Below are 57,067 nucleotides of genomic sequence, written 5' to 3'. Positions count from 1 at the left end.
GCCCGGCTGGAAGCTGTCCGTCCGCCAGGTGCGCCGCTACCGGGCCGAACGCGTACGGCTGGTGCGCACCGCCCCGCTCACGGCTCCCGCCGAACTGGAGGCGGTGGGCCGGTGAACGCGCTCCTCCTGTTCTTTGCCCTGCTGCTCGTCCTGGCCAACGGCTTCTTCGTCGGAGCCGAGTTCGCACTCGTCTCCGTACGTCGCAGCCAGATCGAACCCCTGGCGGCCGACTCCAAGCGGGCCCGCCAGGTGCTGCACGGCCTGGAGAACCTGCCCCGGATGATGGCCGCCGCGCAGTTCGGCATCACCCTGTGCTCGCTCACCCTCGGCGCGGTCGCCGAACCCACTGTGGCCCGGCTGCTGGAGCCCGTCTTCCACGCCGTCCACGTCCCCGAGGGCCTGATCCACCCGCTCGGCTACGCGGTCGCGCTCGCCGCAGTGGTCTTCCTCCACCTGGTCATCGGCGAGATGGTCCCCAAGAACCTCGCCATGGCCGCACCCGAGAAGACGGCCCTGTGGTTCAGCCCCGGCCTGGTCGCCTTCGCGCGCCTGTGCGGGCCGGTCACCACCGCGCTCGGCGCCTGCGCCACCTTCGTCCTGCGGCTCTTCAAGGTGGAGCCCAAGGACGAGGTCGAAGCCGTCTACACCAGCGCCCAGCTCGGCCGGCTCCTCAAGGACTCCCGGCAGGCCGGGCTCCTGGAGCCGGTCGAACAGGAGCGGCTGGAGGACGCCCTGGAACTGGGCACCCGCCCCGTCACCGACGTCCTGCTCGCCCGGGACCGGCTCGTCACCGTCGGCCCCGACGTGACGCCGCGGCAGATCGAACAGCTGACGGTGCGCACCGGTTACTCGCGCTTCCCCGTCCGCTCCGGCAACGGCGCCTTCATGGGCTACCTGCACGTGAAGGACGTCCTGGACCTGGAGGAGCGGGAACGGGCCGTACCCCAGCGGGTCTGGCGCCGGATGACGACGCTGTCCTCCACCCTCCCGCTGGACGACGCCCTGACGGTGATGCGCCGCGACGCCACCCACCTGGCGCAGGTCGCCGACCCGGGCGGCCGGGTGCTGGGCCTGGTCGCCATGGAGGACGTCCTGGAGATGCTGGTGGGCGAGGTCCGCGACCCCGCCCACCGCACGCCCCCGCCGGCCCGCCGCGCCCCCGCCCCGGAAGACGCCATGGCCGGCTGACCGGGGCGTGGTGCCCCGGCCGGCGGACTCGCCCGGTCCGCGAACCCGTACCGCCGGGTCCGGGGCCGGGCGGTCAGGCGTAGCGGTCGAAAAGGGCTTCGAGGTAGTCCTCCAGCCGTCGGGTCAGGACCCCGACCGTCAGGTCGACGCGGCCCAGGTCGCGCCAGGGGACGGCCACCTTCTCCGCGTCCGGGGCGAACGCCAGGGCGTCCAGCAGCCGCCAGTGGAGGTGGTCGGCGCCGTCATCGCCCAAGGTCCCGCCCGCGGCCGCGTAGCGGTCGGCGAAGGCCATGCCGGCGGGCACCCCGTGCAGCAGGGCCAGGGCCGTCGAGCAGTGGGCCACGTCCAGGTCGGCCGGGCCCCAGGACGTCTCCACCCAGTCGACCACCCCGCTGATCCGGAGGTCGTCGCCGGTGCCGGTGAAGAGGACGTTCCCCGGGTGGAAGTCGCGGTGCAGGAAGCGACCTCGATAGGCCGGGGGATCACGGCGGATGACGTCGACGGCGCGCCGCCAGAGCCGGGGCCGCACGGTCACCGTGGGCGGGCTCACCCGTTCGGGGGAGGTCCAGGCCTGGTAGGTGCGGGGCCGTCGTGGCTCGGGCACCGCCAGCCGGTGGACGCGCACGAGTTGCCGGGCCAGGAGTTCGGCGCGGCGCTCGGCGTCCGCTTCGCCCAGGCGGACGTCCCCCGGCAGGAGGGACATCAGCAGGGAGGGGTGGTCACAGTGCCGCGCCGTCGCGTCCACGGCCGCGACGGTGGCCGCGGGGACGTCGGTGTCGGCGAGTAGGCGCAGGACGCTCGCCTCGCGGGTCAGCAGCCCCTCCGCGTGCCGGACGTAGAAGGGTTTGACGAAGGACCGCAGGACGAGCGAGCGCCGGCCTTCGGGGCCCCGGACGTCCAGGCGGCGCATCCGCGAGGTCCAACCGCCGCGCAGCGGCACCACCTCGTCGATGCGTTCCCCCTCCGCCAGCGCGTTCTCCACCCAGGAGCGCGTGGCGCCCCAGTCCCGATCGTCAGGTTCCGCGCCGGTGTCCCCGGCCCCCTCGTCCGTACGCATGGGGGCAGGTTATCCGCCGTCCTGCCGGCGTCTTGAGGCGTGTCACAGGTGGTGCCCCGCCGGGGAGGCGAGCTACAAGGGCGGTGGCTCCGGGCGTTCTTGGGGGCCGCGGCCCGAGAGGACTTCGCCGTAGGCCTGCATCAGGTCCGCCAGCCGCAGCGTCGACAGGTCGTCCCGGGACGGGTCGCCGGCGAAACCGGCCAGCCGCAGGTCCCGGTAGGCGCAGCTCTTCTCGTACAGGGTGCGCAGGAAGCGGCCGTTGCCCAGCTCGTCGATCCAGCCCTGCTCGACCACGTGCCCGCTGATGCTGCGCAGCTCCTCCAGGGCCTCCTCGTCCCAGCGGTCGCCGTTCGCGTCCGCCAGCACCTCGCCGATGGAGGTGAGTTCGGGGGGCCGGTAGCTCGGGAAGTCCACCCGGGTCGTGAAGCGCGAGGACAGCCCCGGGTTGGTGCTCAGCAGCCGGTCCATTCCCGCCGGATAGCCCGCGAGGATGACCACGAGGTGGTCGCGGTTGTCCTCCGCGCGCTTGAGCAGCACCTGTAACGCCTCGTCGCCGTACGCGTCGCCCTTGCTGTAACCGGAGTTGGAGAGGCTGTACGCCTCGTCCACGAACAGCACCCCGCCGATCGCCGAGTCGATCAGCTCGTTGGCCTTGACGGCGGTCTGCCCCAGGAACTCGCCCACCAGGTCGGCCCGTTGCGCCTCCACCAGGTGGTCGCCGCCCAACAGGCCCAGTGCGTAGAAGACCCGGCCCAGGATCCGGGCCACCGTGGTCTTGCCCGTGCCGGAGGGCCCCGAGAAGACGAAATGCCGCTTGGGCGGCTGTACCGGGAGCCCCTGGTTCGCGCGCAGCCGGGACATGTGCAGTTGCGCCGAGAGGGCCTTCACCTGGCGTTTGACGGGCTCCAGCCCCACCATCCGCTCCAGCTCGGCGAGCGCCTGCTCCAGGGCCCGGGGGTCGGCGGGCCCGGCGGGCAGACCGGCGGGCGCGCCCTGTGCCGGTAAGGCCGCCTTGTGGCGCATGCCGTCGGCCCGGCCCGCGTCCGTCCGCCCCGCGTCCGTCCACCCCGCGTCGATCCGGCCCACGTCCGGCGGCCCGAAGCGGGCCTCCGCGGGGTCGGACAGCAGCGGGTCCGGCTCCGCCTGGCCGTCCGCGGCGGTGTCCTGCGCGGGACCGCCGCCCCCGCCGCCGAGGGCCACGGCGAGGTCCCCGCCCGCCGGGGCCGGCCCGTGCCCGGCGAAACCCTCGGCGGAGTGCCCGTAGCCCGCGTAGCCGGCCATGTCGTCGGGGTCGCTGCTGTCGGCGATCGCCGTCAGACGGGCCGCGGTGTCCATGAACGCGGGGTCCACCCGGTGCACCGCCCGGTACAGGGGCAGCGCCGCGGCGCTGCGGCCCGTCCCCTCGTGGGCCCGCGCCAGCCAGTACCGCAGCTCCTTGCGCTGTGGTTGCTCGCTGCGACATCGCATCAGCGCCGCCGCCAACATCGGCTCCGCCTGCCCGTACATCTCCAGCCGGACCCGGGCCATCCCGCCGAACAGCCGCGCCTCGATGCCCAGTTGCGGATCGTCCACCAGCGGTTCCGTGTGCCGCACCAGCTGGTCCCAGTCCTTGACCAGGTAGGCCCGGCAGGCGTGCAGGAAGCGGACCTGCGGATCGGTGTCGACCGGGGGCAGCGCGGCCAGCGCCTGGTCCAACTCGGGCACGTGCCGACCGTCCAGCCAGTGCGAGGCGTGGGCCAGCAGCAGGTCCCGGCGGCTCTCCAACACCGGCTGCACCCACCATCCCAGCCAATACCAGGAGTTCAACGTCCGCCGGTGCCGGGCGCGCTGCTCGCCGAAGCGGTCCCGGTGCGCGTACATGCGCAACAACGCGTCGGTGGTGTCCACCCGGAGCGCGTGCAGGCCCAGCCAGGCGTCGGCCATCGCCGGATCGAGCCGCACCGCCGTGCGGAACTCCTCCTCCGCCTGCGGGTAGGCGCCCATGGTGCAGGCGTCGACGCCGCGCAGCCAGGCGAGTTCGGCCGGGGCGTGGGTGCTGCCCGGCATGCCGAAGTCCATCACATCCCCCACAAGCCTGCCCCCGTGGTGCGCGGCAACCCGCGCGACGATCCCGTGAGTTGTCCACCATGCCGAAGAAATCAGGGCTGCATCGTACCCGCGGTGACGCTCCTTACCCAGGGTGCGGCGGTCGCGGGTGACAGACCCCGCCCGCTCGCGGCGGTGACTCTCGGTGAAGATCGGGGAGGGTGCGCGGCCCCGGCCGGTCGCCTTCGGCCCGCGTCGGGACAGAACGAAGCCCCCGATCACGGGGGAACAATCGGGGGCTCCGCGTCCGCCGCGATCCTCGCGGACCGCGCATTCAGAACGTAAGGCCGTCGCGGGGGCGCGGTCAAGCGGCTCGGGACAGCCCTGCGGAGGGCCGGCGGGGGCCGTGCTCAGGCCCGGGGGAGCTCGTGACGCTCGGTGACGGAAGTCGGGGCTCCCGAGGTCGCAGCAGCCCCGGAAGTCCACTCGTATCCCGTACCGCTCTGGCGTACCAGGGTGTCGGCGAAGGGGCGCGAAGGGTCGTCCGAGAAGTGCGCGAGCTCCGCGCGCTCCCATGCGTCCCAGAAACCGGAAAGTTCACGCCCGTCCCGTTTCCGCCCGCGCCCCCAGGACCGCTCGCGCGGCGTCTCCATCCACAGCAGCCGCGCCAGCCACGGGCGCAGCGCGCGCCGCCCCGCCCCGACACCCTCGACGATCAGCACCGGGGCCGGCTCCAGCACCCGCTCTGGGCCGAACCGGCGCAGCACCCAGTCGTACGGCGCCCAGTGCGCGGGCCGGCCGGCCGCGAGCGGCTCCAGGACCTGCGCGCGCAGCCGCCCGTACCAGTCGAACAGCTCCTCGTGCGTGGCCACGTCGTCCAGGTGCAGTACGGGAGCCCCGCCCAGCGCCTCGGCGAGCCGCTCCGCGAAGGTGCTCTTGCCGGAGCCGGCGTGCCCGTCGACGCCGATCAGCCGGACCGGCCCGAGTGACGGCGGCAGGGCGGTGAGCTCCCGCGCGAGCGGGCCCAGGGGCCGGCCGGGGGAGAGGGGGGAGTGCTCGGGCTGTTCCACCCGGCCAGCCTATGACCGGTGGGCCCGGCGGCCTGATCCGGTGCCGCCGGTTCCCCGACACGGCCGCCCGGCTTCCGCCGCCCGTCGTGCGGGAACTGGAAGGGTGGACCCGTCGATCCACCGCACCGACCGACCCCAGGGGGCCTCCACCATGACCGCACCCACCCCGCGCAGGGCCCTGCTCGCCGCGGCCCTCGCGGTCGCCGCCGCGGCCACCGTCCCCGGCGGGCCGGCCTCGGCCGCCGCCCGGCCCGGCCGGGCCGCCGGCGCGGATGCCGGTACAGACGTCGGGACCGGCCCCGACGCCGATTCCGGGGCCGGCGCCACCGCCCCGACGATCGACAACCGGTTCTGGTACGCGTACGCCCACTGGCAGGCCGGCACCCACCACGGCACCAAGGCCGTCGACGGCGCCCGGCCCGGCCTGGAGATCGCGGCCCCGGCGGGCCGGACGGAGTACACCGACCCGCACACCGGCAAGAAGGCCGCCTGGGACTACGCCGCCTGGACCTCTCCCGTACACCGCTCCACCGTCCCCGCCACCGAGGCCATCGCCTCCTGGAACGCGCGCACCCCCGCCGGGACCTGGATCCAGACGGAGCTGCGCGGCACCTATGGCGACGGCACGACCACCCCCTGGTACGTGATGGGCCGCTGGGCCTCCGGCGAGAGCGACATCCGCCGCACCTCGGTCGACGGCCAGAGCGACGGCCGCACCACCGTCTGGACCGACACCCTGGCCGTCGATCCGCCGGCGAAGGCGAGCGGCCTTCGCCTGCGCGACTGGCAACTGCGCCTGACCCTCCACCGCAAGCCCGGCACCACCGGCGGACCCACCGTGTGGCTCGCCGGCGCCATGGCCTCGGGCGTCCCGGACCGGTTCACCGTGCCCCCGTCCAAGCCCTCCGGCACGGCCCACGAGCTCAAGGTCCCGCGCTACTCGCAGGAGATCCACATCGGCCGGTACCCGGAGTACGACAACGGCGGCGAGGCGTGGTGCAGCCCCACGTCCTCCCAGATGGTCATCGAGTCCTGGGGGCGCAAGCCCACGGCCCGGGACCTGGCCTGGGTGAACCCCTCCTACTCCGACCCGCAGGTCTGCCACGCCGCCCGCTCCACCTATGACGCCGCCTACAAGGGCTGTGGCAACTGGCCGTTCAACGCCGCGTACGCCGCCACGTACCGGGACCTGGCCGCCGTGGTCACCCGGCTGGCCTCCCTCACGGACCTGGAAACCCTGATCCGCGCGGGAATCCCGGTCATCACCTCGCAGTCCTTCCTGCCCCGGGAGCTCACCGGGGCCGGGTACGGCACGGCCGGCCACCTCATGACCGTCGTCGGCTTCACGGGGGCCGGCGACGTGATCGCCAACGACCCCAACTCGGCGGACGACGCCGCGGTGCGCCGGGTCTACCGCCGCGCCGAATGGGAGAACATCTGGCTCCGCACCAGGCGCCACAACGCCGCCGGCAAGGAGGTCCAGGCCACGGGCGGGGTCTGCTACCTCTACGTGCCGGCCCGTCCCGGGGTCGCACAGCTCACAGCTCTCCGCGCGGTCGGAGTGATCTGACGAATTCTTACCGCCGAATGGGTTGTAAGTGGGACATAAGAGGGCAGAGGGGGTGTAGGAGCAGCTTCAACAGGAGGCAGTCCGACATGACCACGCACTCAAGCATCGAACACCACCCCGACCTCGCGGAGATGCGCACGCGGTTCGAGCAGGTCACCAGCACGCCACGCGCGCAGGCGGTGGAGGCACTGGCCCTCATCACGGGCCTCTACATCGCGGCCTCGCCGTGGATCGCCGGATTCAGCGTGCTGAGCGCGCTGGCGGTCAACAACCTCATCGCAGGCTTGGCGTACTGCCTGTGCATGGGCGGACTGGGGACCGCGTACGAACGCACCCACGCCATGGCGTGGACCGCCGTCGGCATCGCCATCTGGACGATCGTCGCCCCGTGGGTCATCGCGGGCAACGTCGACACGACCCGCTCGGTGATCAGCAACGTCATCGCGGGCGCCGTCGGAACCCTGCTGGCCCTGGCGATGGCCGCCATGGCGGGCCCGGGACGCCGCGGCGCCGGCCGGATGCGCCGCGCCTGACCGCGCGACGGCGACCGGAGACCCGTACGGCCCGTACCCGTCCCATCCCTTGACTGCCGGACCCGTTCACGCCCGCCGCTCAGCGCGGCGGGCGTGACGCGCGCCACGCGTGATGCTCGTCTCTACCGCGAAAGCCGCGAAGGCTGCCACATTGGACGGCATGACCGCACGCACCGCCGCCCTCCCCGCCCTCTCCGCCCAGGCCCTCACCGCCCGCGCCCGCCGGCTCGTCGGCACCGGTGGACCCGAGGAGGACAACGCCTGGCTGGAACACGTACTCGGCTGGACCCTGGTGGTCGTGGTCGCCATGTTCGTCACCCAGGTCGGCTGGCTCTGACCGTCCCACCCCCGCGTCAATCCCCGGGCCGGCCCCCGCGCGCTCACGACGCCTCCAGCCGAAGCCCGTCCGTGACGATCACGTCCGACGTCACCAACGCCTGCTCGGCGCTGACGCGCGTCATGAAGACGAACGGCGGGATGACCGGGGGAGCAGGCAACCCGTCGGGGCTGAACGTGACGCACAGCAGCCCCTCGACGCATCCGCTGAACCGGGTCAGGTACAAGGTCACGTCCCCGCGCAGTTCCAGCGACGACGCGGCCAACCCTTACTCCCCCCGGCCGTCGCGGGTGCGCAGCCGGTAGTCGGTGAGCGTGGCGGCCGCCATCTTGAGCACCAGCACCTTGCGCGGTCCGTCGACCGTGGCCACCTCGGTGACCCCGGCGAGCGCGAAACCGCGGGGTGCGAAGCGCGAGGTCGTCACCGTCGGGGGAGTGCGGGCTGCCGTGACCGGCGCCGCGCGCGCCGCGGCGCGCGCCTGCGGGGCGCCCGCGCCCGCCGTCAGCGAGACCAGCAGCGCCACCGGCAGTGCGGCGGCCAGGACGCGCGGTGCGCCGCCCGCGCGGGGCGCGCCCCCCGGTTCCCCGGCCCCCGCCGGAAGCGAGGTCGGGCGCGGGCCGGGGCGGGTGGTCGGGCGGGTGGTCGGGCGAGGGGTCCAGCCGAAGGCCAGCGCGCTGCCCGTGACGCCGAGCAGCATCCCTACCAGGAAACCGCCGAGGTTGGTCGCCACGAAGGACAGCACCGACAGCAGCAGGGCGTGCACGGAGACGTACGCCTTCGCCTGCGGCAGGAACCACAGGAAGAGCGCCGCCACGACCAGCGCGGCCCCGATCCCGACGGCCGCTGTCCCGCCGAGACCGAGGCCGACCAACACCGTCAGCGGGGAGAGCGGGACCAGCAGCAGCTCGACCCCGCCCAGCAGGACCAGCAGCCCGCCCCAGAACGGTCGGGTACGCCGCCAGGCGCGCAGCCTTCGCCGGGGGCCGGACAGCGGCAGCCGCAGCGGCGCCCCGCCTAGAAGCACTGCTCGCCGTCCAGGCTGACGTTCAGCCGCATGCCCTTGAGCCGGAAGTTGCCCCCGGTGGCGGACCAGGCGTGCGACTTCACGTTCAGCACCTCGATGTTCCCGGCCTGGAGCCCGAACGCGCCCGGCTCCCCCTTGACCCCGTCCACCTGGTCGAGGGTGGAGGCGTCCCGGCCGATCTGGGCGGTGCCGAAGGTGGCGTCCCCGTCGAGGTCCTCGCCGTCGATCACCAGATTGCTCGCGGTCACCTGTCCGGCCGGTCCGCCGGCGGTCAGCTTGAAGACGACCGTGCCCAGCGGGGTCTTCACCCGGGCGGCCTGGCAGATGTCGGCGAGGGTCGCCTCGCCGATCCCGAGCAGCGCCACCGGGTGTCCCTTGCCGTCCGCGGACCGGTCCGTCTGGACATGGGAGGCGAGCCCCTTGCTGCTCAACTTGGAGGAGGAGACCTGGAAAGCGGTCCCCGATACCGCGAAGGACGCGGCCGGCGCGCCCTGGGCCATGACCGTGGTCATCACCCCGATGGCGAGGACCGCGGGCAGCGCCAGTGCCGCCGATTTGCGCCAGTGGACCCGGCCCTCGGGCATGGTGTGCGAGCTCATGGAAGTGCCTCCCGTACGTCGTCCGTGCGCAGGGGAAGTGCGTGGGAACAGGTCTGCCGTACGCGGCGTCCTGTGGGAGTCCGAGGCTAGGGCCGTATTTGACTATTAGTCAACAACGCGGTCGACGGAGCGACGGGGTGACCGGCCGTTCCGGGATGAGTGGACGGAACTCAGCCCCACGGGGCGGGAGTTGCTGACCGACGCCTGACCGGTGCCGGCCCGGGTGGGGCCGCCGCACAATGTCGCCGGAAGAATCGGCGGCCACTGCCCGTGAAGCAACGATGCGCCGCTTTGGCCGTGATCGAGTGGTTCCTTACCGAATGACCGACTCCATCCGTAGTCGAGGAGGGCTCGGGCGCCGTCGGGGACCTTGGCGATCAACGCCCGGTGACGGGAAGCCCCTGATCGGGCATACTCAAGCCGCCGCAGCCGCTGAACAGGCCCTTCCGTGATCCGGGAGGGCAGTATCGGCTGTGAGAGCACCGAGAACCGGCGGCGCGTCCCACACCTCACGCGCCGTCGCCGTGCCCGATGAGGGAGGAGAGCGCCGCCATGAACGACCGCGCCCCGCAGCCGGTGGAACGACAGCTGCCCACCGAAGAGTCCCGCGATCTGCTCGCGCTCGTACGCGAGATCGCGCAGCGGGAGATCCGCCCCCGGGCCGCCGAGGAGGAGGACGCCGGTCGCTTCCCGCGCGAGGTCTTCACCCTGCTGTCCGACGCCGGCCTGCTCGGCCTCCCTTACGACGGCGAGTTCGGTGGCGGCGAGCAGCCGTACGAGGTCTACCTCCAGGTGCTGGAGGAGCTCGCGGCGGCCCGGCTGACCGTCGGGCTCGGCGTCAGCGTGCACTCCCTGGCCTGTCACGGCCTGGCCGGGTACGGCACGGAGGACCAGCGAAAGGCCCACCTGCCCGCGATGCTGGGCGGCGGCCTGCTGGGCGCGTACTGCCTTTCCGAGCCGGCCGCGGGCTCGGACGCGGCCTCCCTCGGCACCAAGGCGGTGCGCGACGGCGACGACTGGGTGATCAACGGCACCAAGGCGTGGATCACCCACGGCGGGATCGCGGACTTCTACACCGTGCTCGCCCGTACCGGCGGCGAGGGCCCCAAGGGCATCACGGCCTTCCTGGTCCCCGGTGACGCCCCCGGCCTGACGGCGGCGGTTCCCGAGAAGAAGATGGGCCTCAAGGGCTCGCCCACCGCGCAGCTGCACTTCGACGGCGTACGGGTGTCCGACGCCCGGCGCATCGGCGAGGAGGGTCAGGGCTTCACGATCGCCCTCGCCGCCCTCGACGCGGGCCGCCTCGGCATCGCGGCCTGCGCGATCGGCGTGGCCCAGGCGGCCCTCGACGAGGCCCTCGGCTACGCCCTGGACCGCAAGCAGTTCGGGCACCCGATCGCGGACTTCCAGGGGCTGCGCTTCATGCTCGCCGACATGGCGACGAAGATCGAGGCGGGTCGGGCCCTGTACCTGGCGGCGGCGCGGCTGCGCGACGCCGGCAAGCCGTTCTCCCGGCAGGCGGCGATGGCCAAGCTGTTCTGCACCGACGCGGCGATGGCCGTGACCACCGACGCGGTCCAGGTGCTCGGCGGCTACGGCTACACCGCGGACTTCCCGGTGGAGCGGCTGATGCGCGAGGCCAAGGTCCTCCAGATCGTCGAGGGCACCAACCAGATCCAGCGCATGGTCATCGCCCGCCACCTGGCCGGCCCGGAATCCCGCTGACCCTCCCGCCCCGGCCTCCCGGCGCCCGGCCGGGGTGAGGATGCCGGCGCGCACTGGCGGCTGCCCCGGCCCCTTCCGGTGCCCTTCCGGTCGGCACTGTGGGCGCCCGGCGCCCGGCGCCAGCCCCGGCCCGGCCTGTCGGGTGTGCTGCCGGTCGGCACCGTGCGGTGCGTGGCGCGGGGAGATGGGCTCTTGCCGTCGGGCCGGCCGCCCGGGCCGGGGCCCGGCTCTCGGGCGCGCCGGTCCCCACCGGCGGGTCAGTGCGTGGCGCGGGCGGGAGACGGGCTCTTGCCGTCGGCCCGCCGCGCCGGCACCGCAGAGCCCGATGCCGAGGGCGGCGTAGGGGTATGCCCGGCTACGCCGGTGCCTCCGCGCGCCCCACGACCGGCTCGGCCGAGATCCCGTCCGTCCCCGGACCCGCCCCCTCGCAGCGGCGCGGGACCGGCACGCCGCCTCTGTCCTCGCCCGGGATGGGCCGGCCCCGGTGCGGCCGACCTCGCACCGGCGCGGCGCGCCCCCCGGGTTCTCGGGCCCGTCTCCTCTACGACCCCAGTCGCGCTGTCGCCACGTGGATCCTGAACCCGCAGGGAACGATCCCCTCCGGCGTGGTCAGCTCCCGGACCTCGGCGAAGAAGGCCGCACGCAACCGCTCTACGCTCGCCCCGTCGAGCGGGCCGAGGTCGTAAAGGCCGGAGACCGTGGCCCACACCTGATCCACCGGTCCGCTCAGATCGATGGGTACGGTCTCCCAGTCGACCGCGGTGAAGCCCACCGGCCCCAGAACGGCGTCGAGCCCGTCACGACCGCGCGCCCTGCGGTCCCCCAACGCCGGGATGCGCCGCGCGGCGGGCAGCGCCTCGATCGTCCGCCGCAACAGCCCGAGGAACCGGTCGTACGCCTCGCCGCCGACGGCCCCGCCTCCCACCACGCAGGCCAGTACCCCGCCGGGGACCAGGACGCGGGCAACCTCGGCCGCGACCTGCTCGATCTCGCTCATCAGCATCAGCGCCAAGTGGGAGACGCAGGCGTCGAAGCTGTCGTCGGCGAAGGGAAGTTCCTGGGCCCGCCCCTCTTCCAGCCTCGCCCCGGCCAGTGCCGGTCGACGTCGTGCCAGCGCCACGGAGTGCGGGGACAGGTCCACCCCCGCGAGGTGTCTCCCGTTCCCTCGGGCCAGGAGTTCCAGCAGGAGACCGTCACCGCAGCCCAGATCCAGCACCCGCGTGCTCCCGGCCACCCGATCGCACAAGATCTCATAGCTGGACCGGCCGTCCGGAGCGCGGCCGCGGCCGAACGCCTCCGTGGTCACCGCCGGGTGCTCGGCGTGGAAAGCCCGCAGGAACGCCTCTTGCGATGTGGTGGTCGTCACCCGCCCACACTACGGCGCGCGAGCCGCGGCCGGACCGGACCCGGGAAGGAGCCGCGACAAGCGGGGTGGCCGGGTGTGCCCGGTTGTCATGGTGTGCCACAACCCTGGTACGTGCCACAGTATCTGACGTACCGTCATATCCGCCCGCGCGGAGCCCACCGTACGCAGGAGGTTCGTCATGTCCGCCGACCGACCCGTACCCCTGGACGAGTACCCCATCCACCAGGCCCCGCTGTCGATGAAGCACCTCGTCAGCGGCGACCGCAACGCCTACGACCGCTGCATCTTCCACGTCTTCGACCACGCCGGCCGGGCCGTCCTCATCCTCGGCCTCGGCGTCTACCCCAACGCCGGTGTGATCGACGCCTACGCCACCCTGCGCCTGGGCGACGACCTCCTCGCCGTCCGCGCCTCCGACGCCCTCACCGACGACCGCATGAACCTCTCCGTCGGCCCCCTGCGGATCACCGTCGACGCACCCCTCAAGCGCATCACCCTCCAGTGCGACGCCGACCCCGCCGACCCCCGGGGGCTCTCCTACGACATCACCTGGACCGCCGAGTTCCCCGCCGTCTGGGAGCCGCACCACATCCAACGGCGCGGCGACCGCCTCATGCTCGAAGGCCGACGCTTCGTCCAGGCGGGCAACGTCACCGGCACCATCCGCGCCAAGGGCGAGCGGTTCGCCCTCGCCCCCGGCGCCTGGACGGGTACGCGGGACCGCAGTTGGGGCGTGCGCCCCATCCCCGGCGAAGACGGCGGTCGCGCCGCCGACGAACATCGTCCCGAAGGCTTCCACTGGCTCTGGGTCCCCGTCCGCTTCGAGGACCGCTTCCTCATGGTCATCACCCAGGAGGACGCGGACGGCCACCGCACCCTCAGCGAAGCCGTCCAGGTGTTCCCCGAGGGCAGCGGTCGCGGCGACGTCCAACTCGGCTGGCCGCACACCGACATCCGCTACCGCCCCGGCAGCCGCCACCCCGAGAGCGCCGTCGTCCACCTCACCGATCCGGCGCGCAAACCCCTCGAACTCGGCGTGGAGATCCTGAACTCCTCCCCGCTCGCCGTCGGCGCCGGCTACCCGCCCGCCGCCGACTGGCAGCACGGCACCTGGCAGGGCCGCGGCTGGACCGACCGGCGCGTCTACGACCTCTCCGACCCGGGCGCCCACCCCACGGCCGCCTTCGGCGTCACCGACCACTCGGCCCGCTTCACCCTCGACGGCCGGGTCGGCCACGGCATCTTCGAGCACGGCAGCTTCGGCCGCCACGACCCCAGCGGTTTCGCCGACCACACCTCGGTCGCGCCGTAGCCCCGGCTCGGCAGCTACGCAGCCGCGCGCACGAAGTCCCGCAACCGAACCGGACCCGGCAGGAGGGGTAGTCCATGGCAACGGCACCGCGTCCCCGCACCACCACCCGAGACCCCGAGGAACTCGGTCGGCGCCTCACGGCCTGGCTCGACACCCGCCTCCCCGGCGCGAAGGTCACCAACACCGCCGTACCCGGCTCCAACGGCATGTCCAGCGAGACCCTCCTCTTCGACATCGAGCACCCGGACATCGAGCACCCGGACGTCGAACACCCCGACGCCCCCGGTCGCGCCTGCGCCCTGCGGCTCGCCGCCGACCCGGCCGCCTACACCGTCTTCCCCACCTACGACATGGCCCGCCAGTACCGCGTGATGCGGCTGGTCGCCGAACACACCGACCTGCCCGTACCCCGGGTCCGCTGGCTGGAGGAGGACCCGCGGCCGCTCGGCGCGCCGTTCTTCGTCATGGCCCGCGCCGAGGGCCGCGTGCCGCCCGACGTGATGCCGTACACCTACGAGGGCAACTGGCTGCACTCCGCCACCGACGCCGAACGCGCCGTCCTCCAAGAGGCGAGCGTCTCCCTCCTCGCCCGCCTCCACGACCAGTTCCCGTCCCCGCGAGCGCGGTTCCTCCTCCCGCCCGGCACCGGCACCCCGCTGCGCCGGCACGTCGAGGCCCAACGCGCCTACTACGCCTGGGTGGTGGCCGGCATGCCCCGGTCACCGCTGCTGGAGCGGGCCTTCGACCGGCTGGAGGAACTCTGGCCCGCCGACGAGGGCGAGCCCGTCCTCAACTGGGGCGACGCCCGGATCGGCAATGTGATCTACCAGGCCGACGGCTTCGAACCGGTGGCCGTACTCGACTGGGAGATGGCGGCGTACGCCCCGCGCGAGGTGGACCTCGGCTGGACCGTCTACCTCCACCGCTTCTTCCAGGACCTCACCGTCGGTTTCGGCCAACCGGGCCTGCCGGACTTCCTGCGCCGCGACGACCTCGAACGCCGCTACGACGAACTCACCGGGCACACCCCGCGCGACATGGAGTTCCACACGCTGTACGCCGCCCTGCGGCACGGCATCGTGATGCTGCGCATCGCCTACCGGCAGGCGCACTTCGGCGAGGTCGGGAAGCCGACGGACGGCGACCACGCGGACGGCCTCATCCTGCACCACGCCAGTCTCGCCGCCATGGTGCAGGGAACGTACTGGTAGGCCCCCGGGGACGCCCCCCCCGGGCCCGGCCGGTCAGGCGGCCTGCGCGTGCTGACGCATCTGCGGCGGCAGCAGCGTCGCCGCCATCCGCACCGGACGCGAGCCCGGACCGCCGACGTGCGAGAAGGGCTGCGTCCGCCAGTCCAGCCCCTGCGGCAGCGTCAGCACGACCACCGGGGCCGACTCCTGCGCGTCCGACGGGAACACCCCCACCGTCGGCAGCGCCTCGGAGGCCGGGCGGCCCGTACCCGCGCACACCGTGAGCCCGAACGGGTTCCACGGGGTCAGGCAGAGCGCGTGCTCCGGCAGGTACTCCTCGTCGGCGACCAGGGCGATCGACTGCCCGCAGTCCGGGCAGACCGCGTGGTGGATATCGAACCCGTCGGCGTCGTCGGGATAGTCCGCGTCGTCCGCGTACTCGGATTCGCTCATACGGCCGGCGCCATTGGTGTTCAGCATGGATGTACTCCCCCTTGGGTGGGCCGGGCGGGCAGATTCTTCAGCCACGGCCACAGCAAGCACTTCCCGTCGCGCGGCACGAGTAACCACGAGAGCCGGGCGTACGCATCCATACCCCTGTGGCCTTGGTCACATGCCCGCCGCAGGTGCCCTTTCCCCGTGGACACCGCTGTGCCTGGAGCGGCTCTGGGCAATAGGTTGAGCGGCTATGAGCGCAATGGAGGAGCTGGACCGCCAGATCGTGGATCTGCTCGTGAGGGACGGGCGGATGAGCTACACGGACCTGGGCAAGGCCACCGGACTGTCCACGTCGGCAGTCCATCAGCGAGTACGCCGGCTGGAACAGCGCGGAGTCATCCGCGGCTACGCGGCCGTCGTCGACCCCGAGGCCGTCGGGCTGCCGCTGACGGCCTTCATCTCGGTCAAACCGTTCGACCCCAGCGCCCCGGACGACATCGCCGAGCGGCTCGCGGGGGTCCCGGAGATCGAGGCCTGCCACAGCGTCGCGGGGGACGAGAACTACATCCTCAAGGTGCGGGTGGCCACGCCCCTCGAACTCGAAGACCTGCTGGGCCGGCTCCGCGCCCTGGCCCATGTCGCCACCCGCACGACGGTGGTCCTGTCCACCCCCTACGAAGCCCGGCCGCCCCGCGTGTGACCCGTGCCCGTGCCCGCGGGCCTCGCGCCGCACGGTGACGGGGTTCCCCCGGACGGGGAGTCCGGGGCCCGGTCCGGGAGGGGCCCCCGGCCGGCCACGTCCGCCGGTCGGGCAAGGTCCGCCAGGCCGGAGGCGGGCTCGCCGGTCGCCCCCTCGGTGTCCGGCCCGGGCCCCGCCCGTGCGCCCGGGCCGGCCGCCGGCCGGGGGGCGTGTCCGGGCGGGCGCGGACGACCAGCGAAACTGGGGACATGACTGACCGCACCGCCTCCGCCACCGCCGCCGGAACCCCCCGCACCGTCCTGCTCCGCGGCGGCGAGGTGCACAGCCCCGCCGACCCCTTCGCCACCGCGATGGTCGTCGAACGGGGCCACATCGCCTGGGTCGGCTCCGAAGGCGCCGCCGACGCCTTCGCGCAGGGCGTGGACGAGGTCGTCCACCTCGACGGGGCGCTCGTCACCCCGGCGTTCACCGACGCCCACGTCCACACCACCTCCACCGGGCTCGCCCTCACCGGCCTCGACCTCACCGCGGCCCGCTCCCTCCCCGAAGCCCTGGCCCTCGTCCGGGCCCACGCCCGCAGCCGCCCCGCCGACCGGGTGCTCCTCGGCCACGGCTGGGACGCCGCCCGCTGGCCCGAGCGCCGCGCCCCCCGCCGCGCCGAGCTGGACGAGGCCACCGGCGGTCGCCCGCTCTACCTCAGCCGCGTCGACGTGCACTCCGCCGTGGTCACCACCGCACTGCTGGACCTCGTCCCCGGCGTCCGCGTCACCGGCGACGAGCCGCTCACCCGCCACGCCCACCACGCCGTCCGCCGGGCCGCGCTCGACGCCGTCACCCCCGCCCAGCGCGCCGAGGCGCAGCGAGCCGCCCTGGACCGCGCCGCCTCCCTCGGCATCGGCTCCGTCCACGAGTGCGGCGGGCCCGAGATCTCCTCCCCCGAGGACTTCACCGCCCTGCTCGACCTCGCCGCCGGCCACCCCGGCCCGCGCGTCTTCGGCTACTGGGCCGACCGCGACCTCGACCGGGCCGCGGAGCTCGGCGCGGTCGGCGCCGCCGGCGACCTGTTCGTGGACGGCGCGCTCGGTTCGCACACCGCCTGCCTGCACGCCCCGTACGCCGACGCGACGCACACCGGCACCGGCTACCTGGACGCGGGCGACATCGCCGCGCACGTCGCCGCCTGCACCGAGGCGGGCCTCCAGGCCGGGTTCCACGCCATCGGCGACGCCGCGCTCACCGCCGTCGTGGAGGGGGTCCGGGCCGCCGCCGAAAAGGTCGGCCTCGCCCGCGTCCGCGCCGCCCGGCACCGTGTCGAGCACGCCGAGATGATGACCCCGGCCACCATCGCCGCCTTCGCCGAGCTGGGCCTGACCGCCTCCGTGCAGCCCGCCTTCGACGCCGCCTGGGGCGGCGAGGACGGCATGTACGCCGACCGGTTGGGCGCCGAGCGGGCCAGGACCCTCAACCCGTACGCCGCCCTGCTGAAGGCCGGCGTGCCGCTGGCCTTCGGCTCGGACGCCCCCGTCACGCCCCTGGACCCCTGGGGCACCGTCCGGGCCGCCGCCTTCCACCGCACCCCCGAGCACCGGATCTCCGTACGCGCCGCCTTCGCCGCGCACACCCGCGGCGGCTGGCGGGCGCTCGGCCGGGACGACGCGGGCACCCTCGTGCCCGGGGCCCCCGCCGACTACGCCGTCTGGCGCACGGAGGAACTCGTGGTGCAGGCCCCCGACGACCGGGTCGCCCGCTGGTCGACCGACCCGCGCTCCGGCACCCCCGGGCTGCCCGACCTCACGCCCGGCGCGGATCTGCCCGTGTGCCTGGCGACGGTCGTGGGCGGCCGGGAGGTATTCGTACGGCCACAGGGGTGATCCGGGGGGCCTCGGTTCGGTACCGGCGGCCCGACCCGGATAGGTTCGGCCGGGTCCACCACAGGACGTCCCTTCCGGACGGATCCGTCCGCTCAGCGCGCCCGCGCCTCGGGGGCGAGGGAAGGTTTCGCCGGTGCGGGCGGCCCCCAGCGGCAGTTGGGGGCGGGTGGCCCCAGGTCGGGGCCCGGTGGTCCAGTAGACAACGGCCACGGTCACCCGCAGCCAGCGGGAGCGGGGCCGGCCCGAAGGACCGCGGGCCCCGACCACTGTTCTAAAATCGTTCCGCCGTGACAGGACGGACGAGGCGGGGCTGGACGAGAAGCATGCAAGGGGACCCAGTGAGCGACGGCGGACAGCGGACCTACGGGCCCCTCGGGACCACCTTGGTGATCATCCCCACGTACAACGAGGCGGAGAACATCGGGCTGATCGTCGGCCGGGTGCGTGCCGCCGTGCCCGAGGCGCACATCCTCGTCGCGGACGACAACAGCCCCGACGGCACCGGCAAGCTCGCCGACGAACTGGCCGGCTCCGACGATCACGTCCACGTCCTGCACCGCAAGGGCAAGGAAGGGCTCGGCGCCGCCTACCTCGCGGGCTTCGCCTGGGGGCTGGAGCGCGGCTACGGCGTCCTGGTCGAGATGGACGCCGACGGCTCGCACCGGCCGGAGGAGCTGCCCCGGCTGCTGACCGCGCTCGGCGGCGCCGACCTGGTCCTGGGCTCCCGCTGGGTGCCCGGGGGCCGGGTCGTCAACTGGCCCAAGAGCCGCGAGATCCTCTCCCGCGGCGGGTCCACCTACTCCCGGCTGATGCTGGGCGTCCCGATCCGCGACGTGACCGGCGGCTACCGCGCCTTCCGCCGCGAGACCCTGGAAGGGCTGGGCCTGGACCAGGTCGCCTCCGCGGGCTACTGCTTCCAGGTCGACCTCGCCCGCCGGGCCGTCCGCAAGGGCTTCCGGGTCGTCGAGGTCCCCATCACGTTCGTCGAGCGCGAGTTCGGCGACAGCAAGATGAGCAAGGACATCGTGGTCGAGGCCCTGTGGCGGGTCACCCAGTGGGGCATCAAGGCCCGTACGGCCAAGCTGACCGGCAGGCCCGAGGCATAGCGGTGTCCGACGGACCACGGCCGGGCCCGGACCACCCTTAGGGGATGCCCGGTACCTCCGACTGAGGCCGCTTTTACGCCACCCCAGGCACACTGGAGTCATGACGACCGGCACCTCGACTGCTCCCCGGCGGCGCTCGGCCGCCCGTACGTACCTCCCCCTGGCGGTCGCCGCCTGGTTCATCCTGGAGATCTGGCTGCTCGGCTTGGTCGCGGGGGCGGCGGGCGGCCTGACCGTCGCCCTGCTCATCCTCGGCGGGATGCTCCTGGGCGGCGTGGTCATCAAGCGCGCCGGCCGCCGGGCGTTCCGCAACCTGACGGCGGGCTTCCAGCAGGCGCAGCAGGGTGTGGCCGCCGCCCCGCAGCAGCCCGGCCGGGGCAATGCCCTGATCATGGCGGCGGGTCTGCTCCTGATCCTGCCGGGGCTGCTCTCCGACGTCGCCGGCCTGCTCCTGCTCGTGCCGCCCGTCCGGGCGCTGGTCGCGCGCCGCTTCACCCGTTCCCTGGAGCGCACGATGACGTCGGCGGCCCCCGGCGGTTTCGGCGCCGCGTTCCAGCAGGCCCGCATCCACCAGCCCGACGGCAAGGTCGTGCGGGGCGAGGTCATCCGCGAGGACCGACCGCAGCCCGGGCCGGGTCCCTCCGACCCCGACACCGGCTACCGTCCGCCGCTCGCCTCCTGAGTCTTCCGAGTCTTCCGAGTCCGTGACCCCGGCGGCCCGCCGGGGCCGCGCCCGGTCCTCCTCGCCTCCCGAGCCCGTCGTACGCACGCCGAGGGCCCCCGCCACAGGAAGTGGCGGGGGCCCTCGGCTTCGTGCTCAGTCCGGGTGTCAGGCGGACTTGCGGCTGTCCCGCGGATGCACGGCAATGTTCATGGCGCCGGAACGCAGGACCGCCAGCCTCTCGGCCAGCACTTCCTCGAGTTCCTCGCGGGTGCGTCGCTCCATGAGCATGTCCCAGTGCGTTCGCGCGGGCTTGCCCTTCTTCTCTTCGGGCCCGTCCCCGTCGACCAGGAGTGCCATGGCGCCGCACGCCTTGCACTCCCACTCCGGCGGAATTTCTGCCTCAACCGAGAACGGCATCTCAAATCGATGTCCGTTCTGGCATGCGTACTCCACCGCCTGGCGCGGGGCCAGATCGATGCCGCGGTCCGTCTCGTAGCTGGTAACCACGAGCCGCGTACCGCGGAGAGCTCGCTCACTCATGAATCGTGCCTCCCGGGCTTGTCGCCCACAGGACAGGTGTCGCTGTCGTCGTCATCCGGTCAACGTCCGGTCGGCGGTATAGATTCCCGCTCCGGGTCGTGCGTCGCCCGTCGTGCCGCCCCTTGTTGTACCCACCGGTGCCCGTTTTGTCACATCTGGCAGCAGATGTCACCCAGCGCCTATCCTTCTTGTGCGCGCAGTAACGGTCCGCCTGGCAGGGCAAAGACGTACACTACCGGCCCTTTGCTTCAACGTCGAAATTCGTTCCGAATTCGTTCTCAGAGCCGTTCGGGAACAGGATTGCCCGCCGCTTCCACCGCGCGCCGCACCGGCACCCGGGCGAGCAGCACGAAACCCAGTGCGAAGAACACCACCAACGAGATGATCGCCGTCCGGTAGCTGCCCGTGACCTGGTAGGTCAGGCCGAACACCAGCGGCCCCACCCAGCTCAGTCCGCGGTCGCTCATCTCGTACGCGGAGAAGTACTCGGCCTCCTTGCCCGCCGGTACCAGGTGCGAGAACAGCGACCGCGACAGCGCCTGGCTGCCGCCCAGCACCAGCCCGATCATCGAGGCGAGCACGAAGAACCACGCCGGGGTCCGCGCGGGCAGGAAGTAGCCGGCCGCCAGCGTCAGCGCCCACGCGGCCAGCGAACCGAGGATCGTCCGCTTGGCGCCGTACGAACGCGCCAGCCGCCCCATCCCCAGCGCGCCCGCCACCGCGAGGACCTGGACGAGCAGCACCGCCACGATCAGCGTCGACTGCTCCAGCCCCAGCTCCTCCGACCCGTAGACCGAGGCCTGGGAGATCACGGTCTGCACGCCGTCGTTGTAGATCAGGTACGCCAGCAGGAACGACAGCGTCAGCGGGAAGCGCCGCATGTCCCGCAGCGTCGCCGCCAACTGGCGCCAGCCGCTGACCGGCGGGGCCGCCCCGGCCTCCCGCACCACCGCCCGGTCGCGCAACCGGCGCAGCGGCACGATGGCGAAGGCGCCCCACCACAGGCCGGCCGAGGCCAGACAGATCCGTACGGCCGTGCCCTCGGAGACGCCGAAGGAGTCGTGCCCCTGGAACAGCACCAGGTCGAGGACCAGTACGAACGCGCCCGAGGTGTACCCGAACGCCCAGCCGCGCGAGGAGACGGTGTCCCGCTCGTCGGGTGTGGCGATCTGCGGCAGATAGGCGTTGTAGAGCACCATCGAGACGGCGAGCGCCGCGTTCGCGACGATCAGCAGCAGGCCGCCCAGCAGGTAGCGCTCGCCGCTCAGGAAGAACATCCCGGCGGTCGCCGCCGCGCCCGTGTAGGCCGCCGCGGCCAGCAGCGGCTTCTTGCGGCCGCCCCGGTCGGCCACCGCGCCGGCCAGCGGCATGATCAGTACGGCGACGATCACCGAAACCGACACCGAGTACGCGAAGAACGACCCGGCCCGCACCGGGATGCCCAACGGGTGCACATAGCCCTCGGCGTCCGCCGCGGTCTTGGCCACCGCGGTCAGGTACGGCCCGAGGAATACCGTGAGCACGCTCGTCGAGTAGACCGAGCAGGCGAAGTCGTAGAAGTACCAGCCGTGCTGTTCGCGCTTGCGGGCGGCGGCGGATCTGCCGTCCTCCGCCCCCGATTCCGCTTCGTCCGTCGTCTGCGCCGTCATCCGGTGCCCCCTCGCTGTCCCCGTACCGCCGCGGCCGCCCGGGCCGCGCGCGGGCCCGTCGGGCGGTCAGGCCCAGGCTCCGCGACGGTCCAGCACCGTGCGCAAGATGTCGATCCGGTCGGTCATGATGCCATCCACCCCCAGGTCGAGCAGCGCCTCCATGCGTTCCGGTTCGTTCACGGTCCAGACGTGCACCTGGAGGCCGCGCGCGTGCGCGGTCCGTACGAAGCGCCGGTCGACCACCCGCACGCCGGCCTGGGTCTCCGGGACCTGTGCCGCCACCGCGCCCACCCGCAGGGCGGCCGGGATCGCGTACGAGCGCAGCCGCAGCCCCAGCACACCGAGGACCCCGTACGAGGTCGCCAGCCGGGGCCCCGCGATCCGGTGCGCCCGGGCCACCCGGCTCTCCGAGAACGAACCCACGCACACCCGGTCCCACGCCCCGGCCCGGGCGATCAGGTCGACCAGCGGGTACAGCGCCGACTCCGCCTTGATGTCGACGTTCCACCGCGCGTCGGGGAACTCCTCCAGCAGGTCCTCGAAGAGCGACAACGGCTCCGTCCCGGCCACCCGCGCGGCGCTGACCCGCTTCCAGGACAGCTCGGCGATCCTGCCCTCGGTGTCCGTCACCCGGTCCAGGGTGGCGTCGTGGAAGGCGACCAGCTTGCCGTCGGAGGTGGCGTGCACATCGGTCTCGAAGTACCGGTAGCCCGCGCCGGCGGCCCGGCGGAAGGCGGCGGCGGTGTTCTCCAGACCGTCCGCCGCGCCACCCCGGTGGGCGAAGGGGATCGGGGCGGGGTGGTCGAGGTACGGATGGCGAAGGCGTACGTGCGTCACGGCGGCAGTATGCCCGTTGTGGCCGGTGGGGCGTGAGCGGCCGGATGGACGCACGGTGAACGCCGGGGACCCACTGGTCCGAATGGACCGCTCCATGACACCCTGACCCGGCAGGAGCGATCCAATACCGGCCCCCACGCCCGCCTGCCGGGGCCAATTCGACGAAGGTGGACCGGACAGCATGGCTCAGTGGACCTCAGCGGTCGGTGCCGCCCAGCTCGCCCGCCTGATCACCTCGCAGCAGGACCGGCCCCCCGTACCCGGGGCGCGCAAGCCCCCCGCCTACCGCCTCCTGGCCGACGGGATCAGGCTGCTCGTCCTCGAAGGCCGAGTCCCCGTCGCCGCCCGGCTGCCCGCCGAGCGGGAGCTGGCCGTCGCGCTCACCCTCAGCCGCACCACCGTCGCCGCCGCCTACGAGGCCCTGCGCGGCGAGGGCTTCCTCGAATCCCGCCGCGGCGCCGGCAGTTGGACCGCCGTACCCGCCGGGAACCCGCTGCCCGCCCGGGGCCTGGAACCGCTGCCGCCCGAGTCCCTCGGCTCGATGATCGACCTCGGCTGCGCCGCCCTCCCGGCCCCCGAGCCCTGGCTGACCAAGGCCGTCCAGGGCGCCCTGGAGGAACTGCCGCCCTACGCCCACACCCACGGCGACTACCCGGCCGGGCTGCCCGCGCTGCGCCGGATGCTCGCCGACCGCTACACCGAGCGCGGCATCCCCACCATGCCCGAGCAGATCATGGTCACCACCGGGGCCATGGGCGCCATCGACGCCATCTGCAGCCTCTTCGCGGGCCGCGGCGAGCGCATCGCCGTCGAGTCCCCCTCCTACGCCAACATCCTCCAGCTCATGCGCGCGGCCGGGGTGCGCCTCGTCCCCGTGGCGATGTCGGTCGGGCTCGGCGGCTGGGACATGGACGTCTGGCGTCAGGTGCTGCGCGACTCCGCACCGCGCCTCGCCTACGTCGTCGCCGACTTCCACAACCCGACCGGTGCGCTGGCCTCCGACGACCAGCGCCGTGCCATGGTCGAGGCGGCCCGCTCCGCCGGCACCGTCCTGGTCGCCGACGAGACCATGGCCGAACTCCGGCTCGACCCCGGCCTCGCCATGCCCCGGCCGGTCTGCTCCTTCGACCCGGCCGGCTCCACGGTGATCACCGTCGGCTCCGCCAGCAAGGCGTTCTGGGCCGGCATGCGGATCGGCTGGGTGCGCGCCGCCCCCGACGTCATCCGCAGCCTGGTCGCGGCGCGCGCCTACGCCGACCTCGGCACCCCGGTCCTGGAACAGCTCGCGGTGAACTGGCTGATGCGCACCGGCGGTTGGGAGGAGGCCGTCGAGATCCGCCGCGTCCAGGCCAGGGGCAACCGGGACGCATTGGTCACGGCGGTGCGTCGGGAGCTGCCGGACTGGGAGTTCGAGGTGCCGCTGGGCGGTCTCACGCTGTGGGCCCGTGCGGGCGGACTGTCCGGTTCACGTCTGGCCGAGGTGGGGGAACGGGTCGGCGTCCGCGTCCCCTCAGGCCCCCGGTTCGGCGTGGACGGCGCGTTCGAGGGGTATGTCCGGCTGCCGTTCACCGTGGGCGGCCCGGTCGCCGAGGAAGCCGCCGCCCGGCTGGCGGCGGCGGCCCGGCTGGTCGGTACCGGCGCCGGCGGCAGCGGGGCGGAACCGCCGCGCACGTTCGTGGCGTAGAACCGGCATGGCCCGTGAGGCGGCGGGTAAGGCGGATCCGGGGCAGGGCGGCATCGGGGTGGGGCGGCTGCGAGGTGGTCGGGCTCAGGGCCCCACGGGCCAGGGGCCGCGGGCCTTGGGTGCCTCCGCCGCGACCTCCCGTACCTCGCGTACCTCCCTTGTCTCGCGCGTCTCCTCCGCCCGCGGCTCCGGGTCGTCGATCGCGGCCTCCCGGGCGTCGATCGAGGGGGCCTGCGCCTGGGCCGGCGGCTGGACGATGCGCAGCGGCGGCGCCTGGGTGACGGGCTCCGGGGCCGCGGGCGCGGGCGCGCGCCGCGCCGTCCGCTCCGGCAGCAGCTCCGTCACCGCCCGGCGGTGCGCCGGGGGCGTGGCGTCGTCGTAGGGGTCCGGCGTGGCGGGCACCTGGAGCCGGTGGACGGGACCCGCCCCGAGCCGGGCGTACCCGCGCCCCGGCGGCGCCTGCGGCGTCGGGGTCGTGTGCGGGGGCGCTCCCAGCACCTCGGCGATCTGCCGACTCCCGGCCGGCCCGAGCACGACCCGGGCCCGGGTGTGCTGCCAGACGGCGTCGCCCAGCAGCTCCAACTGCTCGAACTGCTCGGCCACCACCACCGTGACGTGCGCGGCCCGCCCGTGCCGCAGCGGCACCTGGAGCCGCCCCAACGGATCGGGGCCGCCCTCGGCGGCGGCCAGGTGTGCGAGCACGCTGGGCCGGTCGAGCAGCACCCACAGGGGGCGACGGGTGTCCTCGGGCATGGCACCGCCGGTCTCCCGGGCCCGATGGGCGGCCAGCAGCCGGCGCTCCGTCTCCCGCGCCGCCCACTCCAGCGTGGTCTGGGCCCCGCCGGGACCGCACTCGACCGCGAGCACCCCGGCCCGGCCGGTGAGGCAGGCGTACTCGCCGCTGCCCCCGCCCTCGACGATCAGCACCTCGCCGCCGTGCCGCAGGGCCTGCAGGGCGATCGAGCGCAGGAGGGTGGAGGTGCCGCTGCCCGGAAGGCCCACCACCAGCAGGTGCGGCTCGGTGGAGCGGGGGCCGGTCCGCCAGATCACGGGGGGCACGTCACGCGGCTCGTCGCCCTCCAGGACGGGCAGGGTGCGCTGCACGCCGCCCGCGTCGGTGAACCCGAGGACCGTCTCCCCGGGGGCGGTGACGAACGGCTGGGCGGCGATGCCGGTCGACAGCGGCGCCAGGACCCGCAGATCGAGCTGGTTGGCCTCCTCGTCCCAGTCGAAGAGGTACTCCCGTCCGCGCCCGGACTTGGCGTGCAGCAACGCCTCGATCCGCGCCCGGGCGGCGGGCTCGCCGTCGGTGAAGTAGGCCGGGTAACGGATGCGGAGCCGGTTGATGCGGCCCGACGCGTCGAACACGGGGTCGCTGAACGCCTGGTCCCAGCTTCCGCCGTGGGCGAACAGCGGGCTCGGGTCCTCGGGCACGGAGAAGTACGGCACCAGTGCCTCGTAGAGGGCGGCGAGGCGTTCGGCCTCGGCGTCGCTGGGACCGGTCTTCACGGGGGTGCGGGGCCGTCCGTGCCAGGCCGCCGTCGCCATCACGGTGATCAGGCCGAGGAGCGGGCCGTAGGGCACGAGCGCCAGGGCGAGGACGACGGCGGCCGCCAGGAACAGGGCCGGGCCGCGCTTGTCCTTGGGGGTGTCGGCCCACTTGCGCCGCCCCGCGGAGGCCAGGACGCGCAGGCCGCGGCCGATGACGAGCAGCGGATGGAGGACGTCCGTGGCGCTGTCGGCGGCCGTGCGGGCGAGGTCGCGGCCCCGGGCCGGCCACGGGGTGCCACCGGTGAGGATGCGGGGGAGTGGGCGCCGGGCCACGGGCGTCTCCTGGAGTTGTGGTGTGGCGGGACGGTGCGTGCGGGGGCGGTGCGGGGCGGTGCGGCGGCCCGTCAGGCCGGCCCGGGCCGGCCGGCCTGAACGGCGGACGGCGGGCTCAGAGCTTGATCCCGCCCAACAGGCTCGCGAGGCTCGCCGTGCTCGCCGTGATGCTGGGGGCGATGGCGGAGCCGGCGAGGAAGAAGCCGAACAACGAACACACGAACGCGTGGGTCAGCTTCATCCCGTCCTTCTTGAAGAAGAGGAAGGCGATGATGCCGAGCAGAACGACGCCTGAGATGGACAGGACCATGACGACTTCTCCTGGTGGGTGGGGACGTGGGACGGTCACCATCAGTTCTTCCAGGCTCACAGGAAGTATCAATGCGACAAAAGGTGCATACGGGTGAATACCGCTCACTTTCACTTGACCGGCCGCGCCCGGCTGGCGCGTCCGCCGCGGAAGGGTCAGGGCGGTGGGTGGAGGAGGCGGGCGGGTGGGGATCGAACCGGGTCGAGGACGATCCTTGCCTCGGACCCTTCCCGTCATGTGCCGACCCGGGCGCTACCCTGGCGATTCACCCGTACGGACGCGGTCCCGTACGCACCCCTGCCCTCCCGGCCTGGGGAAACTCTTGCCGACGACAGCGAGTGAAAGGCGGTACGAACGATGAGCGAGCACACCCAGGACGGCGCGGGATCGCAGGGCGTCCCCGACGAGGACGTCATCGAGCTGGCCACCAAGATCTTCGACCTCGCCCGGCAGGGTGAAACCGCCACGCTGTCCGCCTACCTCGACGCCGGAGTCCCGTCGAACCTCACCAACGACCGCGGCGACACCCTCGTCATGCTCGCCGCCTACCACGGCCACGCCGACGCCGTCACCGCCCTGCTGGAGCGCGGCGCCGAAGCCGACCGGGCCAACGACCGGGGCCAGACCCCGCTGGCGGGCGCCGTCTTCAAGGGCGAGGAGGCCGTCATCCGCGCGCTGCTCGCGGGCGGGGCCGATCCGAACGCCGGGACGCCCTCCGCCGTGGACACGGCGCGCATGTTCGCCAAGACCGACCTCCTCGCACTTTTCGGAGCCGAGTAGTCCGTTTCCGGCCGGGACCAGGCGCACTCCGACCGGTCCCCGACCTCACGGGTTGGTCACGGCGGACGTAAATGTGGTCGCGGCGCACAAACCGCCTGGGTCATCATGGCGTCGGATTCGATTCGCGGACATGACGGACGGGCAGGAGCGGGCTGGACACGGACGCCGTTCCCGCCCACCCCCGCCGAACCGGCCGTACTGCACGCGAAGCATCGACGAGAGTGAGAAGGCAATGGTCAACATCGAGCGGAACAAGACGGCGAACGTCCTCACATGCTGTTACGCGGCCCTGTGAATCGAGATTCCCGGTTGCGTCCCCAGCTTGATTTGAGGCCATTCCCATGTTCGAACCAGTCATAGCGCCGAGCGGAACCCTGCTCGGGCTCCTCCAGCGGGGCCGCGGCGACGGCACGCTGCACGCGCTCGCGGCGCCCAGGGCAGAGGCCCTCGCGGCCCTGAACCGGTGCGTCGTCAGCGATCCGCGCCAGGACTGGCAGGTCGAGAACCGCTCGCTGTACTACGCCCGCCTCTACCTGGACCTCGACGGACCCCTCGGCGAGATCGAGGCCCATCTCTTCGGCGCCGAGGACCTCCTCGACGAGGACGAGCACCGGACCGGCCTCGCCCTGTCCGTGCTCGGCCACCTCGCCGCCTACGGCCGCGACGACGCGCTGATGCTGCTGCGCCGCTACGCCGCCCTCGGCGCGAACTGGTCGTGGGCCCTCGACGAACTCGCCCTGCGCGACGACGACGAAGGACTGCGCTCCCTGGCCGGCCCCGTGCTCGACCGCTTCCCCGCGACCCAGGACGGCGAGGCGCGGCTCGCCGCCGCCGTCCGCGACGCCTACGAGCCCCGACCCTGGCGGCTGTGGGAGGAGACCCCGGCCCACGGGGAACGGCTGCGCGCCGCCCGCACCCAGGGCTCCTTCGACCGCTGGCAGCGCCAGCTCACCCCGAAGGGCCCCCAGCCGGGCTGGGGCGTGCGGGCCGTCTTCGAGTGGGCCGCCGACGGACTGCGTCGCGGCACCCCGCTGCACGTGCCCGCCGCCCGCTGCCTCGCGGCCGTCGCGGCGCCCGAGGACCGCCCCACCGTCCTGGCCGCCGCCGCCGGGGCCCACGGCGAGGCCGCCCGCGCCACGGCCCTGCACCACCTCGTCCTCGCGGAACCGGAGAACCCGGCCGTGCTGGACCTCATCGAAGCCGCGGGTGACGAAGCCGCCGTCGCCGCCTACGAGCGGATGTGCGGCCCCACCGCCGTCGAGCGGGCCCGCCTGTGGGTGCACCGCCCCGACGCCCTGGGAGCCGCCGCCGGCGCCCTCCTCGCCGCCCGCGGCGGACCCGAGGACGCCCGGTACGTCCTCGGCGCCCTGCGCTCCACCGTCCGGGGCCACGGCCCCGACACCCCGCGCCTGTTCGCCCTCGTCGACGGGGCGGGCCGACTGGCCATCGGCTGCGCGGCGCCGGTACTGCGCCACATCTACCGCGAAACCGCCTCCTCCCACCTGCGCGGGCGCGTCGCCCGGGCCCTGGCCGGCACGGACGCGTCCTTCGCCGCGGGCTTCGCGGTCGAGTGTCTCTGGGACTGCGAGGAGACGACCCGCGAGGTCGCCGCCCGCCACGCCGAGACGGCCGATGCCCGCGTGGCCCCCCGCCTGCGCCGGCTGGCAGCCGACCCGGCCGAGGAAGAGGACGTCCAGTCGGCGGTCCGCAGCCGCATCGCCCCGGAGTCGGCGGTGTAGGAACACTTCACCGGGCGGTCCGCCCGACCCGCGCAAGATCGCCCGGAGCATCGAAGTCGGGCTCCAGCCCTCGCAGCCGCCCGCCCGCCTCGGCCGAGAACGGCCGGCCCGAGCCGGAGCAACGCGGCGGCGGGCCCCGAGACGGTCGGGCGCCGGCCCGAGGCCGGCCGCACTCGGGCGCCCGCGACGGGGGGACGCCCTCGGCGAGGAACGCCGGCGACCGCCCGCAGGCCGCCGGGCTCGGGGAGCCTTGAAGAGGCGTGCGGGCCCCGCGGCCGGAGCTGTCGGGGCCCGCGCCCCGAAGACGGCGCGGTTCCCGGACTCGACGGCCGCCCGGTCCCGCCCGTCCCGAAGACCCGGTGGCCCCGGGCCCCGTGGACCGATCGGGTTCCGCCCCCACGAGCCCGGCTCGGAGCGCCCGATGGTCGGTCGGGGCGGGGGAGGGCCGGGAGCTGTCCGACGGGTCAGGGTCGGATAGTGCGGGTCGGCTGGTGCCGTGGATCGCAAGGCGGAGCAGGGCACTGTGGTGGGGCACCTCTGGGGTTTTCCCCGGACGGAGTCCGGGGGAAGTGGCCGGCGGGCATCGGCGACCGGAGACAACGCGGCAAGGCGCGGTGTCGGGCGGGCCGGGCCGGCCCATGACCCGTCAGACACCCCCTATGCCGGGACGAAGCGGATCGGTGTGTCCGGGCGGGCTTGGGCCGCCGCGTCCAGGGGGCGGCCGGGGAGGACCACGCCGAGCACCGGGTAGCCGCCCGTGACGGGGTGATCGGCCAGGAAGAGCACCGGGAGACCGTCCGGCGGGATCTGCACCGCGCCCAGCACCATGCCCTCGCTCGGCAGTTCCCCGCCCCGGCGGCGGGCCAGCGGCGGTCCGCCCTCCGTCCGCAGCCCGATCCGGTTCGACCGGGCCGACACCCGGTAGGGCGAACGCAGCAGCCGCGCCACCGAAGCCGCCTCGAACCAGTCCGCCCGGGGCCCCAGTCGCAGCGGCAGCACCAGCTCCGACGGAGGCCCCGGCACGCCCAGGGCGTCCGCCCCACGGACCGGGTCGGCCGCCGCCGGGCCCACCGGAAGCACCGTCCCGGCCGACAGGACGGCCGGCCCCAGCCCCGACAGCAGGTCCGTCGAGCGACTGCCCAGCACCGGCGGGACGGCGAACCCGCCCCGCACCGCGACGTAGCTCCGCAGCCCCGACTCCGCCCGGCCCACCTCCAGCTCCGCCCCCGCCCCCAGCCGGACCGGCGATCCCCAGGCCGCCGGGCGCCCGGAGACCCGTACCGCGCAGGGCGCGCCGGTGACGGCCACGGTGACCGGGGCCCGCGCGCGCAACGCCACCCCGTCCGACGTGCTCTCCAGGGTGGCGGCCTGCGCCGGGTTGCCCACGAGGCGGTTGGCCAGCGCGTGCGCCCCCGCGTCCAACGCCCCCGACCGGGGCACGCCCAGGTGCGCGAACCCGGGGCGCCCCAGGTCCTGGACGGTGGTCAGCGCCCCCGCCCGCACCACCAGCAGCCCGCTCCCGCTCACGCCCCCGCCTCCTCGAACCGCACCCGTACCCCCGGCGCGAACAGCGCCGCCGGCTCCCGCGCCGGGTCCCACACCACCACGTCCGTCGAACCGATCAACTGCCAGCCGCCGGGGGAGGAGCGCGGGTAGACCCCCGCGTACTCGCCGGCCAACGCCAGCGAGCCCGCCGGGACGGACGTACGGGGCGTGGCCCGCCGGGGCAGGTGGAAGCGGGCCGGAAGCCCCGTCAGGTAGCCGAAACCGGGGGCGAAACCGCAGAACGCGACCCGGAAGACGATCCCGCCGACGATCGCCGACACCTCGTCCTCGGCGACGCCCCACAGCGCCGCCACCTCCGCCAGGTCCGGCCCGTCGTACCGCACCGGCACCCGCACCAGCGGCCCCCGGGACTCCGCCAGGGCGGGCACCTCCCAGCGGGCGATCCGGGCCCCCAGCGCGGCCGGGTCCGCCACCCCGTCCAGCAGCACCGTCCGCGCCGCGGGCACGATGTCCCGTACGCCGCCCAGCTCCGCGCGCCGCCGCAGCAGTTCCGCGTGCAGCGCGGCCACCTCCGCCGCGGAGTCCGTCTCCAACAGCAGCGCCCCGGTGCCCACGACGAGCGGCCTCACGCGAACGCCTCCACCCGCACCCCGGCCGCGCCCAGCGCGTCCCGCACCCGCAACGCGAGGTCCGCGGCGCCCGGGGTGTCCCCGTGCAGGCACAGCGAGCGGGCGCCCACCGGGACCGCCGATCCGTCCGCCGCCGTCACGACGCCCTCGGCGGCCATCGCGACCGCCCGGGCCACCACCGCGTCCGGGTCGTGCACGACCGCCCCCGGTTCGCCGCGCGGCACCAGCGTCCCGGCCGCCGTGTACGCCCGGTCGGCGAACGCCTCCCGTACCGCGGGCAGCCCGGCCTCCTCGGCGGCCGCCAGCAGCAGCGAACCCGGCAGCCCCAGCACGGGCAGCCCGCCCGGACCGGCCGCGAGCAGCACCCCGGCGACGACGGCGCCCGCCTGGCCCGCGTCGGACACGGTCCGGTTGTAGAGCGCGCCGTGCGGCTTCACGTAGGACACGGCGGAGCCGGCCGCCCGCGCGAACACCTCCAGCGCGCCGATCTGGTACGCCACCTCGTCGGCCAGCTCGCGCGCCGGCACGTCCATCGCCCGCCGCCCGAAACCCGCCAGGTCCCGGTACGAGACCTGCGCCCCGATCCGTACGCCCCGCTCGGCGGCCAGCTCGCACACCCGGCGCATGATGGACGGATCGCCGGCGTGGAAACCGCAGGCCACGTTGGCGCTGGTGACGACCGCCAGCAGCGCTTCGTCGTCCGTCAGCGTCCACCGGCCGAAGCCCTCGCCGAGGTCGGCGTTGAGGTCGATGACGGGTGTGATCACGGGAGCCATGCGGTGAGGGTAGAACAGCCCCGGTACGGAACGCGCCCGCCCCGGGCCCGCCGTGAACCGGAACGGGCCGCGCGCCGGGCCCGGGGAGGTTCCGGCCGAACCGTGCCGTTTGGGATGTTGTCCGGGTCAGCGCCTAGTCTTTCCGTCGTGACTCTCCCTGCCCCGGCGAAGCCCCTTGTGTCCCCGGCGCCGGGCCCGGCCGCCGACGAGGGCCTGGCCCGGCGGCTGCGCGCCCTCGCTTGCACCGCCCCGCTGCACGACCTCGACGTCCGCAAGGCCAATCTGGCCGGCGAGTACGGGGTCTACGCGATGGCGGAGGTCGCGCTGGCCGCGATCGACCTGGTCACCCTCAACATGGACTTCGACACGGGCGCCGACCACGAGCAGATAGTGGCCCGGCTGCTGCCGCGCGTCGCCGCCCAGGCCCCGGGCAGGCCCGCCGCGGAGCACGAGCGGGTGGCCCGCTGGGTCCTGGAGAACCTGATCAACGTCGGCAGCGTGGACCGCGGCTTCCGCGCGATCTACGGCACCTTCGGCCCCGACGGCGTCTACGTCCGCAGGGACTACGACTTCAAGCTGATCGAGGAGGTCCCCGGCTACGGCGGCGCGGTCTACCTGCGCACCACCGACGAAGCCGTGAACGTACTCGTCGGCGCCCTGGACACCGACGTCACCAGCGCGCAGATCGCCGCCGAGGTCAAACTGGACGTGCTGATCAGCCGCGGCCGGCTCGCCGACGCCCAACTCGCCGCCGAGCAGGCCCGGTACCGCACGGTCCAGTACGCGGAGACGCTGCGCCGGACGCTGGACGCGACGCGGCGCAACGTGCGGGCCGTGGACTGGCTCGAAGCCGTCCCGGACATGATCGCCGAGGCCCTGGACCACGTCGCCGACCGCTACCGGCACGAGAACGCCATCCTCACCAACATCCGCAAGGCCCGCGACGAGGCCGAGGACCCCGACAACAAGCGGCGCGCGGCCGAGTTGGTCGACATCGTCAAGGACTGCATCCGCCGGCACACCCAGCTCCAGTCGCGACTGCTGGACGCGGGCCCGCTCTTCCGCGCCGAACAGGACCGGCAGGCGTTCGCGGCCCCGGCGCCGCGCTCGGGCATCGACCTGTACGGGCAGTTGATCGCCCCGGTGCTGCCGCTGCCGCTGGAGCGGGCCACCCGGGTCACGGACGCGTTCTTCGCCCGGGGCACCGGCCTGCGCACCCCCGTCTCGGTGCGGGTCGCGGACCTGGTGGAGATCCTGCTGACGCCGCCCGTGGAGCGCGAGCACCTGGGCGTGGAGATGCCCGAGCCAGACCTGATCGCCACCCCGGACGACAGCCGGTTCAGCGAGGGGCAGCTCGCCGCGGCCATGGAACTGCTCGATCTTCCGCACGACGCCCCGCGCCGGCTGTCCGGCCTGCTCGCCGAGGCCCGGCGCAGCGACCCCGAACTTCCTTACCTGGTGGCGTTGTTGGCCGTGCACGCGGCGAGCCCGGCGGTGGGTACGGCCTACCGGCAGGGCGAGGAGCGGCTGCTGTTCGCCGTCGACGACGGCACCGAGTTGGACGACCCGGAATTCGGCGGCGCCGACCTGATCGTCGGCACCGCCCTCCTGGACGCCGCAGCGATGACCGCCGACCGGACGGAGGCGGCATGATCCCCGCCGCCGCCGGCGCGCGCCCGGCCCGAGCCGCATCCGCCCCCGGCGCCCGCCCGCAGCCCCACCCCAAGTCGCGCCCCGAGGGCCACGCCGGCCACGCCCTGCCGGAGTCCCACGCCGGGCGCCGCGTCGGGCCGGGCCGCGAGAGCCACGCCGGGCAGGTCGGCGAAGACCGCCCCGCGTACCGCCTCGGGCACCACGCCGGGCCCGGCCGGAAGCTTGACGCCGGCCGCACCGGGTCGCATCCCCGCCCGGAACACAGCCGCGCGCAGGGCCCGGAGGGCTCCCGCTCCGGGTACGTCCGCGAGCACCGCCCCGCGTACCGCCCCGGCGGTCACGCCGGGCCCGGCCGGGAGCCCGGCGCCGGCCGCACCCGGCCGCATCCCCACGCCGGACACGGCCGCGACGGCCGCGCCGGGGCAGCCGGCGGGCACCGCCCCGGGCACCGTTCGGAGTGCGCCCGCCTCGGACACGTCTGCGGGCGCGGCCCCGCCTACCGCCTCGGGTACCACCCCGAGGTTCACGCCGGGCAGGTCGGCGCGGGCCATGCTCGGTACGGCCGTACCCGGCCGGAGCCCCACGCCTGGCACGGCCGCGAGGGCGACGCCGGGGCAGCCGGTGGGCACCGCCGCGCCCACGGCCCGCAATGCCCCCGCCCCGGGCACGGCCATGGGCACCGCGCCGGGCGCGGCCGGACGGAGGCCCCGCGTGGGCGCCGGCCGCAGCCGCACGGGGCAGCCGCCGCGCAGCCCGCCGACCGAACCACCGCACACCACGAAAGGCACCACCCGTGAGCGACCACCACGCCGAAGCCCCCGCGTGGGGCGAGCCCGACGCGCTCGCGGGCCCGGCTCCGGCACCCGGCGCCGCGGCCGTGACCCCCGCCGACGCCGCCGACGCGGCCCGGCTCGTCGCCTTCGGGCTCCAGCCCAAGCTGCTCCCCGCCCGCGACGCCGAGTACGCCCAACTGCTGCGCCGCTACCGCGAGGAACCCGCCTTCGGCCGCCTCGCCGACGCCGTCGCCACCGGCCTCGGCCTCGTCGTGCTGGAGGTCTCGCCGCGCGCCGGCATGGCGGTGGCCGCCGACGAGGACTCCGTCTTCGCCGTCCGGATGGGCGACTACGCGCGCCGCACCGCCGCCGACGGCGGCGACCGCTTCCTGCACGGCCTCGCCCACCTCGCCGTCGCCGCGCTCGCCTTCCCCCGCCCCGAGGACCTCGCCGACGACGGCTACATCGGCCGGATCACCGTCAACGGCGTCGACTCCTTCGTCCGGCAGACCTGCCGCCGCCTGGAGGAGCGCGCCGAGGAACTCGGCGAGAACACCGACCCCGCCTCCGACGCCCCCGGCCTGGAGGCCGCCTGGCGCGTCTACGCCCGCCGCAGCGCGACCGGCGCCACCAAGGACGCCCGCCGGCTGGCCGGGTCCACCACCGGCATCGTCGGCAAGGCCGCCGCCTTCCTCACCGAATCCGGTTTCCTCCAGCGCACCGGCGACGACTCCGGCGGCACCTACCGCACCACCCCCCGCTACCAGCTCCAGGTCCGCGACATGGCGGGCAGCGCGGCCATGGCCGAACTCCTGGAACTCGGCGTGGTCCCCGTCAGCGACGGCTCCGCCACCCTGCTGCCGCCGCCCGAGGGCGACGACCTGGAGCTCGCCGCCGACGCCGGCCTGCCCTTCCACGCCTAGGGGGACATCCGACCCCGACCCGCCGGCCATCCCGACCCCCCACCCCCCGTACGCACCACGAGAGACCGCGAGAACCCGCCGCCATGTACGAGCTGTCCCGGATCCGCCTCTACTCCATCGGGCCCGCCGGCGCACGCTACGCCGACACCGTGCTCGACCTGCGCGGAGTCGGCGAGCCGGTGCCCCACCCGGCGCCCGCCCAGGCGGAGTTCTTCGAGGACGAGCCGACCGGACCGCCCCGCCGGCCCGCGCCCGCGGGCGTGCTCTTCCTGGAGAACGGCGGCGGCAAGTCCGTCCTGCTGAAGCTGATCTTCTCGGTGATGCTGCCCGGCCACCGCAACACCCTCGGCGGCGCCAGCTCCGGCGTACTGCGCAAGTTCCTGCTCGCCGACGACTGCGGCCACGTCGCCCTGGAGTGGCAGCACACCCAGACCGGCGAGTGCGTCGTCGTGGGCAAGGTCAGCGAATGGCGCGGCCGACAGGTGTCCAACGACCCGCGCAAGTTCGCGGAGGCCTGGTACTCCTTCCGCCCGGGACCGGGCCTGAGCCTGGACAACCTGCCCGTCGCGGAGGCCACCGCCGTGCGCCCGGCCGTCGAGGGCGTCTCCGGCGCCCAGGGCCGGCGCCGCACCATGAAGGGCTTCCGCGACTCGCTCACCGAGGCCGGCAAGGCGTACCCGCACCTGGAGGTGGTCTGGGAGGAGATCCACGACCGCTGGAACGAACACCTCACCGACCTCGGCCTCGACCCCGAACTCTTCCGCTACCAGCGCGAGATGAACGCCGACGAGGGCGAGGCCGCCGGTCTCTTCGCGGTCAAGAAGGACTCCGACTTCACCGACCTGCTGCTGCGCGCCGTCACCGACACCCGGGACACCGACGGCCTCGCCGACCTGGTCCACGGCTTCGGCAACAAGCTCGGCCGGCGCTCCGAGCTGATGGCCGAACGCGACTTCACCGCCGGGTCGGTGGAACTCCTCACCAAGATCGTCGAAGCCGCCGAGACCCGCTCCCGGCTGCGCGACGTCCACGCGGGCGCCGAACGCCGCACGCGCACCCTCGCCCGGCGGCTGTCCGCCCGCGCCACCGAGGAGCGCGGCCGGGCCGCCGAACTCGCCGAGCAGGTCACCGGCGCGGCCCACGCGGTGACCGCCGCCGAGTCCGCGCGCGACCGCAGCGCCGCCATCGCCGCCGAACTGGCCTACCGGCACGCCTCGCTGGCCCTGACCGTCGCCGACAAGGCCGCTGCCGCCCAGCGCCGCGAACTGCTCGAAGCCCGCACGCTGCACTCCGCCTGGCAGGCCGCCGAGACCGTACTGCGCCACCGGGCCGCCGCCGACCGGTCCGCCCGGGTCGCCGCCGCCATCCTGGAGGCCGAGCGCGACGCCGCCCCGGCCCTGGCCGCCCGCGCCACCGCCGCCACCGACCTCGTCCGCGCCCTGCACACCGCCGCCGAACAGGGCGAGGCGCGGGCCAACGAGGAGGAGGAGCGGTCCGCCGCCCTCCAGGCCACCGGCGAAGCCGCCCACCGCGACGCCACCGCCGCCGCCACGGCCGCCCAGCGCGCCCGCAGCGAGGCCGAACACCTGCGCGCCCGACTCGCGGAGGTCCGGCAGGAGACCGCCGAAGCCGTACGGGCCGGCTGGCTCGACGATTCGGCGCCCGACGCCGACCCGGCCCGTGCCGCCCTCGCCGCGAGCGACGCCGAGAAGAGCGCCGTCGCCGCCTGGGACGAGTCCCGCGAGGCGGCCCGCGCCGCCGCCGACACCGCCCGCGAGGCCGCGGCCGGCGAAGCGCGGGCCGAACTCACCGCCGCCCGCGCGGCGGACGCCGCCGAGGCCGCCGAGGCCGCCCACGCCGCCGAGCAGCGCACCGCCGACTCCCTCGCCGCCTCCCCGCGCCTCGCGGAACTCCTGGGCCTCCCCGCGGCCCCCGACGCCCACGTCCCGGGCCCCCGATCGGGCGCCGGCCCCGCCGACGGCCGGCACCCCGCCCCGCAGCACCACGCCGCACCGGTCCTGACGGCCACCGCCGGCCGGCTCACCGCCGCAGACCTCGACCGGGGCGCCGAGGACCTGCGCACCCTGCTCACCGACCACGTCGCCGCCGCCGAACGCCAACTGTTCGAGCTGCGCACCGCCGCCGCCGACGACGCCCGCATCCTGGGCGCCCTCGGCGACGGCGGACTGCTCCCGCCCGGCCCGGACGTGCTCGCCACCGTCGAATACCTCGGCGAACACGGCATCCCCGCCCTCCCCGGCTGGCGCTACCTCGCCCAGGCCGTCGACCCCGCCGACCACGCCGCCGTCCTCGCCGCCCGGCCCGAACTCGTCGACGGCGTCGTCATCACCGACCCCGACACCCACTCCCGGGCCCGTGAGGTCCTCTCCGGCGCCGCCCTGCTGCCCCGCTCCACGGTGGCCGTCGGCACCGCCGCCGCGCTGCTGGCCCCCGTCCCCCCGGTCGACGGCGACAGCGCCGCGGGCTCCGGCATCTTCATCGTTCCGCCCAACCCGGCCATGCACGACGAACACGCCGCCGACGAGGAACGCCAGGCGCTGCGCGCCCGCGCCACCGCCCGCGACACCGAGATCCGCGAACTCGCCGCCCGCCTCTCCGGCGACCGGGAACTCGCCGCCCGGCTCGCCTCCTGGCGCACCGGCTGCCCGCCCGGCCGCCTCGCCGAACTCGCGGACCACGCCGCCACCGCCCGCTCGTTCGCCGAGGAATGCGACGCCGAACTCACGGAGGCCCGTACCGTACGCGCCGAGGCCGACGAAGCCGCCGCCGACGCCGCCCGCGTGCGCGACGAGCGCCAGGACGCCGCCCAGCGCGCCCGCCGGGCCGCCGACCTGCTCTCCGGCCTCGCCCACCGCCTGCGCGAGCGCTCCGGCTGGCAGGCCCGTCTGCGGGAACTCGCCGACGAGGCGGCCGAGTCCGAGGCCCGCGCCGAAGCGTGCCTGGACCGCGCCCGCGCCGCCGACGAGGACCGGCGCGCCGCCCAGCGGGCCGCCGACGACGCCCGCCGCACCGCCCGCGCGCTGCGCGCCGAGCGCGCCGACATCGCCGGCGCCCCCGACCCCCTTCCCGCGGACGACGGCACCCCCAAGGCCCCCCTGCCGGACCTCCGCGAGGCGTACCGCGCCGCCTCCCGGCTCTACGAGAAGGTCGGCGTCGGCGCCGACCTGCGGGCCGAACAGGCCCGCGCCGAAAGCGACGAGAGCGCCGCCCTCGCCGAACTCGACCGGCTCACCAACAAGGTCCGCACCCGCGCCGCCCAGCTCCTCGAAGGCACCGACGGCGCCGACGGCCCCTCCCGGCAGGCCGCCGCCGCCCGCGCGGAGGCCCTGGTACAGATGCTGGAATCCCGGGCGTCGGCGGCGAGCGAGCAGCTCGGCCGGCTGCGCGGCGAGGCCGAACGGCACGCCCCCGCCGACGGCGAGGCGCACACCGAACTCCCCGACGAGCTGATCCCCGGGGACGTCGAGCACGCGCAGAACCTGCTGCGCACCGCCACCGCCCAGCTCGCCGCCCACACCGCCGCCGTCGAGGGCGCCCGCGCCGCCCACGGCGACCTGCTGCGCGCCCACCGCACCGCCGAGGACGGCGCGGGCGGCTTCGACGAGACCGCCGCCCTGCTGCGGGACCTGCTGCGCGACCACACGCAGCAGGACGACGAGCAGGAGCCGGCGCCCCATCGGGGCAGCCTGGAGGAGGCCCGCCAGTCCGCCGCCGAGGCCCGCCGCTCACTGCGCGCCTGCGCCGCCGACCTGTCGGCCGCCGAATCCGCGGTCCGCGAGGCGAGCGACATCCTGGTCCGCCACGCCAACGCCAACCGGTACGAGCAGGTACGCACCCCCGCGCGCCAGCAGATCCGGGAACTGCCCGCCTCCGCCCTGCCCGAGCACGCGGCGGCCTGGGCCGCCGCCTTCGCCCCCCGCCTGCGCGTGCTCACCGACGAACTGGCGCAGCTGGAACGCAACCGCGACAGCATCGTCGACCGGCTGCGCGGCCTCGTCGAATCCGCCCTGGCCACCCTGCGCTCCGCCCAGCGGCTCTCCCAGCTCCCCGAGGGCCTGGGGGAGTGGTCGGGCCAGGAGTTCCTCCGGATCCGCTTCGAGGAACCCGACCAGGCCACCCTCACCGAGCGGCTCGGCGAGGTCATCGACGAGGCCACCCGCGCCGCCGTCAAGAAGAACAGCACCGCCTCCTTCGGCGAGGGCCGCCGCGACGGCATGTCCCTGCTGCTGCGCGGCGTCCAAGCGGCCCTGGAGCCCAAGGGCATCGCCGTGGAGATCCTCAAGCCCGACGCCGTACTGCGCGCCGAGCGCGTCCCGGTCGGACAGATGGGCGACGTCTTCTCCGGCGGCCAACTGCTCACCGCCGCGATCGCCCTCTACTGCACCATGGCGGCGCTGCGCAGCAACGACCGAGGCCGCGACAAGCACCGCCACGCGGGCACCCTGTTCCTCGACAACCCCATCGGCCGCGCGAACGCCACCTACCTGCTGGAACTCCAGCGGGCCGTGTCCGACGCGCTCGGCGTCCAGCTGCTCTACACCACCGGCCTGTTCGACACCACGGCCCTCGCGGAGTTCCCGCTGGTCATCCGGCTGCGCAACGACGCGGACCTGCGCGCGGGTCTGAAGTACATCAGCGTCGAGGAGCATCTGCGCCCGGGCCTGCCGCAGCAGTCCACGGACGGCGAGACCATCCACGGCGAGATCACGGCGACCCGCATGTTCCGCCGCTCCACCGCGGGCGCCTGACGCCGGCTGGGGCGGCCGCGGCGACGGCCGCCCCGAGCCGTCAGCCCCGAGCCGCCAGCCCCGGCCCGTCGGTCCGGACCCGACGCGTCAGCCCCGTACCGTCAGCGGCCGTGGGCAGCCAGCCGGCCGCCCTCGGCCGGGCGTATGCGCGGCGCCCGGCCCGACGCCCCCGCACCGGCCTCCCGGCCGGCCCGGCGCTCCTCCCGGCGGTGGACGCGCGCCGTGCTGCTCGGCTGGGACACCACCCCGTGACGCTGGTTCCACGTCTGCCGGGTGATCACCACGTCCAGCACGGCCCAGGTGGCCACCACCGTCCCCGCTATCGCGCCGAGCACCATCGGCAGCGCGAGCCACGAGCCGGTGAGTGCCAGGAAGAAACTCACCGTCGCCTGCATCAGGGTCAGGGCCACTATCAGCACCGCCCGTACCGCCGAAGTCCGTACCGGATCGGGCGTCCGGTACCGGCGCGCCGGCTCCTCCACCCACAGAGACCGCCTCGTGGCCGTCACCGTCATTGCGTCGTCCGTCGTGCTCATGGTCCGCTCACTCCCCACCGCACGGTCCGCGTTGCCTACCCTCACCTCATACCCCCATGTGGTGATTCGACCGTCCTTCCTGTCAGACGATCGGCAAGGCCGGGAGATTCCCGGAATCCGAAATCGGTTCACAGCGGCCCGCGCGGGCCCGGACGGCAGAATTCCAGCCATCCATCCATGACCGGGAACCGACACCCCACGAGCAGTCATGTGCCACATAACGGGCCGGACTTGCCCGGAAGCGCAGGACAACTCATGATCTTCGCAAGGGGAGCAGGCCGAAAACGTCCGGACACGCCTTCGATGCCGCTCCCCGGCAGTAGTAGGCTCACGCCGTTTAAATGACGGAACACCGACCCCGGCAACGGGGTTGACCTGGGGGAGGCTGGGGAGGCCATGCGCTTTCGCGGGAAGTCGATCCGCAGGAAGATCGTGGCGTTGCTCCTCGTGCCGCTCGTCTCCCTGACCGCCCTCTGGGGCTTCGCCACCTTCATCACCGGCCGCCAGGCCGTGCAGCTGCTCGGCGTGGCTCCCGTGATCGCCAAGGTCGGCTACCCCATCGAGGACGTCGTCCGCGTCCTGCAGAAGGAACGCCGCCAGACCCTCGTCGTCATCGGCGACCCCCGGGCCTCGGCCGCCACCGCCGAACTCGCCAAGAGCCGTACCGCCACCGACACGGCCGTCCAGGACATCACCGCGAACGCCTCCAACCCCAAGGTCGTCGACCAGCTCAGCCCCGCCAACGCGCAGCGGCTGCGCTCCATCCTCGACGCCTTCCACGGCATCGCGGCGCTACGGCACTCCGTCGACCAGAACAGCCTGGCCCCCGGCCAGGCCCTGGACCTCTACAGCCGGCTCGTCGACCCCTGCTACGAGTTCCTGATGAACCTCCACGCCCTGGAGGACGTGGAGATGGACAAGGAGGGCCGCGCGCTCGTCGGGATCACCCGCGCCCGCGAGACCCTGTCCCGCGAGGACGCCGTCATCGCCTCCGCCCTGGCCGCCCGCAACATCGGCGCCGCCGACGTCCGCAGCGTCTCGGACTACACCGCCAACCGCGCGCTGCTCTACGAGTTCAACCTCGCGATCCTCCCCGCCGAAGACCGCGACATCTTCGAGCAGTACTGGTCCGGCCCCGAGACCAAGGCGCTGCGCGACGCGGAGGAACGATTCATCTCCGGTGGCGCCGCCAAGCCCCCGCGCACCCTCACCGCCACCCAGTGGGACGAGGCCGCCGCCAAGGTGCTCGGCGACCTCGCCGCCATGAACACCGCCGCCGGCGACCGCTACCAGGACCGCGTCAAGCCCGTCGCCATGAACGTGCTGCTCCAGGCCGCCGTCGCCGGCGTCCTCGGCTTCATCGCCCTGATCGTCTCCCTCGTCATGTCCGTCCGCATCGGCCGCGACCTCATCCGCGACCTGTCCCGGCTCCGCAAGGACGCCCACGAGGCGTCGGGCGTCCGGCTGCCCGGCGTGATGCGCCGCCTGGCGGCCGGCGAACTCATCGACGTGGAGACCGAGGCGCCGAGGCTGGAATTCGAGAAGGACGAGGTGGGCCAGGTCGCCCTCGCCCTCAACAGCCTCCAGCGCGCCGCCGTGGAAGCCGCCGTCAAACAGGCCGAACTGCGTCGGGGCGTCTCCGAGGTCTTCGTCAACCTGGCGCGCCGCAACCAGGTCCTGCTGCACCGCCAGCTCACCCTGCTCGACACCATGGAGCGGCGCACCGAGGACACCGAGGAACTGGCCGACCTCTTCCGCCTCGACCACATGACCACCCGCATGCGCCGGCACGCCGAGGGCCTGGTGATCCTCTCCGGCGCCGCGCCCTCCCGCCAGTGGCGCAAGCCCGTGCAGCTGATGGACGTCGTACGGGCCGCCGTCGCGGAGGTCGAGGACTACGAGCGCATCGAGGTCCGCAGACTCCCGCGCATCGGCATCGAGGGCCCGGCCGTGGCCGACGTCACCCACCTCGTCGCCGAACTCCTGGAGAACGCGACCGTGTTCTCCCCGCCGCACACCGCCGTCCAGGTCCACGGCGAGCGGGTGGCCAACGGCTTCACCCTGGAGATCCACGACCGGGGTCTGGGCATGACCCCCGAGGCGCTGCTCGACGCGAACCTGCGCCTCGCCGAGACCCCCGACTTCGAGCTCTCCGACACCGACCGGCTCGGTCTGTTCGTCGTCAGCCGCCTCGCCCGGCGCCACAGCGTGAGGGTGGTCCTCCAGCCGAGCCCGTACGGGGGCACCACCGCCGTGGTCTTCCTCCCGGCGGAACTGCTCACCGACGCGCCCGACACCAACGGCACCGGCATCCGCCTCGACGGGCTCAAGACCGCCAAGGCCGGCAAGAACGCCAAGACCGGCAAGGCGGCGTGGCAGGTGACCTCCGGCAAGGGCGGTGCCGCGACCCTCGGCGGCACACCGGCCGGCCGGCCACTGCCCGCCGGGGTGCTGAACGGCCCCGTCGAGCTGGAGGGGCCGCTCGGCGTCCTCGGCCCGGACGGCGCCGACGGCCTGGACGTCGACCCCGCGAACCTCGACGAGATCACCACCGGGATCGCCGGCCTCACCGGAGTCGGCGGCCGTCCCCCGATGGCCACCCTCGACGACGAGACCCCGCCCGGCGGCATCCCCGGCGCCGTCCTCGGACTGCGCCCCGCGGGCCGCCCGGGCAGCGACCGGCACGCGGAGCGCGCCGCCGCCCGCAAGGGCGACCGGCTCGGCGAACGCCACCGCGAGCGCGGCCCGGACCCCACCGGCGACCGCGAAGGCGTCGCCCCGACCGGCCCCGTCCGCATGGAGCGCCCGCGCACCGACCCGCGCACCGACCCCGACGCCCCCCGCACCTCCGGGGCGATCCCGCTGCCCCGCCGCCGCCCGACCCCGACCCTGGTCGCCGACCACGGCCGACGCGTCGAACCCCGCACCGTGTCGATGGTCGGACGCGCCGGGCAGGCACCGGAGTCGGCCCGTGCCGAGACCTCCGCTCCGAGCGCGCCCGCGCCCGGCCCCGCCGGCCTTCCCCGGCGGATCCGGCAGGCCAACCTGGCGCCCCAGCTCAAGAACGCCCCGGCCCCCGCACCGGCCGACACCACCGCGAAGCCGGTCACCGACCGTGACGCGGAGGACGTACGTACGCGCATGTCCGCCCTCCAGCGCGGCTGGACGGCGGGTCGCAACCAGCACGCACCGCAGCAGTCCGGGGCCGAGGGCGGCACCTCCGCCGCCCCGGGCCCCGGATCCGAGAACGAAGGGGACGGTCGATGACCGCACCGCAGACCGGCAACGACACCAGGAGCCGCGGCTCCGGCCCGCTCAACTGGCTCCTCGACGAGCTCGTCGACAAGGTGGGCAGCATCCGCAAGGCGGTCGTCCTCTCCGGCGACGGGCTGCCCACCGGCAGCTCCAAGGACCTGACCCGCGAGGACAGCGAGCACTTGGCGGCCGTCGCCTCCGGCTTCCACAGCCTGGCCAAGGGCGTCGGCCGGCACTTCGACTCCGGCAGCGTCCGCCAGACCGTCGTCGAACTGGACGAGGCGTTCCTGTTCGTCATGGCCGCGGGCGACGGCAGCTGTCTGGCCGTGCTGGCCGACGCCGAGTCCGATGTCGGCCAGGTCGCGTACGAGATGACCCTCATGGTCAAGCGCGTCGGCGACCACCTGGCGACCGCCCCGCGCTCCGGGCTGCCAGCCGGAGGGTGAGTCGGACGGCATGAGCGATTCAGGCCGGTACCACCCCGAGCGACCCCCGGACGGGGCGGACGATCCCGCACACCCGCACTGGTTCGACGACGAGGCGGGCCCCGTCGTGCGCCCGTACGCCATGACCCGCGGGCGCACCAGTCACGCGGGCCAGCACCGCCTCGACCTGATCGCGCTCGTCGTCGCCGAACCGGCGGCCGACGATCCGGTCTGGGACCTGACCCTGTCCCCGGAACACGCCCACATCCTGGGCAGGTGCCGGGAACACCCCCAGTCCGTCGCGGAACTCGCGGCCGACCTCGACCTCGCGGTCGGCGTCGTCCGCGTCCTGATCGGCGACCTCGTCGACGACGAACTGGTCCACGTGACCCGGCCGGTACCACCGGCCGAACTGCCCGACGAATCCATTCTGCGTGAGGTGATCGATGGCCTTCGGGCGCTCTAGCCGCACCGGCGCCATGCATGCCGTGTCGCCGGTCGAGCCGCTGACCCTCAAGATCCTGGTCGCGGGCGGCTTCGGGGTGGGCAAGACCACCCTGGTCAGTGCGGTGAGCGAGATCAGACCGCTGCGGACGGAGGAACGCCTCTCCGAACCGGGCATCGGCATCGACGACACCGGGGGAGTGGAGGGCAAGAGCACCACGACCGTGGCCATGGACTTCGGCCGCATCACCCTGCGCGAGGACCTGGTGCTGTACCTCTTCGGCACGCCCGGACAGGACCGCTTCTGGTTCCTGTGGGACGAGCTGGCCCAGGGGGCGCTGGGCGCCGTCGTCCTCGCCGACACCCGGCGCCTCGCGGACTGCTTCGCCGCCATCGACTACTTCGAGCGGCGCGGCATCCCGTTCGTGGTCGCGGTCAACTGCTTCGACGGCGCGGACCGGCACCCGGTGGTGACCGTGCGCGAGGCCCTCGACCTCGACCCCGAGGTGCCGGTGCTGCTCACCGACGCCCGCGACCGGGAGTCGGTCAAGGACGTCCTGGTCGGGGTCGTGGAACACGCCATGACGCAAGCCCGGGCCCGCCGCCACAGTCTGACGGCCGGAGCCTGACGAGGGGTTGACGCGGCCGCGAGCACGCGGAGGCGGCCCGTACCCCCGCCGACTGGGGTACGGGCCGCGGCTCACATGGGGGGTTCGGGGGTCCGTCGTGCGCGGGACCGTGGGGAGAGTGTGAACCCGTCACCGGGGGCCGTCAAGCGTTCGGACAGCACCCGCCGGTCACGACCGGCGTCGGGCGCCTACCGCACCGCGACGACCGCCGAACCGTGCCCGAACAAGCCCTGGTTGGCGGTGATCCCGGCCCGCGCCCCCGCCACCTGCCGGTCCCCGGCGGCCCCCCGCAACTGCCACGTCAGCTCGCACACCTGGGCGATCGCCTGCGCCGGGACCGCCTCCCCGAACGAGGCGAGCCCGCCGCTGGTGTTCACCGGGATCCGCCCGCCGAGCGCCGTCGCCCCCTCCCGTACGAGCTTGGCCCCCTCACCCTCGCCGCACAGCCCGATGTCCTCGTACCACTGGAGCTCCAGCGCCGTGGACAGGTCGTACACCTCCGCGAGCGACAGGTCCTCCGGCCCCAGCCCCGCCTCCTCGTACGCCGCCCGCGCGATCGAGGCCCGGAACGACCCGCCGGCCGGAGCCGCGGCGCTCACCGCGTCGGTCGCGATGTCCGGCAGGTCCAACAGGGTCCGGGGGTACGTGGGCGTCACCGTCGACACCGCCCTGATCCGTACCGGGTCCGTGACCCCGCGCGAGCGCGCGAACTCCATGCTGGTCAGCACCAGGGCGGCCCCGCCGTCCGAGGTCGCGCAGATGTCCAGCAGGCGCAGCGGATCGGCGACGACCGCCGAGGCCGCCACCTCCCGGGCGGTGACCGTCCTGCGGTAGCGGGCGTACGTGTTGAGCGCCCCCGCCGCCGCGTTCTTGACCTTCACCTCCGCGAAATCCTCGGGGTCGTCCCCGTACAGCGCCATCCGACGGCGCGCGTACAGCGCGAAGTACGCCGGGTTCGTGGCCCCCAGTACCCGGAACCGCAGCCAGTCCGGATCGTCGGGCCGCTCCCCGCCCGCGGGTGCGAAGAACCCCTTGGGCGCCGCGTCGGCCCCCACCACCAGCACCACCTCGGCCAGTCCCGCCAGGATCTGTGCCCGGGCGGCGCCGATGGCCTGGGCGCCGGACGCGCAGGCCGCGTACACGCTGGTCACCCGCGCGCCCTGCCAGCCGAGCGCCTGCGCGAAGGTGGCCCCGGCCACGTACCCCGGATACCCGGAGCGGACGGTGTCGGCGCCGACGATGGACCGGACGTCCGTCCACTCCAGGCCCGCGTCGGCCAGCGCGGCCTTCGCCGCGGCCCGCCCGTACTCGACGAAGCTGCGGCCCCACTTGCCCCACGGGTGCATCCCGGCCCCCAGTACGGCGATGTCGGCGCTCACGCGCGCACCCCCGCCCCCGCGGCCACCGGACGGAACCGCCAGGTGGTCCACACCGTCCCGGCGTCCTCGTTCAGCACCCCGCCGACCACCTCGACCTCCATACCGACCGCCAGATCGGCCACCGTCACCCCGGGCGCCCCCTGCCCCAGTACGACCATCCCCTCGGCCGCCAGCTCCACCGCGATCAGGGTGTACGGCTCCCAGGGCGCGTCCGGGTCGGACACGTACGGCGCGGGCGGCCGGTAGCGCCCGTCGGTGTAGGACCAGATCCGCCCGCGCCGGGACAGCGGCACCTCGGCGAGCTCCCCGCCCCCCGCGCAGCGCGGGTTGCGGCAGTACGCGTCCTCGCGCGGGAAGAACACGGCGGCGCAGGCGGAACACCGGGTGCCGAGCAGCCGGAAGTCCCCGGCCCCCTCCGTGCCGGTGAACCACCCGCCCACGACGGGCGTACGTGTGCGTTCCAAGGCCCCTCCCTCACTCCTTAGCTGACGGATCGTCAGAAGAGGAGTGTGGCACGAGTGCCCCGCCCCGGTCACCGGGTCAGGCGCGCCCGCCGGTCAGTGGCCCCCGGCCCTCACGGAGACCGGAAAGTCGAAGTAGGTGTCCGGGTACGCCTCCGGCGCGTACGTGAAGTGCCACCACTCCTCGCGCAGGTTGACGAACCCCCGCGCCGCGAGCGCCCGACCCAGCAGCTCCCGGTGCGCCCGCGCCGGCCCGGCCACCCGGGCGTCGTCCGTGTGGGAGAGCGGATCGAAGAAGTCGAAGGTCGTCCCCATGTCGAGCGCCCGACCGCCCGGCAACGCCACCAGCGTCACATCCAAAGTGCTGCCCCGGCTGTGCCCCGACCTCGGCGCGATGTACCCCTCGGGAATCAGCCGGCGCTTGTCCACGCGCGGATAGAACTCCGCCTTCGTCGCCTGGTCCCCCGCGTCCCCGGCCCACCGCACGAACGCGTCCACCGCCCGCTGCGGCCGGTAGCAGTCGTACACCAGCAGCCCGTACCCGCGCCGCGACAGGTCCCGCTGCGCCCTCCGCAACGCCTCGGCGGCGGGCCGGGCGAGCAGACAGACCGGCTCCTCGTACCCCACGACGGGGCGGCCGGTGAAGTTGTGCGCCGACGCGTACCGCACGTCCTGCGCGATCGTCGGATCGACGTCCGACAGCGCCACGAAACCGGGCCCCGCCGACCCGCCGAGCAGCACCCACAACAAGGCCGCGAGGGCCGACATCCTCATTCCCCTTGGCATACCATCGCCGGATGCCGGGACACCTGAGGGACTCGCACTGCTCCACCTGCGGAGCTCCGTTCGACACCGCCGACTGGCCGCGTACGTGTGGTGCCTGCGCGACCACCACCTACCGCAACCCGCTCCCCGTCGCCGTCGCCCTCCTCCCCGTCGAGGACGAACAGGGAACCGGTCTCGTCGTCGTCACCCGCACCATCGAACCGGCCCTCGGCGAAGTCGCCCTACCCGGCGGTTTCGTCGACTTCGCCGAGCCGTGGCAGGACGCGGTCGTACGCGAACTCCGGGAAGAGACGCGCATCGAGGAACCCGCCTCGGGAGTCGTCCTGGCCGACGCCCTCAGCTCCCCGGCCGGCCACCTGCTCCTCTTCGGTCTCCTCCCGACCCGCCCCGCGGCCTCCCTCCCGCCCTCCGCGCCGACCGACGAGACGGACGGCTGGCACATCCTGCGGTCCCCGGCGGAGCTGGCCTTCCCCCTGCACACCCGGGCGGTCGCCGCCTGGTTCGCCGGCCAGTACGCCTGATCACCGGACGCCCCTCACACCCCCCTCACCACCACCCCGGCCACCGGCTCGCCCGCCTCGTCCTCCACCACCACCGCCTCCCCGGCCCACCGCACGGCGTACCGCTCCACCCGGCCCGGCTCGAAGCCCGGCCCGGGATCCCGCACGACCACCCCGCCCCCGGTCCGCCCCCGCGCCGGAGCCCACACCTCCAACACCACCGCCCCGTCCGCCCCGCGGACCGGCAGCACCGACCCCGCCCGGGCCAGCACCGGCGTCCGCCCCGGCGGGGCGTCCAGCAGCACCTGCCCCGGCCCCTCGTGCGCCGCCCCGGTGGCCGTGTCGTACCAGCGCCCCCTCGGCAGCCGTACCGCCCGCCGGTCCGCACCGCACTCCAACACCGGCGCCACCAGCAGCGCGTCCCCCAGCAGGAACGCGTCCTCACAGTCCCGCAGCCTCCGGTCCTCCGGCGCTCCCCACCACAGCGGCCGTACGTACGGCGCCCCCGTCCGCCGCGCCAGGTGGGCCAGCGTCACGAAGTAGGGCCGCAACCGCTCCCGCTCCGCCAACACCGCCCGCGCCGCCTCCTCGACCCCCGGCCCGAACTCCCACGGCTCGCGCCGACCCGCCCATATCGCCGCGTGCGTACGGAACAGCGGCAGGAACGCCCCCAGCTCGAACCACCGCAGGAACAGCTCCGGCGACGGCGACCCCCCGAAGCCCCCGACGTCCGGGCCCGAGTACGGCACCCCGCACAGGCCCAGCCCCAGCACCAGCGCGAGGGAGGCCCGCATCCCCTCCCAACTGCTCTCCACATCCCCCGACCAGGTGCCCCCGTACCGCTGCATCCCCGCCCACCCCGACCGGGAGAACAGGAACGGCCGCTCGGCGGGCCGCAGCCGCAGCAACCCCTCCCAACCGGCCCGCGCCATCCCCAGCGCGTACACGTTGTGCGCGGCCCGGTGGTCCCCTCCCGCCCCCTCCAGCACGTGCCGCGCCGAACGGGGCAGCGTCGCGTCACCGAACGCCGCGAACGCGACGGGCTCGTTCATGTCGTGCCAGAAACCGGCGAAGCCCTGCGCGAGGCGCTCCTCGTACAGACCGCCCCACCACCGGCGCACCGCCGGATCCGTGAAGTCCGGGTACGCGCACTCGCCCGGCCACACCTCGCCCCGCACCTCCCGACCCCGCGCGTCCCGCACGAACGCCCCCCGCTCGCCGACCCCCAGCCCTTCCGTGTGCAGGGCGTCGCCGGCCTTCACCGCCGGATCGACGATCGACACCAGCCGCACGCCGTCCGCCGCCAACTCAGCCGCCAGCGCGGGCAGGTCGGGGAACCGCTCCCGGTCCACCGTGAACACCCGGTGGTCGTCGTAGTGGTCGATGTCCAGGTGCACCGCCGACAAGGGGAGCCCCCGCGACGCGTAGCCCGCCACCACCCGCCGCACCTCCGCCGCGCTGCCGAACCCCCAGCGCGCGTGCTGGTAGCCCAGCGCCCACTGCGGGGGCACGGCCGCCGCCCCCGTCAGCCCCGACCAGACCTGCGACACCCGGGCCGGCGTCCCCACCAACACCCAGCAGCGCAACGGGCCGCCCTCCGCACGCAGTTCCGTCGTCCCGGGCCGGTCCGCCCCCGAACCCGCCCCCTCCTCGCCCTCGCGCAACACCACGTGCCCGTCCCAGGTGTTGTCGTGGAACATCAGGTGCGTCCCCGCGTCGGCGACCACCCACTGCACCGGCATCGTCAGGTACAGCGGATCGTCACCCGGCCCGAAACCGCCCTTCGGATCGGTGTTCCACAGCCGGTAGGAGCCGTCCCGCAGCCGCGGCCCCGCGGCCCGGCCGCCCAGCCCGAAGAACCGCGCGTCCGCCGGGACCTCCGCGCGCACCTGCCACCGCGCTTCGCCCCGGCCCGGTTCCACCGGTTCCCACCAGCGCGGCGGCGCCTCCCGGCGCAACACCGTCCCGCCCGGCGTACGCACCTCCACCGCCCCCTGCCGGGACACCGCCACCGTCACCCGCTCCGACACCACCCGCCAACCGCCCCCGGTGTCCGGTTCCAGTACGGCGCGCGGATCCGGCTCGGGGCCCTCGCCCACCACCGCGTACGACGGCGTCGGCTCCGCCCCGTCCCACCCCCAGAACACCGCGCCGCCCACCGTCACCCGCACCAGCAGCTCCGAACGCGCGAACCGCAGCACACCCCCGCCCGGCCTGGGCTCCGTACCCGTCAGCAGCCCCGGCACCCGCGCCCGCTCCGCGCCCCGGCGCGCAAGCCCCACGGCGTCCGCGCGCCGACGCACCCAGGCCGCGCGCCAGGCGCGCCGTCCGCGCGCCGTACCGATCTCCCACACCCCACGCACCAGATCACGACCGTCCATGGCGCTCACCCTGCCACCGGCCCCGGCCGAGCGGGCCGCGTTCAACTGCCGTTCACCCGCCGACGCGGCCCGGGGGACGATCACACCGCCGCCCGGGACCGCTCTGGTGCGGATGTCGATCACATGGCATCGTCCCTGTGAGCCGCCGCGCGCGCACCGATCGCGCGATGGCACCGTACGCACACGAAGCGCGAGCCACACAGTCGACCGGGAGCCGACCCATGACCTCAGCCACCCCGCCGGAACCCCTCTGGACCCCGGGCCCCGAACGGATCGCCGCGGCCCGGATCACCGCATTCCAGGAGTGGGCCGCCGAGCACCACGGCGCCCCCGCCGAAGGCGGCTACCCCGCCCTCCACAGGTGGTCCGTCGACGAACTCGACACGTTCTGGCAGGCCGTCGCCGAGTGGTTCGACGTCCGCTTCGGCACCCCCTACGAGTCGGTCCTCGCCGACCGCTCCATGCCCGGCGCCCGCTGGTTCACCGGCGCCACCCTCAACTACGCCGAGCACGCCCTGCGCGCCGCCGAGGACCCGGCCCGCGCCGCCGAGCCGGCCCTGCTCTGCGTCGACGAGGGCCACCGGCCCGTCCCCGTCTCCTGGGCCGAGCTCCGCCGCCAGGTCGGCTCGCTCGCCGCCGAACTGCGCGCCCTCGGCGTACGCCCCGGCGACCGGGTCGGCGGCTACCTCCCCAACATCCCCGAAGCCGTCGTCGCACTCCTCGCGACCGCTGCCGTCGGCGGCGTGTGGACCTCCTGCGCCCCCGACTTCGGCGCCCGCAGCGTCCTCGACCGCTTTCAGCAGGTCGAGCCCGTCGTCCTGTTCACCGTCGACGGCTACCGCTACGGCGGCAAGGAACACGACCGCCGAGACACCGTCGCCGAACTGCGCGCCGAGCTGCCCTCGCTGCGCGCCGTCGTCCACATCCCGCTGCTCGGCACGCCGGCCCCCGAGGGCGCCCTCGCCTGGCCGGAGCTGGTCGCGGCGGACGTGGAGCCGGTCTTCGAGCAGGTCCCCTTCGACCACCCCCTTTGGGTCCTCTACTCCTCCGGCACCACCGGCCTGCCCAAGGCGATCGTCCAGTCCCAGGGCGGCATCCTCCTGGAACACCTCAAGCAGCTGGGCCTGCACAGCGACCTCGGCCCGCAGGACCGGTTCTTCTGGTTCACCTCCACCGGGTGGATGATGTGGAACCTGCTCGTCTCCGGCCTGCTCACCGGAACGACGGTCGTCCTCTACGACGGCAGCCCCGGCTACCCGGACACCGGCGCCCAGTGGCGCATCGCCGAACTGACCGGGGCCACCCTGTACGGGACCTCGGCCGCGTACGTCATGGCCTGCCGCAAGGCCGAGGTCCACCCCTCGCGCGACTACGACCTGTCCGCCGTGAAGTGCGTCGCCACCACCGGCTCGCCGCTGCCGCCCGACGGCTTCCGCTGGCTGCACGACGAGGTGGCCGAAGACCTCTGGATCGCCTCCGTCAGCGGCGGCACCGACGTCTGCAGCTGCTTCGCGGGCGCCGTCGCCACCCTCCCCGTCCACATCGGCGAACTCCAGGCCCCCTCGCTGGGCACGGACCTGCAGTCCTGGGACCCCTCCGGCAAGCCGCTCGTCGGGGAGGTCGGGGAACTCGTCGTCACCAACCCCATGCCGTCCATGCCGATCCGCTTCTGGAACGACCCGGACGGCAGCCGCTACCGCGAGAGCTACTTCGAGATGTTCCCCGGCGTCTGGCGGCACGGCGACTGGATCACGATCACCGACCGCGGTTCGGTGGTCATCCACGGCCGTTCCGACTCCACGCTCAACCGGCAGGGCGTCCGGATGGGCTCCGCCGACATCTACGAAGCCGTCGAACGCCTCCCCGAGATCAAGGAATCCCTGGTCATCGGCCTGGAGGAGCCGAACGGCGGCTACTGGATGCCGCTGTTCGTCCACCTCGCGCCCGGGGCCGGCCTCGACGACGACCTGCGCGCCCGCATCAAGGCGACGATCCGCGCGGAGCTCTCCCCGCGGCACGTGCCCGACGAGATCATCGAGATCCCGGCGGTCCCGCACACCCTCACGGGCAAGCGCATCGAGGTCCCCGTCAAGCGCCTCCTCCAGGGCACCCCCATGGACAAGGCGGTCAACATCGGTTCGGTCGACCGCCCGGAACTGCTGGCCTTCTACGAGGAGCTGGGCCGCGGCCGGAGGTGACTGTCAGTGGTCGTGGTTACTCTGAGTGAGCAATGCGTTGCGACACCCAGGGGGAGCCATGCCAGACACGAACGCCACCACCCACACCAACAGCACCACCGGCGGCGCCACGGACACGACATCCACCCGCGCCGGCGGGTCCGGCCGCCGCGCCGACCGCCGAACGCTGCGCCGCCGACTGCGCCGCGAAGTCCCCAGCACCCTCGGTCTCCTCGCCGACGCCGGGGACTTCGCGGCCATGCGCCACTACCGCAGTTTCCCGTTCGACACCCACTGCGACTACGCCGACTACCTCGAACACGTGGAGGCCCTGCTCCGCTCCCTCGCCGCGCAGGGCGTACACGCCACCGTCGCCCTCTTCGACCCCGAGGAGTACGCCGACTACTGCACGGAACACGGCCTCGACCCGGACACCGCCGAGGCCAGGACCCGCTTCACCGCCGAACTCGCCGGCGCGAGCGGCAGCCTCCCCTACACGGGCCAACCCATCGCGGAACTGGTCCCGCTCCTGCTCGACGAGGCCGTCCGGCAGGCCACCTGGGAGTACGCCACCACTCTCCTCGCCGGCGTCGGCACCTGCGCGGACTGCGGCGAGGACATCGGCCAAGCCTCCTTCGAACGCGCCGCGGGCGCGCTCAAACGCCTCGTCGACGGCGCCGGACCCGGCCACCACCACCTCGTCTGCAGCGTGCCCACCGACACCGAACAACTCGTGGCCGTCCTGCACGCCGAGGCGCCCGGAGCCGAGTCCCGGCCCCGGATCGAGGGTCGCGAAGGCATGGACTTCGTGACCGTCCTGGCCGCGGGCATCGCCCTCGGCGGCGCCGGGGGACTGGTGCTCCGCAGCACCTCCGAGGACTGCCCGGACCGTGTCCACGGCTGGCGTCTGGACCGCGGCCGCCTGGTCGCCCTCTCCGCGGCGGCGGTCTTCAACGCCTACTGCACCGACGCGGACACCGGTGACCCCGTCGCCCCCGAACCAGGGGTGGAGTACTGCCCGGGCTACGAGGTGGACGACCCGGACCCCCACCACTGACCGGCGCCGGAAACGGTCGAGGGGCCCTCGCCACCGGCGAAGACCCCTCGACCCGACGGAGCGCGATCCGCTGCTACTCGCCGGAGAGGACCGCCTGCGCCGCCACCCGGGCCTCCTCGGCCGTGTCCGCCGCACGGGCCGCGGCCGCGGCCCGCTCGCACTGCGCCAGCGTGTGCTTGGCCAGCGTCGCCCGCACATACGGAATGGAGGCGGCACCCATGGACAGGGAGGTGACACCCAGACCCGTCAGCACGCACGCCAGCAGCGGGTCGGAAGCGGCCTCACCGCAGACACCGCAGCTCTTGCCCTCGGCCCTGGCCGCCTCGGCCGACATGGCGATCAGGTCCAGCAACGCCGGCTGCCACGGGTCCTGAAGCCGCGACACCGCGCCCACCTGACGGTCCGCGGCGAAGGCGTACTGCGCCAGGTCGTTCGTTCCCAGCGACAGGAACTCGACCTCCTGGAGGATCGAGCGCGCGCGCAGCGCGGCGGAGGGGATCTCCACCATCGCCCCGAACTTCGCCCGCAGCCCGGCCTCGCGGCAGGCGTCGGCGAACGCCTTGGCGTCGATCCGGTCCGCCACCATCGGAGCCATGACCTCCAGGTAGACCGGCAGTCCCTCGGCCGCCTTGGCCAGCGCGGAGAGCTGCGTACGCAGCACCTCCGGGTGGTCGAGCAGGGTCCGCAGGCCCCGCACGCCCAGAGCCGGATTCGGCTCGTCGCCCGGCGTCAGAAAGTCCAGCGGCTTGTCGGCGCCGGCGTCCAGGACCCGTACGACGACCCGGCCCTCGGGGAACGCCTCCAGCACCTTGCGGTACGACTCGACCTGCTTCTCCTCGGACGGCGCCTTCTTGCTGTCGTCCAGGAACAGGAACTCGGTGCGGAACAGACCCACGCCCTCCGCCCCCGCCTCGACGGCCGCCGGCACGTCCGCGGGACCGCCCACGTTCGCCAGCAGCGGCACCTTGTGCCCGTCGGAGGTGGCCCCCGGCCCCGACGACGCGGCGAGCGCCGCCCTCCGCTCGGCAGCCGCGGCCTCCAGCTCGGCCCGCTTGCGGTCGGACGGGTCGACGAACAGGTCACCCGTACTGCCGTCGACCGCGATGAGCGTGCCCTCCGCGATCTCGCACGCCCCGGGCAGCGCGACGATCGCCGGCACGCCCAGAGCCCGCGCGAGGATCGCGCTGTGGCTGGTCGGGCCGCCCTCCTCGGTGACAAAACCCAGCACGAGCGCAGGGTCGAGCAGCGCCGTGTCGGCGGGCGCCAGGTCCCGCGCGATCAGTACGTACGGCTCGTCGCTGTCCGGCACACCCGGCATCGGCACGCCCAGCAGCCGGGCCACGATGCGGTTGCGCACGTCGTCCAGGTCGGCCACCCGGCCGGCCATGTACTCCCCGGCGCCCGCGAGCAGGTCCCGGTAGGAGGCGAACGCGTCGTAGATCCCGCGCTCGGCGGTGCTCCCGACGGCGATCCGCCGGTCCACGTCCGCCATCAGCTCGGGGTCCGTGGCGATCATCGCCTGGGCCTCCAGCACGTGCTGGGCCTCCCCCCCGGCCAAGTGGCCGCGCGCCATGAGGTCGGCCGACACGGCCTCCACGGCCTGACGGGCACGCCCCTGTTCGCGCTCCGCCTCGTCCGCGGTGATCTGCTTGGCCGGCGGTTCGAGGACCGCCGTGCCCATGTGCCGCACCTCGCCGATCGCCACACCGTGGCTCACGCCGACGCCTCGCAGCGTTGTCTCCATTTCACCGTCTCCGATTGAGCGGCGGGCCCAGCCAGCCGCGGTGGATGTCCGACGCGCCCTCGCGGGCGGTACGTCACTGCCAGCTGAAGAGGACGTCCGACGCCTTCACGTCCCCGGCCTCGACGAGGTCGGAGAGGGAGTCCGCGGACGCCTCCAGCGCGACGACGGGACAGACGGGCGACTTGCCGGCGGCCTCGACCGCCGCCGGGTTCCAGCGGATGACGGCCTGGCCGCGCGTCACGGTGTCGCCCTTGTTGACGAGCAGCTCGAAGCCCTCGCCGTTGAGCTGAACGGTGTCGATCCCGAGGTGAGTGAGCACGCCGTGCCCCTCACCGTCGACCACCACGTACGCGTGCGGGTGCAGGGAGACGACCACACCGTCCACGGGCGCCACCGCCTCCGAGGCTTCACGCACGGGATCGATAGCGGTGCCCGGTCCCACCATCGCGCCGGAGAACACCGGATCGGGCACTGCCGCGAGTCCGATGGCACGCCCGGCAAGTGGGGACGTCACGCTGGTCATGGAGGGCCTCCCAGGGGGTGGGGCTTCTTCGAGTGGCCGTCACAATCTGTCAGGACGGCCTACTTTGAGAAGGGTAAGTCATGAGATGTCCCGGTTCGGCACGAAATGCTCCCCGGCGAAGGGGGCACAAACGCGCTGCCGCGACACCAACGTAGTGGACTAGACCATAGCCTGAATCAATTTGCCTGGGCACTCCCGGCCCTGTACTGTCGTGAGTCCCGCCGGGACGTGCCGCGTGAACATCTCGCGAACCGCCGATGGACGGGAACCCTCCTCTGAAGTACCGATCTTGAGCTCCGACCCTCTTCGTGTGCCTTCCGGCAGAACGGCGAGTGGTCAGAGAGCCGGAAAAGCACTGATAGAGTCGGACTCGCCGAAAAGGGAAGCGCGAAAGCGAAGACCTGGGAGGCGGAAAAAGAGCGCGAAAGAGTCTGATAGAGTCGGAAACGCAAGAACAAAACGAAGAACAAAGGAAGCGCCCGGAGGAAAACCCGCGAGGGTGAGTACGAAGGAAGCGTCCGTTCCTTGAGAACTCAACAGCGTGCCAAAAATCAACGCCAGAAGTTGATACCCCGTCCACTTCGGTGGATGAGGTTCCTTTGA

Annotated in this window: 49 protein-coding genes (1 of these 49 cut by a window edge); 25 read left to right on the top strand and 24 right to left on the bottom strand. The window is 74.2% G+C overall.

Going from position 1 to position 57,067, the window contains the following annotated elements:
* Together ACFVXJ_RS07700 and ACFVXJ_RS07695 are read left to right on the top strand one after the other, a co-directional pair.
* On the top strand, positions 1-115 hold the end of the coding sequence (locus ACFVXJ_RS07700) for a hemolysin family protein (protein ID WP_389660243.1). It extends 1,235 nt beyond the left edge of the window; 115 of the gene's 1,350 nt are visible here — the last part of the coding sequence; the start codon falls outside the window, past its left edge; the stop codon is at positions 113-115.
* The gene (locus ACFVXJ_RS07695) at positions 112-1,188 is read left to right on the top strand and encodes a hemolysin family protein (RefSeq protein ID WP_389660240.1); all 1,077 of its coding nucleotides are present in this window, start codon (positions 112-114) and stop codon (positions 1,186-1,188) included. Before ACFVXJ_RS07700 ends, ACFVXJ_RS07695 begins: the two co-directional genes overlap by 4 nt.
* Positions 1,189-1,261: 73 nt before the next feature.
* On the opposite strand, the gene ACFVXJ_RS07690 is transcribed toward ACFVXJ_RS07695, so the two are convergent.
* The 3 genes from ACFVXJ_RS07690 to ACFVXJ_RS07680 all read right to left on the bottom strand — a co-directional run bounded on the left by ACFVXJ_RS07690 (position 1,262) and on the right by ACFVXJ_RS07680 (position 5,298).
* Positions 1,262-2,245, bottom strand: coding sequence for a phosphotransferase family protein (locus ACFVXJ_RS07690; protein ID WP_389660237.1), 984 nt, complete (start codon positions 2,243-2,245; stop codon positions 1,262-1,264).
* Between the two features lie 72 nt (positions 2,246-2,317).
* Positions 2,318-4,303 carry an AAA family ATPase gene (locus tag ACFVXJ_RS07685; protein WP_389660234.1) on the bottom strand — a complete coding sequence of 662 codons (1,986 nt, stop codon included), beginning with the start codon at positions 4,301-4,303 and terminating at the stop codon, positions 2,318-2,320.
* Between the two features lie 377 nt (positions 4,304-4,680).
* Complete coding sequence (locus ACFVXJ_RS07680; protein ID WP_389660984.1) at positions 4,681-5,298, bottom strand: uridine kinase; 618 nt, start codon at positions 5,296-5,298, stop codon at positions 4,681-4,683.
* A gap of 193 nt (positions 5,299-5,491) precedes the next feature.
* Between ACFVXJ_RS07680 and ACFVXJ_RS07675 the strand changes: the two genes are divergently transcribed.
* From ACFVXJ_RS07675 to ACFVXJ_RS07665, 3 genes are all read left to right on the top strand, one after another.
* Positions 5,492-6,910 carry a peptidase C39 family protein gene (locus tag ACFVXJ_RS07675; protein ID WP_389660231.1) on the top strand — a complete coding sequence of 473 codons (1,419 nt, stop codon included), beginning with the start codon at positions 5,492-5,494 and terminating at the stop codon, positions 6,908-6,910.
* 86 nt (positions 6,911-6,996) lie between these two features.
* Positions 6,997-7,443 carry an SPW repeat protein gene (locus ACFVXJ_RS07670; RefSeq protein ID WP_389660228.1) on the top strand — a complete coding sequence of 149 codons (447 nt, stop codon included), beginning with the start codon at positions 6,997-6,999 and terminating at the stop codon, positions 7,441-7,443.
* Positions 7,444-7,603: 160 nt separating this feature from the next.
* On the top strand, positions 7,604-7,780 hold the full coding sequence (locus tag ACFVXJ_RS07665) for an SCO1431 family membrane protein (RefSeq protein ID WP_389660225.1): 177 nt from the start codon (positions 7,604-7,606) through the stop codon (positions 7,778-7,780).
* 43 nt (positions 7,781-7,823) lie between these two features.
* Here the strand turns inward: ACFVXJ_RS07665 and ACFVXJ_RS07660 are convergent, their stop codons facing one another.
* Genes ACFVXJ_RS07660 through ACFVXJ_RS07650 form a run of 3 tightly spaced genes read right to left on the bottom strand, consistent with a single transcriptional unit; the run spans position 7,824 to position 9,403 of the window.
* Positions 7,824-8,045, bottom strand: a complete 222-nt coding sequence (locus ACFVXJ_RS07660; RefSeq protein ID WP_389660222.1) for a hypothetical protein — start codon at positions 8,043-8,045, stop codon at positions 7,824-7,826.
* 3 nt (positions 8,046-8,048) lie between these two features.
* Entirely contained in the window at positions 8,049-8,804 is a 756-nt protein-coding gene (locus tag ACFVXJ_RS07655; RefSeq protein WP_389660219.1) for a DUF6114 domain-containing protein, read from the bottom strand.
* A complete protein-coding gene (locus ACFVXJ_RS07650) occupies positions 8,795-9,403 on the bottom strand; it encodes a DUF6230 family protein (RefSeq protein ID WP_389660217.1) in 609 nt (202 codons plus the stop codon). The genes ACFVXJ_RS07655 and ACFVXJ_RS07650 overlap by 10 nt, the downstream gene beginning before the upstream one ends.
* A 552-nt stretch (positions 9,404-9,955) precedes the next feature.
* On the opposite strand from ACFVXJ_RS07650, the gene ACFVXJ_RS07645 reads away from it, so the two are divergent.
* Complete coding sequence (locus tag ACFVXJ_RS07645; protein ID WP_389660214.1) at positions 9,956-11,128, top strand: acyl-CoA dehydrogenase; 1,173 nt, start codon at positions 9,956-9,958, stop codon at positions 11,126-11,128.
* Between the two features lie 541 nt (positions 11,129-11,669).
* On the opposite strand, the gene ACFVXJ_RS07640 is transcribed toward ACFVXJ_RS07645, so the two are convergent.
* Positions 11,670-12,494, bottom strand: coding sequence for a class I SAM-dependent methyltransferase (locus tag ACFVXJ_RS07640; RefSeq protein ID WP_389660211.1), 825 nt, complete (start codon positions 12,492-12,494; stop codon positions 11,670-11,672).
* Between the two features lie 178 nt (positions 12,495-12,672).
* On the opposite strand from ACFVXJ_RS07640, the gene ACFVXJ_RS07635 reads away from it, so the two are divergent.
* The gene (locus ACFVXJ_RS07635; RefSeq protein ID WP_389660208.1) at positions 12,673-13,806 is read left to right on the top strand and encodes a hypothetical protein; all 1,134 of its coding nucleotides are present in this window, start codon (positions 12,673-12,675) and stop codon (positions 13,804-13,806) included.
* A gap of 74 nt (positions 13,807-13,880) precedes the next feature.
* Positions 13,881-15,017, top strand: coding sequence for a phosphotransferase family protein (locus tag ACFVXJ_RS07630; protein ID WP_389660205.1), 1,137 nt, complete (start codon positions 13,881-13,883; stop codon positions 15,015-15,017).
* A 33-nt stretch (positions 15,018-15,050) separates the two neighbouring features.
* On the opposite strand, the gene ACFVXJ_RS07625 is transcribed toward ACFVXJ_RS07630, so the two are convergent.
* The gene (locus tag ACFVXJ_RS07625; RefSeq protein WP_389660202.1) at positions 15,051-15,476 is read right to left on the bottom strand and encodes a hypothetical protein; all 426 of its coding nucleotides are present in this window, start codon (positions 15,474-15,476) and stop codon (positions 15,051-15,053) included.
* 217 nt (positions 15,477-15,693) lie between these two features.
* Between ACFVXJ_RS07625 and ACFVXJ_RS07620 the strand changes: the two genes are divergently transcribed.
* The 4 genes from ACFVXJ_RS07620 to fxsA all read left to right on the top strand — a co-directional run bounded on the left by ACFVXJ_RS07620 (position 15,694) and on the right by fxsA (position 19,793).
* Positions 15,694-16,134 carry an Lrp/AsnC family transcriptional regulator gene (locus ACFVXJ_RS07620; RefSeq protein WP_168713945.1) on the top strand — a complete coding sequence of 147 codons (441 nt, stop codon included), beginning with the start codon at positions 15,694-15,696 and terminating at the stop codon, positions 16,132-16,134.
* A 248-nt stretch (positions 16,135-16,382) separates the two neighbouring features.
* Positions 16,383-18,005: an amidohydrolase gene (locus ACFVXJ_RS07615; RefSeq protein WP_389660199.1), complete on the top strand. Its 1,623-nt coding sequence runs from the start codon at positions 16,383-16,385 to the stop codon at positions 18,003-18,005.
* A 338-nt stretch (positions 18,006-18,343) separates the two neighbouring features.
* Positions 18,344-19,111, top strand: a complete 768-nt coding sequence (locus ACFVXJ_RS07610) for a polyprenol monophosphomannose synthase (protein ID WP_389660196.1) — start codon at positions 18,344-18,346, stop codon at positions 19,109-19,111.
* Between the two features lie 100 nt (positions 19,112-19,211).
* On the top strand, positions 19,212-19,793 hold the full coding sequence (gene fxsA, locus ACFVXJ_RS07605) for an FxsA family membrane protein (protein ID WP_389660193.1): 582 nt from the start codon (positions 19,212-19,214) through the stop codon (positions 19,791-19,793).
* 147 nt (positions 19,794-19,940) lie between these two features.
* On the opposite strand, the gene ACFVXJ_RS07600 is transcribed toward fxsA, so the two are convergent.
* The 3 genes from ACFVXJ_RS07600 to ACFVXJ_RS07590 form a co-directional block, all read right to left on the bottom strand.
* A complete protein-coding gene (locus ACFVXJ_RS07600) occupies positions 19,941-20,315 on the bottom strand; it encodes an RNA polymerase-binding protein RbpA (protein WP_007262928.1) in 375 nt (124 codons plus the stop codon).
* 278 nt (positions 20,316-20,593) lie between these two features.
* Entirely contained in the window at positions 20,594-21,964 is a 1,371-nt protein-coding gene (locus ACFVXJ_RS07595; protein WP_389660190.1) for an MFS transporter, read from the bottom strand.
* Positions 21,965-22,030: 66 nt separating this feature from the next.
* A complete protein-coding gene (locus ACFVXJ_RS07590) occupies positions 22,031-22,801 on the bottom strand; it encodes a glycerophosphodiester phosphodiesterase family protein (protein ID WP_389660187.1) in 771 nt (256 codons plus the stop codon).
* Positions 22,802-22,982: 181 nt separating this feature from the next.
* Between ACFVXJ_RS07590 and ACFVXJ_RS07585 the strand changes: the two genes are divergently transcribed.
* On the top strand, positions 22,983-24,485 hold the full coding sequence (locus ACFVXJ_RS07585; RefSeq protein ID WP_389660184.1) for a PLP-dependent aminotransferase family protein: 1,503 nt from the start codon (positions 22,983-22,985) through the stop codon (positions 24,483-24,485).
* Positions 24,486-24,569: 84 nt separating this feature from the next.
* Here ACFVXJ_RS07585 and ACFVXJ_RS07580 read toward each other — a convergent pair whose 3' ends face one another.
* Positions 24,570-26,309, bottom strand: a complete 1,740-nt coding sequence (locus tag ACFVXJ_RS07580) for a hypothetical protein (RefSeq protein ID WP_389660182.1) — start codon at positions 26,307-26,309, stop codon at positions 24,570-24,572.
* Positions 26,310-26,424: 115 nt separating this feature from the next.
* Positions 26,425-26,619, bottom strand: a complete 195-nt coding sequence (locus ACFVXJ_RS07575) for a hypothetical protein (RefSeq protein WP_136210723.1) — start codon at positions 26,617-26,619, stop codon at positions 26,425-26,427.
* Positions 26,620-26,976: 357 nt separating this feature from the next.
* Here ACFVXJ_RS07575 and ACFVXJ_RS07570 point away from each other — a divergent pair, with 357 nt between their 5' ends.
* Together ACFVXJ_RS07570 and ACFVXJ_RS07565 are read left to right on the top strand one after the other, a co-directional pair.
* Positions 26,977-27,399, top strand: a complete 423-nt coding sequence (locus ACFVXJ_RS07570; RefSeq protein ID WP_389660179.1) for an ankyrin repeat domain-containing protein — start codon at positions 26,977-26,979, stop codon at positions 27,397-27,399.
* 341 nt (positions 27,400-27,740) lie between these two features.
* The gene (locus ACFVXJ_RS07565) at positions 27,741-29,138 is read left to right on the top strand and encodes a HEAT repeat domain-containing protein (RefSeq protein ID WP_389660176.1); all 1,398 of its coding nucleotides are present in this window, start codon (positions 27,741-27,743) and stop codon (positions 29,136-29,138) included.
* A 657-nt stretch (positions 29,139-29,795) separates the two neighbouring features.
* On the opposite strand, the gene ACFVXJ_RS07560 is transcribed toward ACFVXJ_RS07565, so the two are convergent.
* Genes ACFVXJ_RS07560 through ACFVXJ_RS07550 form a run of 3 tightly spaced genes read right to left on the bottom strand, consistent with a single transcriptional unit; the run spans position 29,796 to position 32,049 of the window.
* The gene (locus ACFVXJ_RS07560; RefSeq protein ID WP_389660173.1) at positions 29,796-30,665 is read right to left on the bottom strand and encodes a biotin-dependent carboxyltransferase family protein; all 870 of its coding nucleotides are present in this window, start codon (positions 30,663-30,665) and stop codon (positions 29,796-29,798) included.
* Entirely contained in the window at positions 30,662-31,273 is a 612-nt protein-coding gene (locus ACFVXJ_RS07555) for an allophanate hydrolase subunit 1 (RefSeq protein WP_389660170.1), read from the bottom strand. Before ACFVXJ_RS07555 ends, ACFVXJ_RS07560 begins: the two co-directional genes overlap by 4 nt.
* The gene (locus ACFVXJ_RS07550) at positions 31,270-32,049 is read right to left on the bottom strand and encodes a LamB/YcsF family protein (protein WP_389660167.1); all 780 of its coding nucleotides are present in this window, start codon (positions 32,047-32,049) and stop codon (positions 31,270-31,272) included. Before ACFVXJ_RS07550 ends, ACFVXJ_RS07555 begins: the two co-directional genes overlap by 4 nt.
* 114 nt (positions 32,050-32,163) lie before the next feature.
* Between ACFVXJ_RS07550 and ACFVXJ_RS07545 the strand changes: the two genes are divergently transcribed.
* The 3 genes from ACFVXJ_RS07545 to ACFVXJ_RS07535 all read left to right on the top strand — a co-directional run bounded on the left by ACFVXJ_RS07545 (position 32,164) and on the right by ACFVXJ_RS07535 (position 40,167).
* Entirely contained in the window at positions 32,164-33,702 is a 1,539-nt protein-coding gene (locus ACFVXJ_RS07545; RefSeq protein WP_389660164.1) for a hypothetical protein, read from the top strand.
* 793 nt (positions 33,703-34,495) lie between these two features.
* Positions 34,496-35,398 (top strand): hypothetical protein, encoded by a 903-nt coding sequence (locus tag ACFVXJ_RS07540; RefSeq protein ID WP_389660161.1) that lies wholly within the window; start codon positions 34,496-34,498, stop codon positions 35,396-35,398.
* Positions 35,399-35,481: 83 nt separating this feature from the next.
* Positions 35,482-40,167: a hypothetical protein gene (locus ACFVXJ_RS07535; RefSeq protein WP_389660158.1), complete on the top strand. Its 4,686-nt coding sequence runs from the start codon at positions 35,482-35,484 to the stop codon at positions 40,165-40,167.
* A gap of 101 nt (positions 40,168-40,268) precedes the next feature.
* Here ACFVXJ_RS07535 and ACFVXJ_RS07530 read toward each other — a convergent pair whose 3' ends face one another.
* Positions 40,269-40,703, bottom strand: coding sequence for a hypothetical protein (locus ACFVXJ_RS07530; RefSeq protein WP_389660155.1), 435 nt, complete (start codon positions 40,701-40,703; stop codon positions 40,269-40,271).
* 396 nt (positions 40,704-41,099) lie between these two features.
* On the opposite strand from ACFVXJ_RS07530, the gene ACFVXJ_RS07525 reads away from it, so the two are divergent.
* From ACFVXJ_RS07525 to ACFVXJ_RS07510, 4 genes are read left to right on the top strand one after another with little or no spacing between them, the layout of a single operon-like run.
* The gene (locus ACFVXJ_RS07525; RefSeq protein ID WP_389660152.1) at positions 41,100-43,970 is read left to right on the top strand and encodes a nitrate- and nitrite sensing domain-containing protein; all 2,871 of its coding nucleotides are present in this window, start codon (positions 41,100-41,102) and stop codon (positions 43,968-43,970) included.
* Entirely contained in the window at positions 43,967-44,404 is a 438-nt protein-coding gene (locus ACFVXJ_RS07520; protein WP_361315579.1) for a roadblock/LC7 domain-containing protein, read from the top strand. The genes ACFVXJ_RS07525 and ACFVXJ_RS07520 overlap by 4 nt, the downstream gene beginning before the upstream one ends.
* Before the next feature lie 10 nt (positions 44,405-44,414).
* Positions 44,415-44,849: a DUF742 domain-containing protein gene (locus ACFVXJ_RS07515; RefSeq protein ID WP_389660149.1), complete on the top strand. Its 435-nt coding sequence runs from the start codon at positions 44,415-44,417 to the stop codon at positions 44,847-44,849.
* On the top strand, positions 44,830-45,456 hold the full coding sequence (locus ACFVXJ_RS07510) for an ATP/GTP-binding protein (protein WP_389660146.1): 627 nt from the start codon (positions 44,830-44,832) through the stop codon (positions 45,454-45,456). Before ACFVXJ_RS07515 ends, ACFVXJ_RS07510 begins: the two co-directional genes overlap by 20 nt.
* A gap of 188 nt (positions 45,457-45,644) precedes the next feature.
* Here the strand turns inward: ACFVXJ_RS07510 and ACFVXJ_RS07505 are convergent, their stop codons facing one another.
* The 3 genes from ACFVXJ_RS07505 to ACFVXJ_RS07495 form a co-directional block, all read right to left on the bottom strand.
* Entirely contained in the window at positions 45,645-46,835 is a 1,191-nt protein-coding gene (locus ACFVXJ_RS07505) for a lipid-transfer protein (protein ID WP_389660143.1), read from the bottom strand.
* On the bottom strand, positions 46,832-47,299 hold the full coding sequence (locus ACFVXJ_RS07500; protein ID WP_389660140.1) for a Zn-ribbon domain-containing OB-fold protein: 468 nt from the start codon (positions 47,297-47,299) through the stop codon (positions 46,832-46,834). Before ACFVXJ_RS07500 ends, ACFVXJ_RS07505 begins: the two co-directional genes overlap by 4 nt.
* A 93-nt stretch (positions 47,300-47,392) precedes the next feature.
* The gene (locus ACFVXJ_RS07495) at positions 47,393-48,064 is read right to left on the bottom strand and encodes a M15 family metallopeptidase (protein WP_389660137.1); all 672 of its coding nucleotides are present in this window, start codon (positions 48,062-48,064) and stop codon (positions 47,393-47,395) included.
* A 29-nt stretch (positions 48,065-48,093) separates the two neighbouring features.
* On the opposite strand from ACFVXJ_RS07495, the gene ACFVXJ_RS07490 reads away from it, so the two are divergent.
* Positions 48,094-48,603 (top strand): NUDIX domain-containing protein, encoded by a 510-nt coding sequence (locus ACFVXJ_RS07490; protein ID WP_389660134.1) that lies wholly within the window; start codon positions 48,094-48,096, stop codon positions 48,601-48,603.
* Positions 48,604-48,617: 14 nt separating this feature from the next.
* On the opposite strand, the gene ACFVXJ_RS07485 is transcribed toward ACFVXJ_RS07490, so the two are convergent.
* Positions 48,618-50,963 carry a TIM-barrel domain-containing protein gene (locus ACFVXJ_RS07485; RefSeq protein ID WP_389660981.1) on the bottom strand — a complete coding sequence of 782 codons (2,346 nt, stop codon included), beginning with the start codon at positions 50,961-50,963 and terminating at the stop codon, positions 48,618-48,620.
* Between the two features lie 221 nt (positions 50,964-51,184).
* Here ACFVXJ_RS07485 and ACFVXJ_RS07480 point away from each other — a divergent pair, with 221 nt between their 5' ends.
* Positions 51,185-53,161: an acetoacetate--CoA ligase gene (locus ACFVXJ_RS07480; RefSeq protein ID WP_389660131.1), complete on the top strand. Its 1,977-nt coding sequence runs from the start codon at positions 51,185-51,187 to the stop codon at positions 53,159-53,161.
* A 58-nt stretch (positions 53,162-53,219) separates the two neighbouring features.
* A complete protein-coding gene (locus ACFVXJ_RS07475; protein WP_389660128.1) occupies positions 53,220-54,197 on the top strand; it encodes a hypothetical protein in 978 nt (325 codons plus the stop codon).
* A 73-nt stretch (positions 54,198-54,270) separates the two neighbouring features.
* Here ACFVXJ_RS07475 and ptsP read toward each other — a convergent pair whose 3' ends face one another.
* The 3 genes from ptsP to ACFVXJ_RS07460 form a co-directional block, all read right to left on the bottom strand.
* On the bottom strand, positions 54,271-55,941 hold the full coding sequence (ptsP, locus tag ACFVXJ_RS07470) for a phosphoenolpyruvate--protein phosphotransferase (RefSeq protein WP_389660125.1): 1,671 nt from the start codon (positions 55,939-55,941) through the stop codon (positions 54,271-54,273).
* Between the two features lie 73 nt (positions 55,942-56,014).
* Entirely contained in the window at positions 56,015-56,464 is a 450-nt protein-coding gene (locus ACFVXJ_RS07465) for a PTS glucose transporter subunit IIA (protein WP_389660122.1), read from the bottom strand.
* Positions 56,465-56,800: 336 nt separating this feature from the next.
* The coding region (locus ACFVXJ_RS07460) for a hypothetical protein (RefSeq protein WP_389660119.1) at positions 56,801-57,067 on the bottom strand (267 nt) is incomplete at its 5' end.

This window comes from Streptomyces sp. NPDC058279, assembly GCF_042881255.1.
Taxonomy (GTDB): Bacteria; Actinomycetota; Actinomycetes; order Streptomycetales; family Streptomycetaceae; genus Streptomyces.
This window is presented reverse-complemented; position numbering and strand designations above follow the sequence as displayed.

Coding starts and splice junctions, on each gene's coding strand:
- ACFVXJ_RS07690 (WP_389660237.1), bottom strand. CDS start 2,245: ATGCGTACGGACGAGGGGGCCGGGGACACCGGCGCGGAACCTGACGAT.
- ACFVXJ_RS07685 (WP_389660234.1), bottom strand. CDS start 4,303: ATGGACTTCGGCATGCCGGGCAGCACCCACGCCCCGGCCGAACTCGCC.
- ACFVXJ_RS07675 (WP_389660231.1), top strand. CDS start 5,492: ATGACCGCACCCACCCCGCGCAGGGCCCTGCTCGCCGCGGCCCTCGCG.
- ACFVXJ_RS07670 (WP_389660228.1), top strand. CDS start 6,997: ATGACCACGCACTCAAGCATCGAACACCACCCCGACCTCGCGGAGATG.
- ACFVXJ_RS07665 (WP_389660225.1), top strand. CDS start 7,604: ATGACCGCACGCACCGCCGCCCTCCCCGCCCTCTCCGCCCAGGCCCTC.
- ACFVXJ_RS07650 (WP_389660217.1), bottom strand. CDS start 9,403: ATGAGCTCGCACACCATGCCCGAGGGCCGGGTCCACTGGCGCAAATCG.
- ACFVXJ_RS07645 (WP_389660214.1), top strand. CDS start 9,956: ATGAACGACCGCGCCCCGCAGCCGGTGGAACGACAGCTGCCCACCGAA.
- ACFVXJ_RS07635 (WP_389660208.1), top strand. CDS start 12,673: ATGTCCGCCGACCGACCCGTACCCCTGGACGAGTACCCCATCCACCAG.
- ACFVXJ_RS07630 (WP_389660205.1), top strand. CDS start 13,881: ATGGCAACGGCACCGCGTCCCCGCACCACCACCCGAGACCCCGAGGAA.
- ACFVXJ_RS07625 (WP_389660202.1), bottom strand. CDS start 15,476: ATGCTGAACACCAATGGCGCCGGCCGTATGAGCGAATCCGAGTACGCG.
- ACFVXJ_RS07620 (WP_168713945.1), top strand. CDS start 15,694: ATGGAGGAGCTGGACCGCCAGATCGTGGATCTGCTCGTGAGGGACGGG.
- ACFVXJ_RS07615 (WP_389660199.1), top strand. CDS start 16,383: ATGACTGACCGCACCGCCTCCGCCACCGCCGCCGGAACCCCCCGCACC.
- fxsA (WP_389660193.1), top strand. CDS start 19,212: ATGACGACCGGCACCTCGACTGCTCCCCGGCGGCGCTCGGCCGCCCGT.
- ACFVXJ_RS07600 (WP_007262928.1), bottom strand. CDS start 20,315: ATGAGTGAGCGAGCTCTCCGCGGTACGCGGCTCGTGGTTACCAGCTAC.
- ACFVXJ_RS07595 (WP_389660190.1), bottom strand. CDS start 21,964: ATGACGGCGCAGACGACGGACGAAGCGGAATCGGGGGCGGAGGACGGC.
- ACFVXJ_RS07585 (WP_389660184.1), top strand. CDS start 22,983: ATGGCTCAGTGGACCTCAGCGGTCGGTGCCGCCCAGCTCGCCCGCCTG.
- ACFVXJ_RS07575 (WP_136210723.1), bottom strand. CDS start 26,619: ATGGTCCTGTCCATCTCAGGCGTCGTTCTGCTCGGCATCATCGCCTTC.
- ACFVXJ_RS07570 (WP_389660179.1), top strand. CDS start 26,977: ATGAGCGAGCACACCCAGGACGGCGCGGGATCGCAGGGCGTCCCCGAC.
- ACFVXJ_RS07565 (WP_389660176.1), top strand. CDS start 27,741: ATGTTCGAACCAGTCATAGCGCCGAGCGGAACCCTGCTCGGGCTCCTC.
- ACFVXJ_RS07550 (WP_389660167.1), bottom strand. CDS start 32,049: ATGGCTCCCGTGATCACACCCGTCATCGACCTCAACGCCGACCTCGGC.
- ACFVXJ_RS07545 (WP_389660164.1), top strand. CDS start 32,164: ATGTTGTCCGGGTCAGCGCCTAGTCTTTCCGTCGTGACTCTCCCTGCC.
- ACFVXJ_RS07535 (WP_389660158.1), top strand. CDS start 35,482: ATGTACGAGCTGTCCCGGATCCGCCTCTACTCCATCGGGCCCGCCGGC.
- ACFVXJ_RS07530 (WP_389660155.1), bottom strand. CDS start 40,703: ATGAGCACGACGGACGACGCAATGACGGTGACGGCCACGAGGCGGTCT.
- ACFVXJ_RS07525 (WP_389660152.1), top strand. CDS start 41,100: ATGCGCTTTCGCGGGAAGTCGATCCGCAGGAAGATCGTGGCGTTGCTC.
- ACFVXJ_RS07520 (WP_361315579.1), top strand. CDS start 43,967: ATGACCGCACCGCAGACCGGCAACGACACCAGGAGCCGCGGCTCCGGC.
- ACFVXJ_RS07515 (WP_389660149.1), top strand. CDS start 44,415: ATGAGCGATTCAGGCCGGTACCACCCCGAGCGACCCCCGGACGGGGCG.
- ACFVXJ_RS07510 (WP_389660146.1), top strand. CDS start 44,830: ATGGCCTTCGGGCGCTCTAGCCGCACCGGCGCCATGCATGCCGTGTCG.
- ACFVXJ_RS07495 (WP_389660137.1), bottom strand. CDS start 48,064: ATGTCGGCCCTCGCGGCCTTGTTGTGGGTGCTGCTCGGCGGGTCGGCG.
- ACFVXJ_RS07490 (WP_389660134.1), top strand. CDS start 48,094: ATGCCGGGACACCTGAGGGACTCGCACTGCTCCACCTGCGGAGCTCCG.
- ACFVXJ_RS07485 (WP_389660981.1), bottom strand. CDS start 50,963: ATGGACGGTCGTGATCTGGTGCGTGGGGTGTGGGAGATCGGTACGGCG.
- ACFVXJ_RS07480 (WP_389660131.1), top strand. CDS start 51,185: ATGACCTCAGCCACCCCGCCGGAACCCCTCTGGACCCCGGGCCCCGAA.
- ACFVXJ_RS07475 (WP_389660128.1), top strand. CDS start 53,220: ATGCCAGACACGAACGCCACCACCCACACCAACAGCACCACCGGCGGC.
- ptsP (WP_389660125.1), bottom strand. CDS start 55,941: ATGGAGACAACGCTGCGAGGCGTCGGCGTGAGCCACGGTGTGGCGATC.
- ACFVXJ_RS07465 (WP_389660122.1), bottom strand. CDS start 56,464: ATGACCAGCGTGACGTCCCCACTTGCCGGGCGTGCCATCGGACTCGCG.